44 protein-coding genes and 2 pseudogenes (1 of these 46 cut by a window edge) are annotated in these 57,671 nt (G+C 59.6%); 21 read left to right on the top strand and 25 right to left on the bottom strand.

Going from position 1 to position 57,671, the window contains the following annotated elements; genetic code table 11:
* Positions 1 to 833: the 5' end (the start) of a DUF2339 domain-containing protein gene (locus AFK24_RS01935; protein ID WP_065831633.1), read on the bottom strand. The gene continues 2,032 nt to the left of window position 1, outside the view; 833 of the gene's 2,865 nt are visible here — the first part of the coding sequence; the start codon lies at positions 831 to 833; its stop codon lies off the left edge, out of view.
* 264 nt (positions 834 to 1,097) lie between these two features.
* Positions 1,098 to 3,548, bottom strand: coding sequence for a glycogen/starch/alpha-glucan phosphorylase (locus tag AFK24_RS01930; protein ID WP_065831632.1), 2,451 nt, complete (start codon positions 3,546 to 3,548; stop codon positions 1,098 to 1,100).
* 285 nt (positions 3,549 to 3,833) lie between these two features.
* On the opposite strand from AFK24_RS01930, the gene pip reads away from it, so the two are divergent.
* The 4 genes from pip to mdoH all read left to right on the top strand — a co-directional run bounded on the left by pip (position 3,834) and on the right by mdoH (position 10,089).
* On the top strand, positions 3,834 to 4,805 hold the full coding sequence (pip, locus tag AFK24_RS01925) for a prolyl aminopeptidase (protein WP_065831631.1): 972 nt from the start codon (positions 3,834 to 3,836) through the stop codon (positions 4,803 to 4,805).
* A 133-nt stretch (positions 4,806 to 4,938) separates the two neighbouring features.
* Positions 4,939 to 5,376, top strand: a complete 438-nt coding sequence (gene dtd / locus AFK24_RS01920) for a D-aminoacyl-tRNA deacylase (RefSeq protein WP_065831630.1) — start codon at positions 4,939 to 4,941, stop codon at positions 5,374 to 5,376.
* Positions 5,377 to 5,636: 260 nt separating this feature from the next.
* Entirely contained in the window at positions 5,637 to 7,520 is a 1,884-nt protein-coding gene (locus AFK24_RS01915) for a glucan biosynthesis protein G (protein WP_276204925.1), read from the top strand.
* Complete coding sequence (gene mdoH / locus AFK24_RS01910; protein WP_065831628.1) at positions 7,513 to 10,089, top strand: glucans biosynthesis glucosyltransferase MdoH; 2,577 nt, start codon at positions 7,513 to 7,515, stop codon at positions 10,087 to 10,089. Before AFK24_RS01915 ends, mdoH begins: the two co-directional genes overlap by 8 nt.
* Before the next feature lie 155 nt (positions 10,090 to 10,244).
* On the opposite strand, the gene AFK24_RS01905 is transcribed toward mdoH, so the two are convergent.
* The 12 genes and pseudogenes from AFK24_RS01905 to ubiE all read right to left on the bottom strand — a co-directional run bounded on the left by AFK24_RS01905 (position 10,245) and on the right by ubiE (position 20,605).
* A complete protein-coding gene (locus tag AFK24_RS01905) occupies positions 10,245 to 12,188 on the bottom strand; it encodes a methyl-accepting chemotaxis protein (RefSeq protein WP_065831627.1) in 1,944 nt (647 codons plus the stop codon).
* Between the two features lie 274 nt (positions 12,189 to 12,462).
* Positions 12,463 to 13,512 (bottom strand): annotated as a pseudogene (locus AFK24_RS31935) (methyl-accepting chemotaxis protein); the annotation flags it as partial.
* Positions 13,513 to 13,536: 24 nt separating this feature from the next.
* Positions 13,537 to 14,346 (bottom strand): annotated as a pseudogene (locus AFK24_RS31930) (methyl-accepting chemotaxis protein); the annotation flags it as partial.
* Positions 14,347 to 14,472: 126 nt separating this feature from the next.
* A complete protein-coding gene (locus AFK24_RS01895) occupies positions 14,473 to 15,180 on the bottom strand; it encodes a 16S rRNA (uracil(1498)-N(3))-methyltransferase (protein WP_065831625.1) in 708 nt (235 codons plus the stop codon).
* Positions 15,177 to 15,971 carry a twin-arginine translocase subunit TatC gene (gene tatC / locus AFK24_RS01890; protein WP_065831624.1) on the bottom strand — a complete coding sequence of 265 codons (795 nt, stop codon included), beginning with the start codon at positions 15,969 to 15,971 and terminating at the stop codon, positions 15,177 to 15,179. Before tatC ends, AFK24_RS01895 begins: the two co-directional genes overlap by 4 nt.
* Positions 15,968 to 16,471 (bottom strand): Sec-independent protein translocase protein TatB, encoded by a 504-nt coding sequence (gene tatB, locus AFK24_RS01885; protein ID WP_065831623.1) that lies wholly within the window; start codon positions 16,469 to 16,471, stop codon positions 15,968 to 15,970. The genes tatC and tatB overlap by 4 nt, the downstream gene beginning before the upstream one ends.
* A gap of 10 nt (positions 16,472 to 16,481) precedes the next feature.
* Complete coding sequence (locus AFK24_RS01880) at positions 16,482 to 16,757, bottom strand: twin-arginine translocase TatA/TatE family subunit (protein WP_020293514.1); 276 nt, start codon at positions 16,755 to 16,757, stop codon at positions 16,482 to 16,484.
* Between the two features lie 41 nt (positions 16,758 to 16,798).
* Positions 16,799 to 17,131: a phosphoribosyl-ATP diphosphatase gene (locus AFK24_RS01875; RefSeq protein WP_020293515.1), complete on the bottom strand. Its 333-nt coding sequence runs from the start codon at positions 17,129 to 17,131 to the stop codon at positions 16,799 to 16,801.
* A 3-nt stretch (positions 17,132 to 17,134) separates the two neighbouring features.
* On the bottom strand, positions 17,135 to 17,527 hold the full coding sequence (gene hisI / locus AFK24_RS01870; RefSeq protein WP_065831622.1) for a phosphoribosyl-AMP cyclohydrolase: 393 nt from the start codon (positions 17,525 to 17,527) through the stop codon (positions 17,135 to 17,137).
* Between the two features lie 68 nt (positions 17,528 to 17,595).
* A complete protein-coding gene (gene ubiB / locus AFK24_RS01865) occupies positions 17,596 to 19,215 on the bottom strand; it encodes a ubiquinone biosynthesis regulatory protein kinase UbiB (RefSeq protein WP_065831621.1) in 1,620 nt (539 codons plus the stop codon).
* Positions 19,212 to 19,835, bottom strand: a complete 624-nt coding sequence (locus AFK24_RS01860; RefSeq protein ID WP_065831620.1) for a ubiquinone biosynthesis accessory factor UbiJ — start codon at positions 19,833 to 19,835, stop codon at positions 19,212 to 19,214. Before AFK24_RS01860 ends, ubiB begins: the two co-directional genes overlap by 4 nt.
* Positions 19,835 to 20,605, bottom strand: coding sequence for a bifunctional demethylmenaquinone methyltransferase/2-methoxy-6-polyprenyl-1,4-benzoquinol methylase UbiE (gene ubiE / locus AFK24_RS01855; protein WP_020293519.1), 771 nt, complete (start codon positions 20,603 to 20,605; stop codon positions 19,835 to 19,837). The genes AFK24_RS01860 and ubiE overlap by 1 nt, the downstream gene beginning before the upstream one ends.
* A gap of 143 nt (positions 20,606 to 20,748) precedes the next feature.
* On the opposite strand from ubiE, the gene AFK24_RS01850 reads away from it, so the two are divergent.
* The 3 genes from AFK24_RS01850 to AFK24_RS01840 all read left to right on the top strand — a co-directional run bounded on the left by AFK24_RS01850 (position 20,749) and on the right by AFK24_RS01840 (position 22,530).
* Positions 20,749 to 21,027: a polyhydroxyalkanoic acid system family protein gene (locus AFK24_RS01850; RefSeq protein WP_065831619.1), complete on the top strand. Its 279-nt coding sequence runs from the start codon at positions 20,749 to 20,751 to the stop codon at positions 21,025 to 21,027.
* Between the two features lie 251 nt (positions 21,028 to 21,278).
* Positions 21,279 to 21,707: a phasin family protein gene (locus AFK24_RS01845; RefSeq protein WP_065831618.1), complete on the top strand. Its 429-nt coding sequence runs from the start codon at positions 21,279 to 21,281 to the stop codon at positions 21,705 to 21,707.
* A 10-nt stretch (positions 21,708 to 21,717) separates the two neighbouring features.
* On the top strand, positions 21,718 to 22,530 hold the full coding sequence (locus AFK24_RS01840; protein WP_065831617.1) for a phasin family protein: 813 nt from the start codon (positions 21,718 to 21,720) through the stop codon (positions 22,528 to 22,530).
* A gap of 199 nt (positions 22,531 to 22,729) precedes the next feature.
* On the opposite strand, the gene AFK24_RS01830 is transcribed toward AFK24_RS01840, so the two are convergent.
* The 10 genes from AFK24_RS01830 to AFK24_RS01785 all read right to left on the bottom strand — a co-directional run bounded on the left by AFK24_RS01830 (position 22,730) and on the right by AFK24_RS01785 (position 35,856).
* The gene (locus AFK24_RS01830; protein ID WP_065831615.1) at positions 22,730 to 23,344 is read right to left on the bottom strand and encodes a TetR/AcrR family transcriptional regulator; all 615 of its coding nucleotides are present in this window, start codon (positions 23,342 to 23,344) and stop codon (positions 22,730 to 22,732) included.
* Positions 23,345 to 23,464: 120 nt separating this feature from the next.
* Positions 23,465 to 25,147, bottom strand: coding sequence for a class II poly(R)-hydroxyalkanoic acid synthase (gene phaC / locus AFK24_RS01825; protein ID WP_065831614.1), 1,683 nt, complete (start codon positions 25,145 to 25,147; stop codon positions 23,465 to 23,467).
* A gap of 174 nt (positions 25,148 to 25,321) precedes the next feature.
* Positions 25,322 to 26,176 (bottom strand): poly(3-hydroxyalkanoate) depolymerase, encoded by an 855-nt coding sequence (gene phaZ / locus AFK24_RS01820; RefSeq protein WP_065831613.1) that lies wholly within the window; start codon positions 26,174 to 26,176, stop codon positions 25,322 to 25,324.
* Between the two features lie 144 nt (positions 26,177 to 26,320).
* Positions 26,321 to 28,000, bottom strand: coding sequence for a class II poly(R)-hydroxyalkanoic acid synthase (gene phaC / locus AFK24_RS01815; RefSeq protein WP_065831612.1), 1,680 nt, complete (start codon positions 27,998 to 28,000; stop codon positions 26,321 to 26,323).
* A gap of 363 nt (positions 28,001 to 28,363) precedes the next feature.
* Complete coding sequence (locus tag AFK24_RS01810) at positions 28,364 to 28,741, bottom strand: gamma-butyrobetaine hydroxylase-like domain-containing protein (RefSeq protein ID WP_065831611.1); 378 nt, start codon at positions 28,739 to 28,741, stop codon at positions 28,364 to 28,366.
* A 108-nt stretch (positions 28,742 to 28,849) separates the two neighbouring features.
* Entirely contained in the window at positions 28,850 to 30,187 is a 1,338-nt protein-coding gene (gene hslU / locus AFK24_RS01805; protein WP_065831610.1) for an HslU--HslV peptidase ATPase subunit, read from the bottom strand.
* A gap of 67 nt (positions 30,188 to 30,254) precedes the next feature.
* Positions 30,255 to 30,785: an ATP-dependent protease subunit HslV gene (hslV, locus tag AFK24_RS01800; RefSeq protein ID WP_065831609.1), complete on the bottom strand. Its 531-nt coding sequence runs from the start codon at positions 30,783 to 30,785 to the stop codon at positions 30,255 to 30,257.
* A gap of 212 nt (positions 30,786 to 30,997) precedes the next feature.
* A complete protein-coding gene (locus AFK24_RS01795) occupies positions 30,998 to 31,678 on the bottom strand; it encodes an SPOR domain-containing protein (RefSeq protein WP_065831608.1) in 681 nt (226 codons plus the stop codon).
* Position 31,679: 1 nt separating this feature from the next.
* Positions 31,680 to 33,416 carry an arginine--tRNA ligase gene (gene argS / locus AFK24_RS01790; RefSeq protein ID WP_065831607.1) on the bottom strand — a complete coding sequence of 579 codons (1,737 nt, stop codon included), beginning with the start codon at positions 33,414 to 33,416 and terminating at the stop codon, positions 31,680 to 31,682.
* 220 nt (positions 33,417 to 33,636) lie between these two features.
* Positions 33,637 to 35,856 carry a primosomal protein N' gene (locus AFK24_RS01785; RefSeq protein ID WP_065831606.1) on the bottom strand — a complete coding sequence of 740 codons (2,220 nt, stop codon included), beginning with the start codon at positions 35,854 to 35,856 and terminating at the stop codon, positions 33,637 to 33,639.
* A 167-nt stretch (positions 35,857 to 36,023) separates the two neighbouring features.
* On the opposite strand from AFK24_RS01785, the gene rpmE reads away from it, so the two are divergent.
* The 3 genes from rpmE (at position 36,024) to AFK24_RS01770 (ending at position 38,620) form a co-directional block, all read left to right on the top strand.
* On the top strand, positions 36,024 to 36,257 hold the full coding sequence (rpmE, locus tag AFK24_RS01780) for a 50S ribosomal protein L31 (protein WP_020293533.1): 234 nt from the start codon (positions 36,024 to 36,026) through the stop codon (positions 36,255 to 36,257).
* 23 nt (positions 36,258 to 36,280) lie between these two features.
* The gene (locus AFK24_RS01775; RefSeq protein WP_139110432.1) at positions 36,281 to 37,072 is read left to right on the top strand and encodes a thermonuclease family protein; all 792 of its coding nucleotides are present in this window, start codon (positions 36,281 to 36,283) and stop codon (positions 37,070 to 37,072) included.
* A 279-nt stretch (positions 37,073 to 37,351) separates the two neighbouring features.
* Positions 37,352 to 38,620 (top strand): malic enzyme-like NAD(P)-binding protein, encoded by a 1,269-nt coding sequence (locus tag AFK24_RS01770; RefSeq protein WP_065831604.1) that lies wholly within the window; start codon positions 37,352 to 37,354, stop codon positions 38,618 to 38,620.
* 408 nt (positions 38,621 to 39,028) lie between these two features.
* Here the strand turns inward: AFK24_RS01770 and AFK24_RS01765 are convergent, their stop codons facing one another.
* On the bottom strand, positions 39,029 to 41,488 hold the full coding sequence (locus AFK24_RS01765; RefSeq protein ID WP_430962141.1) for a penicillin-binding protein 1A: 2,460 nt from the start codon (positions 41,486 to 41,488) through the stop codon (positions 39,029 to 39,031).
* A gap of 209 nt (positions 41,489 to 41,697) precedes the next feature.
* Here AFK24_RS01765 and AFK24_RS01760 point away from each other — a divergent pair, with 209 nt between their 5' ends.
* From AFK24_RS01760 to hemE, 11 genes are all read left to right on the top strand, one after another.
* A complete protein-coding gene (locus AFK24_RS01760) occupies positions 41,698 to 42,762 on the top strand; it encodes a pilus assembly protein PilM (RefSeq protein WP_065831602.1) in 1,065 nt (354 codons plus the stop codon).
* Entirely contained in the window at positions 42,762 to 43,328 is a 567-nt protein-coding gene (locus AFK24_RS01755; RefSeq protein WP_065831601.1) for a PilN domain-containing protein, read from the top strand. Before AFK24_RS01760 ends, AFK24_RS01755 begins: the two co-directional genes overlap by 1 nt.
* The gene (gene pilO, locus AFK24_RS01750) at positions 43,325 to 43,948 is read left to right on the top strand and encodes a type 4a pilus biogenesis protein PilO (protein WP_065831600.1); all 624 of its coding nucleotides are present in this window, start codon (positions 43,325 to 43,327) and stop codon (positions 43,946 to 43,948) included. Before AFK24_RS01755 ends, pilO begins: the two co-directional genes overlap by 4 nt.
* Entirely contained in the window at positions 43,945 to 44,472 is a 528-nt protein-coding gene (locus AFK24_RS01745; RefSeq protein ID WP_065831599.1) for a pilus assembly protein PilP, read from the top strand. The genes pilO and AFK24_RS01745 overlap by 4 nt, the downstream gene beginning before the upstream one ends.
* Positions 44,473 to 44,528: 56 nt before the next feature.
* Positions 44,529 to 46,604, top strand: a complete 2,076-nt coding sequence (gene pilQ / locus AFK24_RS01740; RefSeq protein WP_065831667.1) for a type IV pilus secretin PilQ — start codon at positions 44,529 to 44,531, stop codon at positions 46,602 to 46,604.
* Positions 46,605 to 46,608: 4 nt separating this feature from the next.
* Complete coding sequence (aroK, locus tag AFK24_RS01735) at positions 46,609 to 47,127, top strand: shikimate kinase AroK (RefSeq protein WP_044901649.1); 519 nt, start codon at positions 46,609 to 46,611, stop codon at positions 47,125 to 47,127.
* Positions 47,128 to 47,256: 129 nt separating this feature from the next.
* Positions 47,257 to 48,360, top strand: a complete 1,104-nt coding sequence (gene aroB / locus AFK24_RS01730; protein WP_065831598.1) for a 3-dehydroquinate synthase — start codon at positions 47,257 to 47,259, stop codon at positions 48,358 to 48,360.
* A 10-nt stretch (positions 48,361 to 48,370) separates the two neighbouring features.
* Positions 48,371 to 50,002, top strand: a complete 1,632-nt coding sequence (locus AFK24_RS01725; protein ID WP_065831597.1) for an AAA family ATPase — start codon at positions 48,371 to 48,373, stop codon at positions 50,000 to 50,002.
* A gap of 356 nt (positions 50,003 to 50,358) precedes the next feature.
* Positions 50,359 to 54,807, top strand: coding sequence for a glutamate synthase large subunit (gltB, locus tag AFK24_RS01720; protein WP_065831596.1), 4,449 nt, complete (start codon positions 50,359 to 50,361; stop codon positions 54,805 to 54,807).
* 116 nt (positions 54,808 to 54,923) lie between these two features.
* Positions 54,924 to 56,342, top strand: a complete 1,419-nt coding sequence (locus tag AFK24_RS01715) for an FAD-dependent oxidoreductase (protein ID WP_065831595.1) — start codon at positions 54,924 to 54,926, stop codon at positions 56,340 to 56,342.
* Between the two features lie 221 nt (positions 56,343 to 56,563).
* Entirely contained in the window at positions 56,564 to 57,628 is a 1,065-nt protein-coding gene (gene hemE / locus AFK24_RS01710) for a uroporphyrinogen decarboxylase (RefSeq protein WP_047573191.1), read from the top strand.
* Positions 57,629 to 57,671: the final 43 nt, after the last annotated feature.

The raw sequence follows: 57,671 nt of genomic DNA, 5'->3' as shown, positions 1-57,671 counted from the left end.
GCCAGGGCCAAGGAGTTCTGGGTGATCGCCAGCATCGCGGAAAAGGCCGTCGCCGCCACCAGCAGGACAAATCCCAGGCTGGGGTCGAGCAGACCATGGACTTTCATCGCGCCAATTACCGTCAGGTACAGCACGCCGATCCCGGTGCCCTGCATCATCAGGGCGAACGGCCCGTTGCGCTGTCGCAGCCACCAACCCAGACCCAACAAAGCCATCGCGCTGGCGGCGACCCCGGCGTAACGGACTTCAATCGGCACGACCATGCCTTCGGTGGCATAACGCAATAGAAACGCCAGGCCGAGAAACAGCAAGACCACGCCGACGCGCAACACCGTGTTGCCGCCCAGCAGCCAGTCCTGAGCTTTCTGGATCATGGCATTGAGCGGATTAGGGCCGGTTGGTGCTGCTTTTGGCGCAAGGTCAGGTGCCGGAGCACGAGTCAAAGGCGCTGCGGATTGTGGCCATTGCGAGTGAGCCTGGGCTTCGTCCGGCAGGTCCCAGATCAACTCCGGCCCAGCGGATTGCGTTGCGACGATAACGGCGTCTTCGGGCAGCGGCGCAGGGGCGAGCGCCGGTTCGGCTTTGCTGAACGGGGAAGTGGGCGGGAATTCCAGGCGGGTCAGGCGTTGTTGCAGGGATTCGATGTTTTTCTGTGCCGCGTCGAGTTGCTCGCGTTGCTCTGCCGACTGCTTGCGCAGCTTAGCCAGCCGCACACTCAGCCAGGCGGCCCAGCCAAGGGCAATCGCCACGCTGCTGTTCATCCACGGATAAAACAGATCCTCGGCCAGATACCCCACCGCACCCAGCCCCACCACCAGCAAAATCCATTGCACGCCAGGACATCCTTTTCGGTCAGTAGTCGTTCAGGGACGAACGCAGCGGCGCAGTATAGCGAGGCGCGCCGGGGAATGGCGTGATGGGGTTGGCTAAGCCTTGCAGGAATGCTCACTTTTCATCCGTTGGAGCGAGGCTTGCCGTAGGACCGGCTTTAGCCGGGAGGGCAGTTGACGCAAGGCTTGCCGTAGGACTGGCTTTAGCCGGGAGGGCAATTGGCGCCCTCGCGACTAAAGTCGCTCCTACGGTTCGGGGTTGGGCCCTTAGTCCAACGCCTTCCAGATATCACCCGCGTATTCACGGATGGTCCGGTCGGAGGAGAACCAGCCCATGCGGGCCGTGTTGAGCACCGCCGAGCGCCACCATTCCTTGGAATCGTGCCAGTGCGCTTCGACCTTGGTCTGGGCGGCCCAATACGAATCGAAGTCGGCGCAGACCAGGAAGCGGTCGTAGGCCATCAACTGATCGATCAGGCCGACATAGCGGTTCGGATCATCCGGCGAGAACACCCCGCCACGAATCGCTTGCAGCACGTCATTGAGCCGCCCGGACGCCGCCGCTGCGGCATAGGCGCTGAAATCGCCGGTCTGCTTGTGCGCTTCGACCTCCTGGGCGGTCATGCCAAAGATGAACATGTGTTCCTGGCCGATCAGCTCGCTCATTTCCACGTTGGCGCCGTCCAGTGTGCCGATGGTCAGCGCGCCGTTGAGGCCGAACTTCATGTTGCTGGTGCCCGATGCTTCCAGGCCCGCCGTGGAAATCTGCTCGGAAAGGTCGGCCGCCGGAATGATGCTTTCCGCCAGACTGACGTTGTAGTTGGGCATGAACACCACTTTGAGCAAGCCGCGTACGGTTGGGTCGTTGTTCACGGTCCGCGCGATGTCGTTGGTCAGCTTGATGATCAGTTTGGCCGAGTGATAACTGGCCGCGGCCTTGCCGGCGAAGATCTTCACCCGCGGCACCCAATCGGTGCCTGGCTCAGCGCGAATGGCCTGATACAGCGCAACGGTGTGGAACAGGTTCAGCAACTGACGCTTGTATTCATGGATCCGCTTGACCTGAACATCGAACATCGCCGCTGGGTTGACCACGATCCCCATGCGTTCATGGATGATCGCCGCTAGGGCGCGTTTGCTGTGCAGACGCTGATCGGCAAATTGCTTGCGGAACGAGCTTTTGTCGGCAAAGGGTTCGAGTTCGATCAGACGCGTCTCGGCACTGTCGAGAACCTCGTCGCCAAGGGCGTCCTTGAGCATTTCGGTCAGCTTCGGGTTGGCCTGGAACAGCCAGCGGCGGAAGGTAATGCCGTTGGTTTTATTGTTGATGCGTTCCGGATACAGCTTGTGCAACTCGGCGAACACCGTCTTGCGCATCAGTTGTGTGTGCAGCGCAGACACGCCGTTGACGCTGTGGGAGCCGAGGAACGCGAGGTTGCCCATGCGCACACGGCGGCCGTTATCTTCTTCGATCAGCGATACGGCGCGCAGTACGTCGAAATCGTGAATGCCCTTGGCACGCAGAGTGTCGATGTGTTGCGCGTTGATCATGTAGATGATCTGCATGTGGCGCGGCAACATCCGCTCCATCAGGCCCACCGACCAGGTTTCCAGCGCCTCGGGCAGCAAGGTGTGGTTGGTGTAGGCGAGGGTGCCGACAGTGATTTTCCAGGCGGTGTCCCACGCAATACCGTGATTGTCGATTAACTGACGCATCAGTTCGGCCACGGCGATCGACGGGTGCGTGTCGTTCATCTGGATCGCCGCATGATCGGCCAGATCCAGCAGCGTGGCGTGCATGTTCAGGTGGCGACGCAGCAAGTCCTGCAGGGAAGCGGAGACGAAAAAATATTCCTGGCGCAGGCGCAATTCCTGACCTGCTTCCGTGGCGTCGTTGGGGTACAGCACGCGGGAAATACTCTCCGCACGCACGACCTCGGCGACCGCGCCGAAGTGGTCGCCGGCATTGAAACGCTCAAGGTGCAAATCTCCCACGGCTCGGGCGCGCCACAAGCGCAGGGTGTTCACACTCTTGCCGCGCCAGCCGACCACGGGCGTGTCATAGGCAATGGCCCGCACGGTTTCCGAAGGACGCCATACCTGATGCGGTTCGCCCGCGTCATTGAGTACGGTTTCGACGCTGCCGCTGAAGCCAATGGGGTAAACCACTTCAGGGCGTTCGAATTCCCAAGGGTTACCAAAGTCCAGCCAGTTTTCGGTTTGTTCCTGCTGCCAGCCGTCGACTATCGCCTGACGGAACAGGCCGTGTTCATAGCGAATGCCGTAGCCATGCCCGGCAATACCCAGCGTCGACATGCTTTCCATGAAGCACGCGGCCAGACGACCAAGGCCGCCGTTGCCCAACGCTGCGTCCGGTTCGAGCAGACGAATGCGCTCAATGTCCACGCCGAGTTCGGTCATGGCCTCGCGAGCGATTTCCAGCAAACCCAGGTTGCTCAGGCTGTCGTACAACAGACGCCCGATGAGAAATTCCAGAGACAGGTAATAGACGCGTTTCTGTACCTTGCGGTAAATCTGCCGAGTGTGGTCCATCCAGTGTTCAACCATGTGGTCGCGAGCGGCCAGTGCCACGGCTTCGAACCAGTCATGCTCAAAGGCATGGTCGGGGTCCTTGCCCACCGCATAGGTGAGTTTGGCAAGTACAGCGGCGCGGAAAGCAGCCACCTCAGCGTCACGAACGAGTGGTTCCTGAGACATCAATGCGACCTCAAGTAGTCAGACGAATGAAGGATGGGTTGTTTGACTGTAGGGCGTGTCTCCGATTATTTCCCGAAATATCTGAAATAACCGGGCGGACATCCCCTGCTTCGACACAAGCTTGACGGTCTGGTTCGCGAACCCACGTAATTGGCAAAACGCTTGCATTGATCGTTCCAGTCGCAAGGCGGCCGTCGTTTGACAGCATGAACATTCCTCGTTTCGGGTTTATGATGCCCAACGGCAAATAGATAGAAGCCCTCCAATCGCAATCACGGAGCACCTATGCAGACCTTGTACCCGCAGATCAAACCCTACGCCCGGCACGATCTGGCCGTGGAGCAGCCGCATGTGTTGTATGTCGACGAGAGCGGGTCGCCGGAAGGTCTGCCGGTGGTCTTCATTCATGGTGGCCCCGGTGCAGGCTGCGATGCGCAGAGCCGTCGTTATTTTGACCCTAACATGTATCGCATCATCACTTTCGATCAGCGCGGTTGCGGCCGTTCGACGCCCCACGCCAATCTGGAAAACAATACGACCTGGCATCTGGTCGAGGATCTGGAGCGGATTCGCGAGCATCTGGGGATCGACAAATGGGTGCTGTTCGGCGGTTCGTGGGGTTCGACGCTGGCACTGGCGTATGCCCAGACACATCCGGAACGTGTCCATGCGATGATCCTGCGCGGCATTTTCCTGGCCCGCAAGCAAGAGATCGACTGGTTCTACCAATGTGGCGCGAGCCGCATGTTCCCGGATTACTGGCAGGACTACGTGGCGCCGATCCCGCTGGACGAGCGCGACAATTTATTGGCCGCCTTCCATAAGCGCCTGACCGGCTCCGACCAGATCGCCCAGATGCACGCGGCCAAGGCCTGGTCTACCTGGGAAGGCCGCGCCGCGACCTTGCGCCCCAATCCGCAAGTGGTTGATCGCTTCTCGGAGCCGCAACGGGCGTTGTCCATTGCGCGCATCGAATGCCATTACTTCACCAATCAGTCGTTCCTTGAAGAAAACCAGCTGATTCGCGACATGCCCAAGATCGCTCATTTGCCGGGCATCATCGTGCATGGCCGCTATGACGTGATCTGCCCGTTGGACAACGCCTGGGAATTGCATCAGGCGTGGCCCAACAGCGAGCTGCAAGTGATCCGCGATGCCGGTCACGCTGCTTCTGAGCCGGGCATCACCGACGCACTGGTCCGCGCCGCCGCGCAGGTCGCCCGCCGGTTGCTGGATTTGCCGCCTGAAGAGGCCTAGAGCCCCTATGTATCTGTTGGAGCGAGGCTTGCCCGCGAAGGCGTCAGGTCAGTCAATGAACAGGCGACTGACACACCGATTCGCGGGCAAGTCTCGCTCCAACGAGTTCGGTGGTGAACGTGGAGTGTGACAAATGAAAGCCTTGCTGCAACGCGTGCGCGGTGCCCGTGTCGAGGTGGATGGGCAGATTGTCGGGTCTATCGACCAAGGATTGCTGGTGCTGGTTGGTGTCGAACCTCAAGACACGCAGGCCAGTGCCGATAAGATGTTGCACAAGCTGCTCAACTACCGGGTGTTCAGCGATGCCGAGGGCAAAATGAACCTGTCGCTGCGTGATGTAGCGGGTGGATTACTGCTGGTTTCGCAGTTCACCCTGGTCGCTGACACTAAAAGTGGCATGCGCCCAAGCTTCTCCAAGGCTGCGCCTCCGGCACTGGGTGCCGAATTGTTCGACTATTTACTGAGGCAGGCAAAAAGCTCGCATGCGCTGGTTGCAGCGGGCCAATTTGGTGCGGATATGCAGGTGCATCTGGTCAATGATGGCCCAGTGACGTTTTTGCTTGAGACATAAAATGACGTTTTTGGCCTGCACGCCCCGAATTTATTAGGCGATAAAGCAATAAATACTTGCTGCACATGATGCGTTGTCACGCGCGCTACTAGATAATCGCGCGCTACGGGTATCGGCATTTGTAGGTCCGTTCGGCAAGGTCAGTAGGCTGGTTCGACACCGTTTGGGGAATCATTACGCCCTTTCGGAGTCGGAACAATGCTCGCCAACCCGGCACTTGATAGCTGGCCGTTGGTTTTTTCATCTGTTTTCGGCGAGGGTTGCTCGTGATTGTTAGTCCCTGTAATGCAGCAAAGACACCTGGCAAACGGTTGCGTAGCGCGCTGTTGGCAAGCTCGGCCCTGATCTGTCTGTTCGGCTCCACTTCCTTGTGGGCGTTCGATCTGGATGACGTAGCCGCCAAGGCAAAGGAAATGTCGGGGCAGAAGTTCGAAGCTCCAAAGAGCAATCTGCCTGCAGAGTTCCGCGACATGAAGTTCGCCGACTATCAGAAAATTCGTTTCCGTGAGGACAAGGCGGAGTGGGCGGCAGACAAAACGCCGTTCAAATTGTCCTTCTATCATCAGGGCATGCATTTCGACACCCCGGTCAAAATCAACGAAGTCACCGCCACCACCGTTGAAGAAATCAAGTACGACAGCAGTCGCTTTGACTTCGGCGATGTGAAAGTCGACCCCAAAGCCACCGAAAAACTCGGCTATGCCGGTTTCCGCGTGCTTTACCCGATCAACAAAGACGACAAGCGTGACGAGATCATGACCATGCTGGGCGCGAGTTATTTCCGCGTCATCGGCAAGGATCAGGTCTACGGCCTGTCGGCGCGTGGCATGGCAATCGACACCGCCCTGCCATCGGGCGAAGAATTCCCGCGTTTCACTGAATTCTGGATTGAAAAGCCAGGCGCTGATGACAACCATCTGGTGATCTTCGCGCTGCTGGATTCGCCCCGTGCGACCGGCGCCTACAAGCTGACCCTGCGTCCTGGCACCAACACTCTGGTGGACGTCGAGTCGCGCATGTTCCTGCGTGACAAGGTCACCAAGCTGGGCGTTGCGCCATTGACCAGTATGTTCCTGTTCGGTGCCAACCAGCCTTCGCGCGTGCTCAACTATCGTCGCGAGCTGCATGACTCCAGCGGCCTGTCGATTCAGGCAGCCAATGGCGAATGGATCTGGCGTCCGCTGAACAACCCTAAACACCTGTCGGTCAGCAGCTTCTCGGTGGAAAACCCGCGCGGCTTCGGTCTGTTGCAGCGTGGCCGTGAATTCAGCAGCTACGAAGACCTTGATGACCGCTACGACAAACGTCCAAGCGCCTGGATCGAGCCTAAAGGCGATTGGGGCAAAGGCACCGTCGATCTGGTCGAGATCCCGACTGCTGACGAAACCAACGACAATATCGTTGCGTTCTGGAAGCCGGAAACGCTGCCAGCACCTGGCGAGCCGATGAACTTCAACTACCGCCTGCATTGGACCATGGATGAAAAATCCATTCATTCGCCGGATCTGGGCTGGGTCAAGCAGACCCTGCGCTCGCTCGGTGACGTGAAACAGTCCAATCTGGTTCGTCAGACCGACGGCTCTGTTGCCTTCCAGGTCGATTTCGTCGGCCCGGTTCTGGCTCGTTTGCCGGAAGACAAGACCATTCGCAGCCAGGTTATCACCGATGACAACACTGATCTGGTCGAGAACAACCTGCGCTATAACCCGGTTACCAAAGGTTATCGCCTGACGCTGCGCGTGAAGGTCAAGGACACCAACAAGCCGATCGAGATGCGCGCTTACCTGCTGCGCGAGATTCCTGCCGAACCGGGCAAGGAACCTGCGCTGCTTGTTGCTGACAAAACACATGTGGCTGAAGAGAAAAAAGCTGCAGCTAAAGAGGCTGGAAAAGAAGCCCCTAAAGATGCACAGACTGACCTGGCCAAGGCCGCGGCCGGTACGCCAGCAGACGCTGCCAAAGCGGATGCTGCGAAGACCGAAGCAGCCAAGACCGACGTCGCCAAGACTGACGTCGCTAAAGACAAAGACGGCAAAGAGATCCAGCAGCCTGTAGCCGACGCTGCGCCCACCCATCCGGAACCGGCCAAGACGCTGCAAGTCATGACCGAGACCTGGAGTTACCAGTTGCCAGCCGATGAGTAATTCTCTACCGGTGCCAGAGTCGCTCAGCGAATATCTGGCACATCTACCGATGAGCGACGAGCAGCGGGCCGAACTGGCTTCCTGTAAATCGTTCACGGAGTTGCATGAACGTCTTTCGGCACAGCCGATTGCCGATCCAGCCGATGCCGCCCAGGCATCGGTGGGTCGTCGCCTGACGCTGACCACCGCCGACGAGCTGCAAGAAGCCGAGATGCTTGGCGTCGATGCAAGCGGGCGGGTGTGCCTGAAAGCCACGCCTCCGATTCGCCGTACCAAAGTCGTTCCCGAGCCATGGCGGACCAATATTCTGGTTCGCGGCTGGCGACGACTGACCGGCCGCACCAATCCAGTCGAGCCTGTGCCGGATCGCTTGCCCAAGGCACGCTGGCGCACGGTCGGTTCTACACGCCGGTACATCCTGCTGATCCTGATGCTGGGTCAAACCATCGTCGCCAGCTGGTACATGAAAGGCATCATGCCGTATCAAGGCTGGTCCCTGGTTTCGCTGGACGAAATCACCCACCAGACTTTCGTGCAAACGGCGATGCAAGTGCTGCCGTATGCCTTGCAGACCAGCATTCTGTTGCTGTTCGGCATCCTGTTCTGTTGGGTTTCGGCGGGTTTCTGGACCGCGTTGATGGGCTTCCTCGAGTTGCTCACCGGGCGCGATAAATACCGCATCTCCGGCGCCAGCGCTGGCAATGAGCCGATTGAAAAGGGTGCTCGCACCGCGCTGGTCATGCCGATCTGCAACGAAGATGTGCCCCGGGTTTTCGCCGGTCTGCGTGCTACGTTCGAATCGGTTGCCGCCACCGGTGACCTGGATCGCTTCGATTTCTTCGTGCTCAGCGATACCAATGATTCCGACATCGCCGTGGCCGAGCAGCAAGCCTGGCTTGAGGTGTGTCGCGAAGCCAAAGGTTTCGGCAAGATTTTCTATCGCCGTCGTCGCCGTCGCGTAAAACGCAAAAGCGGCAACCTCGATGACTTCTGCCGTCGCTGGGGCGGTGACTACAAGTACATGGTCGTGCTCGACGCAGACAGCGTAATGAGCGGTGAATGCCTGACCAGTCTGGTGCGCTTGATGGAAGCCACGCCGGACGCCGGTATCATCCAGACCGCGCCACGCGCTTCGGGCATGGACACGCTTTACGCTCGTATGCAGCAATTTGCTACCCGTGTGTATGGCCCGTTGTTCACGGCCGGCCTGCACTTCTGGCAGCTGGGTGAATCCCACTATTGGGGTCACAACGCGATCATCCGCATGAAGCCGTTCATCGAGCACTGCGCCTTGGCGCCGTTGCCCGGTAAAGGCGCGTTTGCCGGTGCGATTCTGTCTCACGACTTCGTCGAAGCTGCGCTGATGCGCCGTGCCGGCTGGGGTGTGTGGATTGCCTACGATCTGCCGGGCAGTTACGAAGAGTTGCCACCCAACCTGCTTGATGAACTCAAGCGCGACCGTCGCTGGTGTCACGGCAACCTGATGAACTTCAGGCTGTTCCTAGTCAAAGGCATGCACCCGGTTCACCGGGCGGTGTTCCTGACCGGCGTGATGTCCTACTTGTCGGCGCCGTTGTGGTTCTTCTTCCTGGTGTTGTCCACGGCCTTGCTGGCGGTGAACACGCTGATGGAGCCGACCTACTTCCTCGAACCGCGTCAGCTGTATCCGTTGTGGCCTCAATGGCACCCGGAAAAAGCCGTTGCCTTGTTCTCGACGACGATTGTCCTGCTGTTCCTGCCTAAACTGCTCAGCGTGATTCTGATCTGGGCCAAGGGTGCAACGGGCTTTGGCGGCAAGTTCAAGGTCACTGCGTCGATGCTGATGGAAATGCTCTTCTCGGTGCTGCTGGCTCCGGTGCGCATGTTGTTCCACACCCGCTTCGTACTGGCTGCTTTCCTGGGCTGGGCGGCGACCTGGAACTCCCCACAGCGCGACGATGACTCCACGCCATGGCTTGAGGCGGTCAAACGTCACGGTCCGCAAACCCTGTTGGGCGCGTGCTGGGCATTGCTGGTGGCCTGGCTGAACCCGAGCTTTCTGTGGTGGCTGGCGCCGATTGTCGGTTCGTTGATGCTGTCGATCCCGGTTTCGGTGATCTCCAGCCGTACCAACCTGGGACTGAAAGCGCGCGACGAGAAGCTGTTCCTGATTCCTGAGGAATACGCGCCGCCGCAAGAGCTGATCTCCACTGATCTGTATACCCATGAAAACCGCTGGCATGCACTCAAGCAGGGTTTCATCCGGGCAGTGGTCGATCCGCAGCAGAATGCCCTGGCCTGTGCGCTGGCGACCTCACGTCACCGCGTTGTCGAGCCTATCGAGTTCGTGCGTGCCGAACGTGTGCGTCACGCCCTCAAAGCCGGTCCCGACAAGCTCGATAACCATGAGCGGCTGATGCTGTTGAGCGACCCGGTTGCCCTGGCTCGCTTGCACGAACAGGTCTGGAACGAAAGCCATCCAGAATGGCTGGCGGCCTGGAGAGCATCCATCGAAGCTGATCCTCATGCTCCGTTGTTGCCTCTCAAGCCCGTCGAGCACGAGCCCGAACCTTCGTTGGTTCATGCTTGATAGCTGAGCGGTAGAAACAAAAACGGCGCCCCGAAAAGGCGCCGTTTTTTGTGGCCCTGTTGGAGCGAGGCTTGCCCGCGAAGAACGATGACGCGGTGGGTCTGGCCCACCGAGGCGTCTGTTTCGCGGGCAAGCCTCGCTCCAACGGTCGGTCTCTACACCACCCGAAACTTCGCCACCAACCCCTGCAAATGTGTGCCCAGTCGCGCCAGTTCCACGCTCGACGCTGCGGTTTCGTCGCTGGCGGCGGCGGTCTGTTCGGACACGTCGCGTACGCTCAGTACGTTGCGGTTGATTTGTTCGGCCACGGTGCTTTGCTCCTCGCTGGCGGTGGCGATCTGCAAGTTCATGTCCTGGATGTTCGACACGGTTCGGGTGATCTGCTCCAGAGCATTGCCGGCGCGGCGGCTTAATTGCACGCTGTTATCGGTCAGGCAGCGGCTGTTATCCAGTGTCGTGGCGACTTGCTGGGTGCCGTTCTGTAGTGCGGCGATCAGCTCTTCGATTTCCTCGGTGGATTCCTGCGTGCGCTGCGCCAGGCTTCTGACCTCGTCGGCAACCACCGCGAAACCACGCCCGGCCTCACCGGCCCGCGCCGCCTCGATGGCCGCGTTCAGAGCCAGCAAATTGGTTTGCTGCGACACCGACTTGATCACGTCTAGAACTCCGCCGATCTTGTCGCTTTCCTGCTTAAGCAGGTTCATCGCCTGGGTGGAATTGGCCACCTCCAGCGCCAGTTGCTCGATCTGGCCGATGGCTTCGCCCACCACTTGATCGCCCTCGCGCGCCTGTCGGTCGGCATGTACTGCGGCCTCGGACGCTTGCTGGGCGTTGCGTGCCACTTCCTGCACCGATGCGGCCATCTGATTCATCGCGGTGGCGACCTGATCGGTCTCGTCTTTCTGGTTATTGATCCCGACGCTGGTTTGCTCGGTCACCGCCGACAATTGCTCGGCGGCGCTGGCGATTTGCGTGACACCGTCGCCGATTCCGCCGATCAGATCCCGCAGGCTCACCGTCATGGCCTGGATGCTGGTCTGCAACTGACCCATTTCGTCGCTGCGCTCGATGTTCATGTCCCGGCTCAAATCACCCTTGGCGATGCGTTCGGCAGCGTTCAGGGTCTGGCGCAGCGGATCGATGATTTGTCGGGTGATGATCCAGGCTGCGAGCAGACCCAGCAGCATCGCCAGGCCTGCGACCCCGGTCAACGTGGTGCGCGAGGTGGCGGCTTCGGCGCTACGCTGGGCGCTTTGCAGGCTGATCAGCTCTGCAACCGAGGCGAGCATCCTGTCGCCCAATTCTTCAAGTCGCTCCTGGGCCGCTTCGACCTTGACCTGTGCGTTCTTGAACTCAGTCAGCTGGTTGCGATAGTGCTCCAGCGATCCCTTGGCAGGCTGCAAGCCTTTGAGATTGTCATCGGATTGATCCTCGGCGATTTGCTGGATCTCCTTGAGTGCCTCGTCGATGGCGCTGACCGCCGCCGTTTCATAGGTTTCCAGGCCACTGAAGGTGTAAGCCTGAACCTGATAGCGAGCGGTCTGGATCTGCTGCTTGAGCTGGGAAATGTTGGTGAATTCCTCCAGCCGTTCGCCGTTGTCCTGTTCCTGGCTGACCGCCTTGAGCACTTCGCTTTCAACCTGCGCGACAGCCTGCACCGCCTGTTCGGACTGTTGCTCCAGCAAGGAACGCGACTGTTCGCGAGTCTTGTGCTCGGCGCCCAGCTCGCTGAAGGTTTTCTCCATCTTGCTGACGAGCTGACTTTGTTCGGTCAGCAACTTCATGCTGCCGTCATCGTCGGTTTCCTTGCGCAACGTTTCCAGATGCGCCTCCAGCGCATTGAGGCGCTCGACCACATTTTTGGCGTTTTCTGCGCTGTTATCGGTACGAAACATGATCCGCTCGGCGCGCAGATCCTTGGTCATGTTGCTCAATTGGCCGGTGGCGGTCAGCGATTCCGACCAATCGATCATCTTGTCCAGGCCGTGCCAGCCAGTCAGGGTGATTGCCAGCGTCAGCAACAGCACGAGCCCGAAGCCCAGCGCCAGTTTGAGTTTGACGCTCGTATTGCCGAGCGCATGGTTGAGCCATCGAAACATGGAGAATCTCCTGCAAGTGAGCCAGACAGGCAGGTCCGAGGCGAGCCCCGGCCTGCGTTGTCAGCGCATCGGCAGGCGAATCAGAAGCACGACCTGAAGAGGTCGTAGGAGATTTCCGAGAGGAAGGACGGGGTGATCGGCGTCACGTTTTGAGCTCAAGTCCGTAGGAGCGAGCGGGCGGCGTTCCGACTTGCCCGCGAAGAGGCCGCGATGTCCAACCCTTCTTCTGTGCCTGAAAGATTGATTCGCGGGCAAGCCTCGCTCCAACCAGCCATCAAACCCGAAACTTGCTTACCAGCACCTGCAGATGACTTCCCAGACGCGCCAGTTCAACGCTGGAGGCGGCGGTTTCTTCGCTGGAGGCGGCGGTTTGTTCGGAGACGTCGCGCACGTTGAGGATGCTGCGGTTGATTTCCTCGGCAGTCGCGCTTTGTTCTTCGGCTGCGGCGGCGATCTGCTGGTTCATCGCCTGGATCGCCGAAACGGTCCGGGTGATGTTTTCCAGCGAGTTGCCGGCGCGGCGGGTCAAATCCACGCTGCTGACGGTCAGTTCACGGCTGTTGTCCATGATGGTCGCCACTTGCTGGGTGCCGCTCTGCAAGCCGGAAATCAGCTGCTCGATTTCCTCGGTGGATTTCTGCGTGCGCTGGGCCAGGCTGCGCACTTCATCGGCCACCACGGCGAATCCACGACCCGCTTCACCGGCGCGCGCGGCCTCGATGGCGGCGTTCAAGGCCAGCAGGTTGGTTTGCTGCGCCACTGACTTGATCACATCAAGGACGCTGCCGATCTTGTCGCTCTCGCGCTTGAGTTCGTTCATGGCTTCGGTGGAGTTACCCACTTCCGCCGCCAGACGTTCGATCTGGGCGATGGCTTCGTTGACCACGCGATCACCTTCGCGCGCTTGCTGATCGGCAGCCACTGCGGCCTCGGAAGCTTCCTCGGCGTTACGCGCGACTTCCTGCACCGTGGCGGTCATTTCGTGCATGGCGGTGGCGACCTGATCGGTCTCGACCTTCTGGCTGTTGACGCCGGCGCTGGTTTGCTCGGTCACTGCCGACAGCTGCTCGGCCGCGCTGGCAATTTGCGTGACGCCATCGCGGATGCCGCCAATCAGCTCGCGCAGGCTGACGGTCATGCGCTGGATGCTGCCCTGCAGCTTGCCCAGTTCGTCCTTGCGGTCGATGGTCAGGTTGTTGCTCAGATCTCCCGACGCCACGCGCTCGACAATCTGCAAGGTTTGCAGCAACGGCACGACAATTTGACGGGTGATGATCCACGCTGCGATAACCCCGAACAACAGGGCCAGCACTGTCGCCAGCGTCAGCATTGACTTGGCTTGCTGACTTTCAGTCCCTCGTTTGGTGTACTGATCTTCGCTCAATTTTTCGCTGACGTTCAGCAAGTCCTGGCCAGCCTTGGCCATTTTGTCCAGAGCCTGTTTGCTGGCGAACTGGCCATCGCGGTACTGCGCCACGGCTGCCTGATAGGCTTTAAGCCCGGCAATGGCTGTTTGCAACTGCCCCAGATAGACCGGCGGGATGCTGCCGGCCAGGGTATTGATGCCGACCAGTGCCTGGTCAATTCCAGCGTTGGCGTTCTTTTCGAACTCGGCTTTGCCGCTGTAGGTGTAACCGCGCACCTGATAACGCGCCTGCTGGATCAGTTTGCTGACTTCAACCGCACCGTTGAATTGAAGCATGTCGTCACCCTGCAACAGCGACGCTTCGATCTTGTTGATCTCGGCCACGGCCTTGTCTGCAGCGTCGCCCATCAGGCCTCGGCTGGCTTCCCGGGAAGCAATAGCCTTGGTCATTTCAGCAAACGCCTGGCGGTATTCACTGGCCGACTGTTGCTGCTCGTCCAGCCACTTCAGGCTTTCGGGGCTGGCGACCTGGCTGCGGGCTTTTTTCAGCACTACATCAAGGTTGTCCAGAGTAGTGGCCATAGCCGCTGCCGATTCGGCATCGTACTGCCGCTCGTAGACCAGGCGCTTGATGCGCAGCTCCATCGTCTGGTCGCTGACTTCCTCAATGGACGCCAGCTTGTCGCCGCGGTCGATCAAGGAGGTCACGCTTAACCAGCCGGTGAGCGTGATCAGCACGGTCAATAACAACACCAGGCCGAAGCCCACTGCCAGCTTGAGACTGACGCTCATGTTTCCTAGGGCTTGGGTGAACCAGCGCGGCATGGTGCAACTCCTTGAAGCGAATAATTGTAGGCGTAGTCCTACATCGGCTGTCAGAAGGGAAACTGAAGGCGCTGGTCCCTCAAATGGGGGGGCTTAGAAAAGGCGGGCGAGGAGGGCGGTGACAGCGGTTTCAACACGTAGAATGCGGTCGCCAAGCTGCACAGGCTGTAGGCCGGACTTGTTCAGCAGGTCGATTTCATAAGGAATCCAGCCGCCTTCCGGACCTATCGCGAGTGTTACAGGTTGTTGCACTGCTCTGGGGCAGGCCGGGAATTGACCGGGATGTCCGACAAGGCCGAGCGTGCCTTCCACCAGTTGTGGCAGGCGGTCTTCGACGAACGGCTTGAAGCGTTTCTCGATGATGATTTCCGGCAGCACGCTGTCCCGGGCCTGTTCCAGGCCGAGGATCAACTGCTCGCGGATGGCTGCAGGCTCCAGAAACGGGGTCTGCCAGAAACTCTTCTCGACCCGGTAACTGTTGAGCAGGATGACTTTCGGCACGCCCATGGTCGCGACTGTCTGAAACACCCGACGCAGCATCTTCGGCCGAGGCAGGGCCAGCAGCAGGGTCAAGGGCAGTTTGGCGGGTGGTGGGCTGTCGAGGCTGACGCGCAGCTCGGCTTCGTGATCTTCCAGGCGCAGCAACTCGGCATTGCCCATCAACCCGCCAATCCGGCCGACGCGCAGGCTGTCGCCCACCACGGCGCGATGCACCTCTTGCATGTGCTTGAGGCGCCGGTCGCGCAGGATGACCCGGTCAGCCGCAATGAAATCGACGTCTTCGAGGAGCAGCAGATTCACGGCTGAGTCGCAGGCGGCTGGTCTTGCTTGTCTTCGTCGGGCTGGTCTTCAGGATGATCGCCACGCTTGGTGATCATCGAGCTGCACAGCACGCCGATTTCGAACAGCAGCCACATCGGCACCGCGAGCAGAGTCTGGGAGAAAATGTCCGGCGGAGTCAGGATCATGCCGACCACGAAGCAACCGATGATCACGTAAGGGCGGATCTTGCGCAGGTACTTCACGTCAACGATGCCGATCCACACCAGCAACACCACGGCCACCGGAATCTCGAACGCCACGCCAAAGGCGAAGAACAGCGTCATGACGAAGTCCAGGTAACTGGCGATGTCCGTCATCATCGACACGCCTTCGGGCGTCACGCTGGCAAAGAAGTGGAAAATCAGCGGGAAAACCAGGTAATAGGCGAACGCCATGCCCGAATAAAACAGGATGATGCTCGACACCAGCAGCGGCACGGCGATGCGTTTTTCGTGCTTGTACAGACCCGGCGCGATGAAGCCCCAGATCTGATGCAGGATGACCGGCATGGCCAGGAACAGCGCGACCATCATGGTCAGCTTGAACGGCGTGATGAACGGCGAGGCCACGTCGGTGGCGATCATCGTTGCGCCTTCGGGCAGGAACACCCGAAGCGGCGCCGAGACGAAGGTGTAGATCTTCTGGGTGAAGTAAAACAGGCAGCCGAAGATTACGAAGATCGCCAGGACGCAACGCAGCAGGCGTGAACGGAGTTCTGTGAGGTGCGAGACCAGCGGCATTTGCTGGTCGTTTTCCGGAATATCGCTCATGGGGCTCGCGGGGGCAGTGACGAATCGTTGGCGGAAGGCGCGCTGGGAATCGGCGTCGGTTCGGCGTGCAGCAATGCTTCGGCAGGTTTTGCAGGCACGACCGGCACGGTTTCGGCAGGCGTAGTTCCGGCAGGCGCAGCAGGACCAAGCTCGCCAGGCGTCGGCGCGGGCGGGGTCACCGGCACCGTGGAGACAACCGGCTCGGTCGGTGCAGTGCTTGCCTCAACAGCAGGCGCAGGCGTTGCCGCAGGTGGCTGCGGCGACATGATTTTGCGCGCTTCCTGTTCCAGCGACAGAATGTGTTCGTTATGCAGCTGCCGACGGATTTCGTCGGCGCCGATTTCGCGTTCAACTTCCTGTTTGATCGCATTGAAGCTGCGTTTCAACCGGCCTACCCAGAGTCCGGCGGTGCGCGCGGCACCCGGCAGACGCTCTGGCCCCAGCACCAGCAAGGCGACGAGACCGACGAGCAGCAGTTCAGAGAAGCTGATACCAAACATTCGATACGACCTAGTCTTTGCGGATTGGCTCTTCGACTTTATGCGCTTGCGCGTCGATCGTGTGCGGCTGGTTCAGGGGTGAGCCCTGTGGCGCGGCCTGCGGTGGCTGCTGCGGCTGTACCGGCGGCGGGGTTTGATCGGCTTTTTCTTCATCGCTCATGGCTTTGCGAAAGCCCTTGATCGACTCGCCCACATCAGTGCCCAGGCCCTTGAGTTTCTTGGTGCCGAAAATCAGTACCACGACAACCAGGATGACGATCCAGTGTTTCCAGTCAAAAATACCCATGAAGCATTCCTCGTAGAAGTTTCAAATTCGAAAATTGACAATCAGTCGGCCGGGCGCGCGGCTTTTTCCGCATGACCCGAAAGGCCGAAACGGCGGTCCAGTTCATCGAGCACCGCTTGTGGATGCTGACCCAGCGCGGCAAGCATCACCATGCTGTGAAACCACAGGTCAGCGGTCTCATAGATGACGTCGCTGCAATCGCCGCTGACGGCGGCGTCCTTGGCGGCAATGATCGTTTCGACCGACTCTTCGCCGACCTTTTCCAGAATCTTGTTCAGACCCTTGTGATACAGGCTGGCGACGTAAGAGCTGTCGGCAGCCGCGCCTTTGCGCGATTCCAGCACTTCGGCCAGGCGGGACAAGGTATCAGTCATGTTTCAGTGTCCTGCGTGGTAAATGGAGTCCGGATCTTTCAGTACCGGGTCCACGGTTTTCCAGCCGGCATCGTTGTAGACGCGGTAGAAACAGCTTTCGCGACCGGTATGGCAGGCGATACCGCCGATTTGCTCGATCATCATGATGATCACGTCGGCGTCGCAGTCCAGGCGCAGCTCATGCAGTTTCTGCACATGGCCTGATTCTTCGCCTTTGCGCCAGAGTTTGCCACGTGAACGCGACCAATAGATGGCGCGATTTTCGGCGGCGGTCAGGCTCAGCGCCTCACGGTTCATCCACGCCATCATCAACACGCGCCCGGTTTTGTGATCCTGGGCAATCGCCGGCACCAGGCCGTCGCTGTCCCACTTGATTTCGTCCAGCCAGTCTTTCATATCTACTCCGGCAGCCGGGCTTGGGGCCTCGGCGGGTTGAACAGTGTGCCAGCGGCCAGCGCCGCTGGCTATCGGCGCACGACCAGATACAAACCGGCAACGAGCATGATCCACGCCGGCCATGCAGTAGGCGCGACCAGTGCGCCACCGTCTGCGGCAAGCGTCGAGGCCATGACCGCTCCGCCGGCCAGCAACCCGGCGCCCAGCAGGCGCAAGGCCCAGCCATCACCGCGCTCGCGCCAGGGTGGTGGCGGATCGTTGGCGTGGGGCTGGGACATGCGCTCCAGCAGGTCGCGGGTCATGTTGGCCAGATGCGGAATCTGCTCGACCTGGGATTGCAGGTTGCTGAACAGGGTTTTCGGGCTGACGCGCTCGCGCATCCAGCGTTCCAGGAACGGTTGGGCGGTGCTCCACAGGTCCAGGTCCGGATACAACTGGCGACCCAGGCCTTCGATGTTCAACAGGGTTTTTTGCAGCAGCACCAGTTGCGGCTGGACTTCCATGTTGAAGCGTCGCGCCGTCTGGAACAGGCGCATCAGCACCTGACCGAAGGAAATATCCCTGAGCGGTTTCTCGAAGATCGGCTCGCACACCGTACGAATCGCCGCTTCGAACTCGTTGAGCTTGGTTTCGGCTGGCACCCAGCCCGAATCAATGTGCAGCTGCGCCACGCGGCGATAGTCGCGCTTGAAGAAAGCGAACAGGTTGCGCGCCAGATAGTCCTGATCTTCCGGAGTCAGGCTGCCGACAATCCCACAGTCGATGGCAATGTATTGCGGGCTCCACGGGTTGACCGTGCTGACGAAAATATTGCCGGGGTGCATATCGGCGTGGAAAAAACTGTCGCGGAACACCTGGGTGAAGAAAATCTCCACGCCCCGTTCGGCGAGCATTTTCATGTCGGTGCGCTGATCGGCCAAGGTCGCCAGATCGGTGACCTGAATGCCGTAGATGCGTTCCATAACCAATACTTTCGGCCGGCACCAGTCCCAATAGACCTGCGGCACGTACAACAGCTGCGAGCCTTCGAAGTTGCGGCGCAGCTGGCTGGAGTTGGCCGCTTCACGCAGCAGGTCCAGTTCGTCGTAGATGGTTTTTTCGTAGTCGGCGACCACATCCACCGGATGCAGCAGGCGCGCATCGGCGGACATGCGCTCGGCGGTGCGGGCCAGAATGAACAACCACGCCAGGTCCTGGCCGATGATCGGCTTGAGGCCCGGACGCACCACTTTGACCACGACTTCTTCGCCGGTCTTGAGCTTGGCGGAGTGCACTTGCGCAACCGACGCCGAGGCCAGCGGCGTGACATCAAAGCGGCTGAACACTGCGCTGATCTTCGCGCCCAGCTGCTCTTCAATCAGCTTGATCGCCAGTTGCGGATCGAACGGCGGCACGCGGTCCTGCAGCAGCATCAGCTCGTCGGCGATGTCTTCGGGCAGCAGGTCGCGGCGCGTGGACAGCAACTGGCCGAACTTGATGAAGATCGGTCCCAGATCCTGCAAGGCCATGCGCAGTCGCGCGCCGCGCGGCAGCTCCGACACCTTGCGCGGAAACCAGCGCCACGGCATGACAAAACGCAGGGCGAGCATCCACCAGGGCAGCGGCAGGGCGAACAGCAAGTCATCGAGACGGTAGCGGATCACGACACGCTGGATGCGGAACAGACGGCGGACGGCAAGCAACTTCATGCGTTATCGCTGGAATTAAGGGATTGGGCGAGGCGCTCAAAGCGCGCCTCAAGGCGTTCCAGATCGAGTTTGATCTGATCGAGTTCGGCAAAACGTGCTTCGGCTTCGTGCGTACCTACCAGTGTGCGCGATTCTTCGCTCAGGTAATCCGCAAGATTCTGACTCATGCTGGCGAAGCTTTCGCTGCTCCAGCGGGCGCGGCTGCGCAGATGATTGCCCAACAGCGTACTGGCGACCGGGCCGAGCCAGCGTGACAGCTCGAATTCCCAGTCCAGCTCCAGATCCTGCAGGATGCCGAACAGTTCGAGCAACACTGAACTGTCACCATCAAGTTCGACATCCGGGCCGTGCAACACGGCGGTCTTGTCCTGGCTCAAGGCCAGGCGCATCAGGCTTGCGGCCGGCGCACGCAGGGTGCAATCGGCCTCGACTTCCCAATGCGCGGCGAGCAGCAAGCCTTCGTCGCTGGGCAGGATGAACAGCTGCAACGCAGGGTTACGGCAGTCAACCGCGATCACCTTGCCGCTCAGACGCTCCAGACGCGGCAGGGCCGTGCTGTCCAGGCGCAGCACACGGTTCAGACCGTGCTCGACACTGGCGAGCAAGCCGCGCAGCAACATCAGGGCTTGATGCCGCGATGCAGCGCGACAACACCGGCTGTCATGTTGTGATAGGTCACGCGGTCAAAACCGGCTTCGACCATCATCGACTTCAGGGTTTCCTGATTCGGGTGCATGCGGATCGACTCCGCCAGATAGCGATAGCTTTCCGAATCGTTGGTGACCAGTTTGCCCATCAGTGGCATGAAGGCGAACGAGTACGCGTCATAAGCCTTGGACATCAGCTTGTTGGTCGGCTTGGAGAACTCCAATACCAACAGACGGCCGCCCGGCTTGAGCACGCGCAGCATGGAGCGCAGCGCGTCTTCCTTGTGCGTCACGTTGCGCAGGCCGAAGGCGATGGTCACACAGTCGAAGTGGTTGTCCGGGAACGGCAGCTTTTCAGCGTCGGCCTGGACGAACTTGACGTTGCCGGCAACACCCAGATCCAGCAGGCGGTCGCGACCGACCTTGAGCATGGAGGCGTTGATATCGGCCAGCACCACTTCGCCGGTCGGGCCGACAAGGTGCGAGAATTTTTTGGTCAGGTCGCCCGTACCACCGGCGATGTCCAGCACACGGTTGCCCGTGCGTACGCCGGAAAGCTCGATGGCAAAGCGTTTCCAGAGGCGGTGCATGCCACCGGACAGCAGGTCGTTCATCAAGTCGTATTTGGCCGCGACGGAGTGGAAAACCTCCGCAACTTTCTCGGCCTTCTGGCTTTCCGGCACATTTTTGTAACCGAAGTGAGTCGTGGGTTCGGCATCGCTGCCTTTGCGCGGATCGTTCATATCGCGGTCACCGGAATAAAGTGCGGCCATTCTAATCGTCGGGGCTGGCTTTGTCTTGACAAGGCTCATCGACAACAGTTTCTTCGTTCGGAGCGGCTGTTATAGTTGCGCCACGATTTACCTTGCGCTGAAGGAGTCCTTTAATGGCCCGAATCACTGTTGAACGCCCGCACGCACTGGGCAAAGAAAAGGCCCGCGAGAAGGCTGAAGTGCTGGTGGAAAAGCTGGCGGAAAAATATGGCATCGCCCATGAGTGGAACGGCGACAGCGTCGAACTCAACGGCAAGGGCGCCAAAGGCACCGTGGATGTCGAAGACGCGCTGGTGCGGGTCGACCTTGAGCTGAACTTCTTTTTGTCGGCCATGAGCGGGCAGATTCAGGCTGAAGTCGAAAAGCAGCTGGATAAGGCGTTGGTTTCTTGATGCGTTAAACCTGTTGGAGCGAGGCTTGCCCGCGAATAAAGTCGGGACGACTTTCCTCCTGTGGTAAGCCTCTGACTTTTGCGACTGCTTCGCAGCCGTTCGCGGGCAAGCCTCGCTCCAACGGAGTCCGCGTCCTACGCCCCTCCAACATCACCCAAACCTAGGGTGAGCATTCTAATTTTTCCGCCTACTTTGTGCCTATGCCCCATTCCCACGGGGATGTCCTCCAACTTTAGAATGAGAGGTGCAGCATGGCCAAAGTAAGGTTGTTGAAGAAAAAAGCCGAAGACGAACAGGAAACGGCGCTCTCCGAAGTCAGACTCTATGCGCGCAAGATCTGGCTCGCCGGCCTGGGCGCTTATTCCTGGGCCGAACAGGAAGGCAGCGAGTACATCAAAGAGCTGATCCGTACCGGCGAAGAAACCGAGAAGAAAGCCAAGCAGGTTATCGACGAAAAAGTCGAAGCAGCGAACAGCGAAATCATAGCCTTCACCGATGATGTGGCCGAAGTCGCAGACGATGTTGAAAGCCGGTTGGACAAAATCGAAAACGCCTTTGATCGGCGTGTTGCCAGTGCCCTGAATCGCATTGGCATCCCTTCCAGACATGACGTCGAGACACTCTCTGCTAAGCTCGATGGGCTGACGGCATTGCTCGAACGTGTCGTCAATAAAAAATAAGGAGAGCGGGATGGCAGGCAAGAAAAAACTCGAGAAAGAAGGCAGCTCCTGGATCGGCGGAGTCGAAAAATACTCCCGTCAAATCTGGCTGGCTGGTCTGGGTGCTTACTCCAAAGTCAGCAATGACGGCAGTAAGCTTTTTGAAACCCTCGTCAAAGATGGCGAGAAGGCCGAGAAAGAAACCAAGGCCGACGTCAACAAGCAGGTCGATGAAGTCAAGGGCAAGGCGAAGTCGCGCGTTGGCGACGTGAAGGACCTTGCGCTGGGTAAATGGAGCGAGCTGGAAGGGGCTTTCGACAAACGCCTAAACAGCGCCATTTCCCGCCTGGGCGTGCCGAGCCGCAATGAAGTCAAGGCACTGCACAACAAGGTTGATCTGCTGACCCGGCAGATCGAAAAGCTGACTGGCGAATCGGTACCGCCGGTTACCCGTGCGTCGGCATCCCGGCCCAAAGCCACGGCCAAGCCATTGGTCAAGGCAGCCGCCAAGACCGTCGCCAAAACCGCTGATAAGGCTGCGAGCAAAACCGCAGCGGCCAAGCCAGCTGTGAAAGCGGCAGCGGCCAAACCGGTTGCAGCGGCCAATAAAGCGGCGACGGCCACGGCCAGCAAGGCTAAAACGGTCGCAGCCAAGGCTTCCACGCCGAAAAAGCCGGCAGCGCCTAGAAAAGCGGCTGCACCGAAGACCGCAGCCGCCAAGCCGGCCACTGCGAAACCCGCGACCACTCCGGCCGCAAGCGCTACACCGGCTGCCAGCACTGCGGCAACCTCCCCGGCAGCGAGTTCCAACTCGACATCGTCGACGCCTGCCAGCCAGTCCTGATTCAAGGCTGGATAACAAAAAACCCGACCTGTGCAAGCAGGTCGGGTTTTTTGTCGGTTGGAATCCCGTTGGCGCGAGGCACGGACCTGTAGGAGCCGAGCTTGCTCGCGATGAACGATAACGCGGTGGATCTCGCACTCCGAGGCGCCTGATTCGCGGGCAAGCCTCGCTCCAACAGGTTGTGTGTTTTTGGCGGCAATCACGCCTCCAGATAATGCATCGCCAACTGCTGCGCGGCATCGCGTGAAGCGGGGATCAGGTGCGGCGCGACCAGCATCATAATCTGGTAGACGACGACCTCGCTCTGACCTGCGCGGCCCAGAATGCGCTGGTAATCCAGGGAAAACAGCAAAGTCATGCTGATCTGCTCCACCAGTTGCCCCAACGCCTGGGTATCGCTGACGATCTGCCCTTCGGCCTTGAGGCGCGCCAGCAGCGACGCCAGGGTGCGTTTGATGGCATTGAGCAGATTACGAATCCCCCGCGCCAGCTTCGGCAGGCGTCCGGCGAGGTTGGACAGGTCCTGAAACAGGAACCGGTAATACGCCAGGCGCTCGACGATCAGGTGCAGGAACAGCCAGTAATCCTCTGCCGCCAGTCGCGCGTTGTCCGGTGGGTCGAGCAGCGGTGCCAGCTCAGCATGAAAGCGTTCGAACAGCTCAAGGATCACCGGCTCCTTGCCATGAAAGTGGTAATACAGATTGCCGGGGCTGATCCCCAGTTCGTTGGCGATTTCCAGCGTTGAAACGTTCGGCTCGCCCTGCTCGTTGAACAGGGTCAAGGCACATTCAAGTATGCGGTCGCGGGTTTTCATCCGGTCTTCTTGTTTTGAATTGTTGGAGCGAGGCTTGCCCGCGAAGGGGTCATGTCAGTCGATACAAATGTCGGCTGATAGATGGGTTCGCGGGCAAGCCTCGCTCCAACGGCATCACGCCTAACGCACATGCACATAAGTCCCCGGCGCAGCCTCCATTGGCGGGTAATTGGCGTTGCCCAGGGTGGTCAGGGTTTCCCGCTGTGTGCCGGACCGCGCCTTGACCCACTCCAGCCAGGTCGGCCACCAACTGCCGTCATGGTTTTTCGCGTCGTAATACCAGGCGCGCGGGTCGCTGCTGAGTTTTTCATGTTCGACAAAGGTCGATTTGGGATTGCCCGGCGGATTCAGAATGCTCTGCACATGACCGCTGTTGGACAGCAGGAAGCGTCGTTCGCCGCCCAGCAACAAGGTCGAGCGATAGACCGCGTCCCAGGGCGTGATGTGATCGTTGATGCCGGCGACGTTGAAGCTGTCGACGTTCACTTTCTGCAAGTCGATGGGTGTGCCGCACACTTCAAGACCGCCTGGATGGGTCAGCGGGTTGTGCTTGAAGAAGTCCAGCAAGTCGCCGTGCATGGCCGCAGGCAAGCGCGTGCTGTCGTTATTCCAGTAGAGGATGTCGAACGCCGGTGGCGATTTACCCAACAGGTAATTGTTGATCCAGTAAGTCCAGATCAAGTCGTTGGGGCGCATCCAGGCAAACACCTTGGCCATGTCGCGGCCGTCCAGCACGCCTTGTTGATAGGAACGGCGTTTGGCGGCTTCCAGCGTCTGTTCGTCGATGAACAGCGTGGCCGGACTTTCCATCTGGCTGTCGAGCAGGCTGACCATATAAGTCGCGCTGGAAACGCGGCGCAGCTGACGCTTGGCTTGCAAATGGCCTTGCAACGCCGCGATGGTCAGGCCACCGGCGCAGGCGCCGACCAGATTCACCTCCCGCGCACCGGTAATCGCGCGGCAGATGTTCAGGGCTTCTTCTGCCGCCTGAACGTAGCTGGAAAGCCCCCACTCGCGATGGCGCACATCCGGGTTACGCCAGCTGATGGCAAAGGTTTGCAGGCCGTTCTTGAGGCAGTACTGCACGAAGCTGTTATTCGGGCTGAGATCGAAAATGTAGAACTTGTTGATCTGCGGCGGCACGATCAGGATCGGCCGTGCGTACTGTTTTTCGCTCATGGGTTTGTACTGGATCAGCTCCAGCACTTCATTGCGAAACACCACCGAGCCGGCCGTCGTCGCCACGGTGCGGCCCACTTCGAACGCGTCTTTGCTGGTCTGGCTTGGCAGGCCATTGTTGTGCAGCAGATCGTCGAACAAATGACTCAAGCCTTTAACCAGGCTGTTGCCGCCGGTGTTGAACAATTCCTTGATCGCCATCGGATTGAGCAAGGTGTTGGACGGCGATACCGCATCGTTGATCAGAGAGAAAATGAAGTGAGCACGCGCGCGGTCGTCTTTGGACAGATCGCTGTCGTCGATCCAGTGCCTGACCTGATGCTGCCAGCTCAAATACGCCTGCAGGCCGCGTCGGTAAAGCGGGTTGAGGCTCCACGTCGGATCATTGAAGCGTGCATCGCGCGGGCTCAGCGTGTAGGGCATTTCGCCGAGCAGGATGACGCGGCTCAGTTGGCGACCCAGCGCCAGCGTGTGGCGGGCGCTGCGCAATGGATGGCGCAAGCCCTGCGCGGCCATGGTCCGCAGGGTCGAAAAAAAATCCTGGCCGCGCAAACCGGTGATCGCGCTTTGCGCGTTGATGTAAGTCGCAGTGATGTCGGTATTCTTGACTGGTTTTTCTCGCATGGGGGCAACACTCCTTCGTCGTACCATCGAACCAATACAGCTACGCAAGACCCTGTCCCAGCGGGCTTGCGTCGTTCTGCGCCGTAGCGATACTCCATTCTTCGCGCGCAGTCAGTGAAGCGTCTTGCCAATCGTGAATCGCGAACCTTGAGTGGTGGATTAAAGACGATGAATTCAGCGCGCGCCGGGCGCGGGATGCGGATGCATGACGGCGCGCTGCCGTTCCTGCTCCAGAAATTTCATGATGATCGGGGCCACGGCTTCAGCCCGGGTGATCAAAAACAAATGACCGTCATCGATTATGTGTAGCTGGGCATTGGGTATCCGCCAGGCCAGAAGTCGCATATTGATCAGCGGGATCAGCGGGTCGTCGTCACCGGCCAGCACCAGCGTCGGCTGATGGATCTTGTGCAGCCAGTGAATGCTGGTCCAGCCCATGCCCGCGAACAACTGCCAGTAGTAACCCAGCTTGCCGGACGAGCGGACCTTGGCCGCATGGTTCGCCGCGAGATGCGGATCGCGCCGAAAAGCACCGCCGTAGATTTCCGGCGCGATACGAATCACGTGGGACGGCTGGATATAACGTCGCGGGCTGGCCATCAACCACAGTACGCGGGGTTTGCCCGGCACCATGACCGCGCCCGCCGCCGTTGCCGCCAGCACCAGCTTTTTGCAACGCTCCGGGTAATCATAGGCGAACTGCTGGGCCAGCGCGCCGCCCCACGAAACGCCGATGACATTGACCTGACCGTAATCCAGATAATCGAGCATCCGCGCCGCCAGCTTGGCCAGGCCAGGAAAGCGATAAGGCCGGTTGGGCGTCGAAGAACCGCCAACGCCCGGCACATCGAACGCAATCACTTCCAGATCCGGGTCCAGCGCATCGACGAACGGAAACACCAGCTCCAGGTTGGCACCGATGCCGTTGAAAATCAGCAAGGGTGTCAAATGAGGCTTGCCGGGGCGCACTGCGGTGCGAATGCTGTGACCATTCAAATCAATGGTGCGAAAAATAAACGGTAGCGGCATGCACGAAAGCCCAATTGAATTTATGAGGAGCTCGTGGGACCGGATTTATCCGGGAAGGCGGCATTTCCGACGACGAGAATGCAGCGGATATACGGGCCTCTTCCCGGATAAATCCGGTCCCACAGACAGCCAAAGCGTCAGCCGTCAGCGCTCATGAACATACGTACCCGGCGATGCCTCGCCCGCCGGCCAGGTTTTATTACCCAGCTGCGCCGGGGTCTTTTTCAGCTTGCCCGAACGCTCGGCCTGCCAGGTTTGCCAGTGCAGCCACCAGGAATCGGTGTGTTTGGTGCCGTTCTCTTGCCAGACCTTGGGGTCTGCGGGCATATCGGTATTGGTCATGTAGCGCGACTTGGGATTGCCCGGCGGGTTGAGAATGCTCTGTATGTGACCGCTGCTGGACAGCACGAATTCAGTCTTGCCGCCAAACAACTGCGCCGACTTGTAGCAGGACAGCCACGGCGTGATGTGATCGTTGGTGCCAGCCAGGCAGAACACGTCGCTGGTGACCTGCTTGAGGTCAATCGGCGTGCCGCAGACTTCCAGGGCGTTGGGCCTGATCAGTGGATTGTTCTTGAACATCTCGATCAGGTCGCCATGAAACGCCGCCGGCAGACGCGTGGTGTCGTTGTTCCAGAACAGGATGTCGAATACCGGCGGTTCGTTGCCCAGCAGGTAATTGTTGACCCAGTAATTCCAGATCAGATCGTTGGGCCGCATCCAGGCAAAGATCTTGGCCATGTCGCGCCCTTCCAGCACGCCGGCCTGATAGGAATGGCGCTTGGCCGACTCCAGGGTTTGCTCGTCGACGAACAGCGCCACATCGCTGTCCAGCGTGGTATCGAGGACGCTGACCAGCAACGTCAGGGCATTGACCTTCTGCTCGCCCAGCGCCGCGTAATGCCCGAGCAGCGCGGTGCAGGTGATGCCGCCGGAACAGGCGCCCAGCATATTGATGTCTTTGCTGCCGGTGATGGCCATGACCACTTCCACCGCGTCCTTGAGGGCGTCGATGTACGTTGACAGTCCCCATTCGCGCTGGGCCTTGGTCGGGTTGCGCCAGCTGACGATAAACGTCTGCACTTGGCTGCGCAGGCAGAAGCGCGCCAGGCTTTTTTCAGGACTCAGATCGAATACGTAGAACTTGTTGATTTGCGGCGGAACGACCAGTAGCGGTCGTTCATACACCTGCTCGGTGATCGGCTTGTACTGGATCAGTTCCAGCACGTCATTGCGATACACCACGGCGCCTTCGGTGGTGCCCAGACTCTTGCCGACTTCGAAAGCGTCCATGTTGACCTGGCTCGGCATGCCGCCGTTGTGCACCAGATCCTTGGCCAGATGCGACAGACCGTCGAGCACGCTTTTGCCGCCCGTTTCGAAGAAGCGCTTGACCGCTGCGGGGTTGGCCGCGCTGTTGGTGGGCGACATGGCTTCGGTCAGCAGATTGATCACAAAGTGACCACGACTGATGTCCTGCGGTGACAGATTGCTGGAACCGACCCATTCGTGAAGCTCCTTGCGCCAGGCCAGGTAGGTCTGCAGATAACGGCGATACAGCGGGTTCTGGCTCCAGGCCGGGTCGAGAAAACGTCGATCGTCGCTGTCCGGTTGCAGGGCCGATTTGCCCAGCAATACGTTCTTGAGTTCGAGGCCAAAATGCGCGACATGCTTGGCGCTGTGCCAGGGTTGCTTCAGCGCCTGACGTAACACCGTCCGCGCAGTGGTGAGTAAATCCTTACGGCGCAAGCCCACCACGGGATTGAGTCCCAGGGTGTGTTCAGAAGCTTGCTTTTGCAGGTCATCGTTGCTTTTGCTACTCATCTACGACGCTCCATTGTCCTGAGACGAGCGCTGACTTCCCTGTGAAAAAACAGCGCCACAGGCTAATGCCAGCACTATTGCTCGGGTTACCGATGATGGCTAAAAACACTTGTTCCAAGGGAACCGGCATCGCCACCGTCTTGCGCATCTGAACAGCTGCGCTCCCTGCGACGGTTTACGATGCACACCCTTTCTGCTGCATGTTTTTCAATGCAGGGAACTTGCCAGAGTCATTGGTTACGCGAGATTTCAAAAATTCGCAAGCAGCGCCAGTCATTGGCCGCTGCGCGGAACATTGAAACAAAAGGAATTAGAAAGCGCGTCCTAAAATGCCCGGCGGCCAAGAGCTGCGGGCTAGAGCGATTACAGCATCAGCTTGACGATTTGCTCGGAAGGATCGCGGGATTTGCCGGCGTTTTTCAGCTCCAGCAAATAATCGTCCCAGAGGGATTCCTGGCGTTGCGCCAGTTGATAGAGATATTCCCAGGTGAACAATCCGCTGTCATGACCATCATCGAAGGTCAATTTCAGTGCGTACTGACCGGCCGGTTCGACCTTGGTCAAGCCAACACCCAGCTTGCCGAATTGCAGGATCGGTTTGCCATGGCCCTGAACCTCGGCGGAAGGCGAATGCACCCGCAGGAATTCAGCCGGCAGATGATATTCCTCGTCGAGCCCGTATTTGAGTGTCAGGGTTTTCGAGGCTTTGTGGAGCTGGATGGCGGTGGGTATTTTGGGCATGGTCGGAACCCCGTTGGAGCGAGGCTTGCCCGCGAATGATTGTGCACGGTATGACTGATGCTCCGCGTCGACCGGTTCGCGGGCAAGCCTCGCTCCAACGGATTCAACTTAAAGAATATACCGCGACAGATCTTCGTCTTTCGCCAGTTCACCCAGGTGACTGTTGACGTAGTCGGCATCGATCCGGATCACCTCTGCACCCGGCGCGCTGGCCAGGTCACCGGCGCTGAACGACACTTCTTCAAGCAGTCGCTCAAGCAAGGTGTGCAGACGACGGGCACCGATGTTTTCGGTCTTCTCGTTCACCTGCCAGGCAATCTCGGCGATGCGCTTGATGCCGTCTGGCTGGAATTCGATGTTCAAGCCTTCGGTCTTGAGCAGCGCGCAGTATTGCTCGGTCAACGATGCGTGTGGTTCGCTGAGGATGCGTTCGAAATCCTGCGGCGTTAGCGCTTTGAGTTCAACGCGAATCGGCAGGCGACCTTGCAGCTCGGGCACCAAGTCACTCGGCTTGCTCAGGTGGAACGCGCCGGAAGCAATGAACAGGATGTGGTCAGTCTTGACCATGCCCAGCTTGGTGTTGACCGTGCAGCCTTCGATCAGCGGCAGCAAGTCGCGCTGCACGCCTTCGCGGGAAACGTCGACGCCGCCAGAGTTACCGCGCTTGGCAACCTTGTCGATTTCGTCGATGAACACGATGCCGTGCTGCTCGACGGCTTCCAGCGCCTTGGCCTTGAGTTCTTCTTCGTTGACGAGGCGACCGGCCTCTTCTTCGCGCACCAGTTTCAGCGCTTCCTTGACCTTGAGCTTGCGGCTCTTCTTCTTGCCCTTGCCCATGTTGGCGAACAGGCTTTGCAACTGATTGGTCATCTCTTCCATGCCTGGCGGCGCAGAAATATCGACACCCACGGATTCGCTGATCTCGATTTCGATTTCCTTGTCGTCCAGCTGGCCTTCGCGCAGGCGCTTACGGAACAACTGACGGGTGTTGGAATCGCTGGCCGGCGCGGCGTCTTCGTTGAAGCCGGCACGGGCTGGCGGCAACAGGGCATCGAGAATGCGTTCTTCGGCGGCGTCTTCGGCGCGATGGCGCACCTTGACGATTTCCTGCTCGCGCAACAGCTTGATGGCGGCGTCGGCGAGGTCGCGGATGATCGACTCAACGTCGCGGCCGACATAGCCGACTTCGGTGAACTTGGTCGCTTCGACCTTGATGAAAGGCGCATTGGCCAGCTTGGCCAGGCGACGGGCGATTTCGGTCTTGCCGACGCCGGTCGGGCCGATCATCAGGATGTTCTTGGGCGTTACTTCAACGCGCAGCTCTTCCGGCAACTGCATCCGGCGCCAGCGATTACGCAGGGCGATGGCGACGGCGCGCTTGGCATCGTCCTGGCCGATGATATGGCGATTGAGTTCGTGGACGATTTCACGGGGAGTCATTGACATGGTAGTTGGCGGTCCTCCAGCTGAATCAAGGTCTGCATGGCCGCTCATGGGAGCGGCCGAGGCAGGCTCATTCAGCGAGGTCCTGCTCCTCAATGGTGATGGTGTGGTTGGTGAACACGCAGATGTCGCCCGCGATATGCAATGCGGTTTCGGCGATTTCACGGGCCGAGAGTTCAGTCTTGAGCAGCAAGGCGCGTGCGGCGGCCTGTGCGTAAGGACCGCCGGAACCCATGGCGATCAAGCCATCTTCGGGCTCAACGACGTCGCCGTTACCGGTGATGATCAACGAAGCGTCTTTGTTGGCAACGGCGAGCATGGCCTCAAGACGGCTGAGGGAGCGGTCGGTACGCCATTCTTTGGCGAGTTCGACGGCGGCACGCACCAGATGACCTTGGTGCTTCTCAAGCTGCCCTTCGAAGCGTTCGAAAAGAGTGAACGCATCGGCTGTGGCCCCGGCGAAACCGGCGATCACTTCACCATGGTAAAGACGACGCACTTTCTTCGCGTTGCCTTTCATGACGGTGTTGCCCAGAGAAACCTGGCCGTCGCCAGCCATGACAACTTTGCCGTGGCGGCGCACTGAAACGATGGTGGTCAAGGGGAGAGTCTCCACGCAGCGGGGCGAAAATGCCCTGGTGCAAACTCATATGGGGGTGGGGAAGGGTATTTCAACCTTGAGCAAGGTTGAGGGATGAATGGTGTTACGTCTGTTGGAGCGAGGCTTGCCCGCGAAGAACGATAACGCGGTGTGTCTGGGCCACCGGGTTGTCTGGGTTCGCGGGCAAGCCTCGCTCCAACAGAATATGAGTTTTACTTACTGCGCTGCTGCAACAACAGGTTACTAAACCCGCCACCCGCCAGTTGCTTCTGGGCAACGGTCAGCTGTTCACGATTGCTGAACGGCCCGACCAATACGCGGTACCAGGTTTCTTCCTTGACTGTACCCGATTCAACCCCGGCCGTTTGCCCCAGCAAAATGATCTGCGCGCGCACCTTGTCCGCATCCTCTTTCTTGCGGAACGAGCCCGCTTGCAGGAAGAACTGCGTAACCGCCGCAGGTTTCGCAACCGGTGGCGGCGGTGGCGGGGTCAGGCCGCTGAGTGCTGCCTGGGCGCGTGCCGTATCGATTTTCGCAGCCTGCTCCGGTGAAACCGGAACGACCACCGGTGGCGGGGTTTTTTCCGGCACGGCTTCGTTGGGCACGATGACTTCCGATTCAGGCAGCAGCGTGTAGAAGTCGTACTTGGGCTTCACTGGTGCAGTCGGGCTCGGCGGCGTCTTGTTCGCTTCGGCAATTTTCGCTGCCTTGGCGTCGGCCTTGACCCGCTTGACGTCTTCGCCACCGGGTTCGAGCTTCATCAAAAACACCACGAACGCACCAACGCTCAGGCCAATTACCAGCCACAACCATCCAGGAATCGGCTTCTTCGCGGGTGCCTGATAACGGCTGGCGCCGCGCTTGGGAGCCGGTTTCTTCTTCGCAACTGCCAACTTACATACGCTCCAGAGTTTCCAGGCCCAAGAGATCCAGGCCTTGCTTGAGGGTGCGGCCGGTCAGGGCAGCAAGGCGCAGACGGCTTTGTTGTTGATCCGCATTGTCGGCGCTGAGGATCGGGCAGTTCTCGTAGAAACTGGAGAACAGGCCCGCCAAATCATAGATGTAGGCACAGAGTACGTGAGGCGTGCCTTTTTCGGCGACGTTATTCAGGATTTCGCCGAACTGCGCCAGACGCGCGGCCAGTTCGGTTTCCTGCGGGGCCTGCAACACGATCTGGCCTTTGCTGGCGTCGAACGGCGTGCCGAGCTTGCGGAACACACCGGCGACGCGGGTGTAGGCGTAAAGCAGATAGGGCGCGGTGTTGCCTTCGAAGCTAAGCATCTGCTCGAAATTGAAGCTGTAATCGCTGGCGCGGTGCTTGGACAGGTCGGCGTATTTCACCGCGCTGATGCCGACGGCCTTGGCGATGGTGCGCAGTTCGTCCTCGGCCAGCTCCGGGTTCTTCTCCTTGACCAGTGCATAGGCGCGCTCTTTGGCTTCGTCGAGCAGGTCGATCAGTTTCACGGTGCCGCCGTCGCGGGTCTTGAACGGGCGGCCATCGGCGCCGTTCATGGTGCCGAAACCCATGTGCTCCAGTTGCATGCCGTCGTGGACGAAGCCAGCCTTGCGTGCCACTTCGAACACTTGCTGGAAGTGCAGCGCCTGACGCTGGTCGACGAAGTACAACGCGCGATCGGCTTTCAGCACCTTGCTGCGATAGCGAATGGCCGCGAGGTCAGTGGTCGCATAGAGATAGCCACCACCGGCCTTTTGCACGATCACCGGCAGCGGCGTGCCTTCGGCGGTCTTGAATTCTTCGAGGAACACGCATTGCGCGCCATTGCTTTCCACCAGCAGACCAGTGGCCTTGAGATCCGCGACCACATTGGCCAGATCATCGTTGTAAGCGCTTTCGCCCATCACGTCGGCCGGGGTCAGCTTGACGTTCAGCAGGTCATAGACTTTCTGGCAGTGAGAAAGCGAGATGTCCTTGAATTTTGTCCACAGGCTCAGGCATTCGGCGTCGCCCGCTTGCAGCTTGACCACCAGGGCACGAGCGCGCTCGGCGAATTCCTCGGACTCGTCGAAGCGTTTTTTCGCCGCGCGGTAGAAGTCTTCCAGATCGGACAACTCATCGCTGGCAGCTGGCTGTTCCTGCAAATACGCTAGCAACATGCCGAATTGCGTGCCCCAGTCGCCGACGTGGTTCTGACGAATCACGGTGTCGCCGAGAAACTCCAGCACGTTGGCCACGCCATCGCCAATGATCGTCGAGCGCAAGTGGCCGACGTGCATTTCCTTGGCCAGGTTCGGCGCGGAAAGATCGACTACGGTGCGCTGGGTTGCGCCGACCTTGTGGATCGACAGCTTCGGATCGGCCAGCGCGGCATCCAGGCGCACAGCCAAAGCCTGGGTGTTCTGGAAGAAATTGAGGAAGCCGGGGCCGGCGATTTCAACTTTGCTGACCTGCTCGTCGGCAGGCAGCGCGGCGATGAGTTTTTCCGCCAGGTCGCGCGGTTTCATGCCGGCCGGCTTGGCGAGCATCATCGCGATATTGCTGGCGAAATCGCCGTGGGTCTTGTCCTTGGCGTTTTCCACCTGAATCGCCGGCGACAGCCCTTCTGGCAAGACGCCTTCGTTGACGAGTCGGGTCAGTGCTTGTTGGATCAGCTGGCGAATGGTGTCTTTCATGGTGCTCTCTTCGACCGCAAGCGCGGCAGCGCCTGGATGCGCGGGTGGAAAAACTGGGCATTATCCGTTGCCGGAGCCACCTTGCCAACCGCGATGGATGTGCGGTCTTGTACTTGTGGGAGCGAGCTTGCTCGCGAATACGGTCTTCCAGGCTCCAGATGTATCGCATGTGCTGGCTTTTTCGCGAGCAGGCTCGCTCCCACGGAACTGTGTGGGAAGGTCAATACAAATCCACCGGATCCACATCCAGTGACCACCTGACCTGGCGTCCGCTGGGCATTTGTTCAAGTGCCAACAGCCAGGAGTTCAGTAGCCGATGCAGCGGCGCGCGGGCGCTGGCCTGAACCAGAAGTTGTGCGCGATAACGTCCGGCGCGGCGTTCCATCGGCGCCGGGACCGGGCCCAGCAGCTCGATGCCGCCCAGGCTCATGTCGATCAACAGTTGTTCGGCTTCGGCGCAGGCTGCGTCGAGGAAACCTTCGGCCTGACCCGGCTTGTGCGCTTCGGCGCGCAGCAGCGCCAAATGGGAAAACGGCGGCAAACCAGCGGCGCGGCGTTCGCTCAAGGCTTGCTCGGCAAAGGCGAAATACCCTTGCTCGGTGAGCTGAATCAGCAAGGGATGCTCGGCCAGATGCGTTTGAATGATCACCCGGCCTGGCTCTTCGGCGCGGCCGGCACGCCCCGCGACCTGCACGATCAACTGCGCCATGCGCTCGCTGGCGCGGAAGTCGCCGGAGAACAAGCCGCCGTCGGCGTCGAGAATCGATACCAGCGTGACCCGGGGAAAGTGGTGTCCTTTGGCGAGCATCTGCGTGCCCACCAGAATGCACGGCTGGCCACGCTGAATCGTCGCGAACAGCTGATTCATGGCGTCCTTGCGTGACGTGCTGTCGCGATCCACGCGCAGCACCGGAAAATCCGGAAACAGAATTCCCAGGCGTTCCTCGGCGCGTTCGGTCCCGGCACCCACCGGGCGCAAATCCACCTTGCCGCACGACGGGCACTGGCGCGGCACGCGCTCGACGTGTCCGCAGTGATGGCAGCGCAACTCGCCGGAACGTTGATGCACGGTCATCCGCGCATCGCAGCGCGGGCAACCGGACAGCCAGCCGCAGTCGTGGCACAGCAATGTCGGCGCAAAGCCGCGTCGATTGAGGAACACCAGCACTTGCTGCCCGGCCGCCAGCGTCTGGCCGATAGCTTGCTGCATCGGCCCGGAAATGCCACTGTCCAGCGGACGACTTTTTACATCCAGGCGCAGGAATTTCGGCTGCTGCGCGCCGCCGGCCCGCTGATTGAGGCGCAACAAGCCGTAACGGCCGGTGTAGGCGTTGTGCAGGCTTTCCAGCGAAGGCGTGGCGGAACCGAGCACGATGGGAATGTTTTCCTGCCGTGCACGCACCAGTGCCAGGTCGCGTGCGTGGTAACGCAGACCTTCCTGCTGTTTGTAGGAGCCGTCGTGCTCTTCATCAATGATGATCAGACCGGGATTTTTCATCGGCGTGAACAGCGCCGAGCGCGTGCCGATAATAATGTCGGCCTCGCCATCGCGGGCGGCGAGCCAGGCGTCCAGGCGATCCCGGTCGTTGACCGCCGAATGCACCAGCGCGATGCGCGCATTGAAACGCTGCTCGAAGCGCGCCAGGGTTTGCGGGCCGAGGTTGATCTCCGGGATCAGCACCAGCGCCTGCTTGCCGGCTTCGAGGGTTTCGCGAATCAGTTGCAGATAGACTTCGGTCTTGCCGCTGCCCGTGACGCCGGCCAGCAGGAAGGCATGGAAGCTGTCGAAACCGGCGCGAATGGCTTCATACGCGGCGCGTTGTTCAGTATTGAGCGGCAATTCCGGCTGGGCCAGCCAGTGTTCATGGCGTGGTGCTGGCGCATGGCTGCGCACTTCGACCTCGACCAGTTGCTTGGCCAGCAGCAGATTCAGGCTTTCTTTATTAAGCATCAACTTGCTGAGCAACTGATGCGCCACGCCGTGGGGATGCTGAGCGAGTGTGGTCAGCGCTTCGCGTTGCTTGGGCGCGCGGGCAATGCGCGGGTCGTCGACACTGGCGCCGGAGGCCACCTGCCAGAAACGCTCCTGGCGTGATTCGGCAAGTTCGCCCTGACGCAGCAACACCGGCAGCGCCCAGCTCAGCGTGTCGCCGAGGCTATGCTGGTAATACTGGGACGTCCACAGACACAGCTTGAACAACGCTGGCGGCAACGGCGCATGCTGGTCGAGGAGGGCGATGGCTGGCTTGAGCTTCTCGGCGGGGACTTCGCTGTGATCGGCGACTTCTATAAGGATGCCGATCATCTCCCTGCGCCCGAACGGTACCCGCACGCGCATGCCGGGCATCAACGCACTGCGCAACACTCCGGCGGGGGCGCGGTAGTCGAACAGGCGACGCAATGGCGAGGGCAGGGCGAGGCGCAAAATGGCGTCGGGCACGCGGGGGGTTCCCTGTTACGGAGTATGACGGATGCGCGATCTTAGCAGACGACCGGTTTAAACGGCTGCTTGCGTGTTGCCGATTCTCTGGTAGTATCCGCAGCCTAATTACGTGCGGTATTCGACAATAGTGTTGGATGGCGGCACGCTAGCCCGAGGAAGTACCGATGAAAGCTGATATCCATCCAGTTTACGAAGCCATTGACGCTACTTGCAGCTGCGGCAATGTCATCAAAACTCGCTCCACACTTGCCAAGCCTCTGAGCCTGGACGTGTGCAACGAATGCCACCCGTTCTACACCGGTAAGCAGAAGACTCTTGACGTCGGCGGTCGTGTTGACAAGTTCAAGTCGCGCTTCGGTGCTTTCGGCGCAACCAAAGCTCCTGCTGCTGCAGAGTAAGGTTGGCCGTTCTGGGATCTCCATTGGATTTCTCCAGGCTGCTTAAAAAGGCGTCCCTCGCGGGCGCCTTTTTTATGTCTGCGATTTGGCTGTCCAGCGCCCAGGCTTTTTGCCCGGCGCCCGCTTCCCTGCCGGTTTTCCAGGTCGAGCGTGTGGTCGACGGCGACACTTTGCGCCTCACCGATGGCCGCAGCGTACGCATGATCGGCTTGAATACGCCGGAGACCGGCAAGCAAGGCCAGTCCGCCGAGCCATTCGCCGAAGTCGCCAAGCGTCGGTTGCAAGCGTTGGTCGCGCAAAGTGATGGTCGAATCAGCCTACAGGTGGGCCAGCAGGACAAAGACCGCTATGGCCGGACGTTGGCCAATGTCTACGGGCGCACCGGCGCCAATCTCGAAGCGCAATTGCTCAGCGAAGGCCTGGGTTATCTGGTGGCGGTCGTGCCCAATGTGGCGTTGGTGGGTTGTCAGCAGGCCGCCGAGCGCATTGCGCGGCAGGCCGGGCTTGGGCTGTGGCGTTCACCCGTGCAGGCTGCACAGCAGATTAATAAAGGCGGCTTCGCCGTGGTCACAGGGCAAGTCGCCGATGTGCAGCAAAACGGCGGCGGCCTGTGGGTCGAGCTGCAAGGCGGGCTGGTGCTGCGCATCGCGCCTGAGCTTTTGAAACAATTCGACACTGCGGCAGTTCGCCGCATGAAAGGCCAGCAGATCGAAGCCCGCGGCTGGATCGTCGACCGCGCAAGAGGTGGCGGCCTGGCGTCGGGGCAGTCGCGCTGGATGATGCCGATTACCCATCCGGCGATGCTTGGTCTGTAGAGTCGTCCGGTTTACAACCCGTTGGAGCGAGGCTTGCCCGCGAATCGGCTTACCTGGCGACATCCCTGTTGACTGCCCTGACACCTTCGCGAGCAAGCTCGGCTCCCACAGGATCACGCTCCAACGAATGTCTGGCCTACAAGTTGGCTCCTACAATTAAGCGTAAAGTCGTAGTCCCCGCCCCTTGACAGTAGTGACTGGTCAGTCTTGTTAGGACTTTGCATCTTGCGTATCCTCGGCGGTCCGTCTGTCCCACAGTAAAAAAAGCGGAATGCCCACATGTCTGATTTGAAAACTGCCGCGCTCGACTATCACGCCAATCCGCGTCCAGGGAAACTGAGCGTCGAACTCACCAAGCCAACCGCAACTGCTCGTGACCTGGCCCTGGCTTACAGCCCTGGCGTCGCTGAGCCGGTGCGTGAAATCGCCCGTGATCCTGAGCTGGCTTACAAATACACCGGCAAGGGCAACCTGGTAGCAGTCATTTCCGATGGCACCGCCATTCTTGGTCTGGGTAACCTGGGCCCATTGGCTTCCAAGCCAGTGATGGAAGGCAAGGGCGTTCTGTTCAAGCGTTTCGCCGGCATTGACGTGTTCGACATCGAAGTCGACTCGGAAAGCCCGCAAGCTTTCATCGATACCGTTAAACGCATCTCCATCACCTTCGGCGGCATCAACCTCGAAGACATCAAGGCGCCAGAATGCTTTGAGATCGAGAAAGCGCTGATCGAACAATGCGATATCCCGGTTTTCCACGATGACCAGCACGGCACCGCGATTGTGACTGCGGCCGGCATGATCAACGCCCTGGAAATCGTCGGCAAGAGCCTGGAAGACGCCAAGATCGTCTGCCTGGGCGCTGGCGCTGCGGCCATCTCCTGCATGAAGTTGCTGGTGAGCATGGGCGCGAAAATCGAAAATATCTTCATGGTTGACCGCACCGGTGTGATCCACGCCGAACGTAGCGACCTGAACCAGTACAAGGCGGTATTCGCCCACGCCACTGAAAAACGCACGCTGTCCGACGCCCTCGACGGCGCTGATGTGTTCGTCGGTCTGTCCGGCCCGAATCTGCTGAGCGCTGAAAACCTCAAGCTGATGGCCAAGGATCCAATCGTGTTCGCTTGCTCGAACCCGGACCCGGAAATCTCCCCGGAACTGGCGCATGCGACCCGCGATGACGTGATCATGGCGACCGGCCGTTCGGACTATCCGAACCAGGTCAACAACGTGCTGGGCTTCCCGTTCATCTTCCGTGGTGCCCTGGACGTTCGCGCCAAGCGCATCAACGAAGAGATGAAAATCGCTGCGGCCAACGCCCTGCGTGAACTGGCCAAGCTGCCTGTGCCGCAGGAAGTGTGCGACGCCTACGGTGGTATCAAGCTGGAATTCGGTCGTGAATACATCATCCCGAAACCAATGGACACCCGCCTGCTGGGCCTGATCGCCGACGCAGTAGCCAAGGCTGCCATCGAAAGCGGCGTTGCGACCCTGCCGTATCCAAAGCACTACCCGCTGACCAGCGTTGATGACGTGTTTAACGGCTAAATGCTGATTCGGAAACACAAAAAACCCTGCAGCGATGCAGGGTTTTTTTGTGGGCTCCATTCCCGTACAGACTGTGTGAAAACTACTGCGCTCGACAATACTGCGTTAAAAACAGGCGAAAAATGCTCATTTAGAACACCTAGACTCCGCTTTTTCGCCTGTTTTTGCCTTGTCTTNGTGAAAACTACTGCGCTCGACAATACTGCGTTAAAAACAGGCGAAAAATGCTCATTTAGAACACCTAGACTCCGCTTTTTCGCCTGTTTTTGCCTTGTCTTGTCATCGCTCGTGACGTTTTCACACAGTCTGCGTAGGACCGGCTTTAGCCGGGAGGGGATATACGTGCGCTACATCTGCTTCGAAAGAAGTGGCGCCCTCCCGGCTAAAGCCGGTCCTACGGTTCTCGGCTCAGAACAAATCAATCGGCGCCGACTCATCCGCTGGCAGCGGGCTGCCCGGTGCGCTGCCGCCGCCCAATTCGTTGACGCTTGGCGGCGTGTCTTCGCTTTTGAATAGCTCGAAGAACGCATTCGGCGTGCTCGGCGACGCCGCGCGGCCGCTGATCGGATCCACTCGCAGGCTGAGGATGCCATCCGGTTCTGCCTGAACATGCGGCGGCTTGTCTTTCAAAGCGGCGCTCATGTAGGTCATCCAGATCGGCAATGCCACGGTACCGCCAAATTCATGACGTCCCAGGCTTTCCGGTTGGTCGAAGCCGGTCCAGACGGTGGTCACGTAATCGGCGTTATAGCCGGTGAACCACGCATCCTTGGATTCGTTGGTGGTACCGGTCTTGCCCGCGATGTCCGGACGATTCATTGCCAGGGCGCGACGACCTGTGCCGCGCTTGATCACGTCCTGCAACATGCTGTTGAGGATGTACGTGGTGCGACCATCGACAATGCGTTCGGCCACGGCCGGCGCTTTTGGATCAACCGGCGGCGTGGTCGGTGGCGGGCCTTCAGTCGACGAGGTGACGAGCGCCGGGCCGTTGGCGACGGCAACCACTTTGGTGTCCGGGGCGATCTTGCTGTCGACGGCGGGCACGGTTGGCGGGTTGGCGTCGAACAGCGTGGCACCATCGCGACTTTCGATTTTCTGGATCAGGTACGGGCTGACTTTGTAGCCGCCGTTGGCGAATGCACTCCAACCGCTGACGATTTCCATCGGCGTCAGTGTTGCAGTACCCAGCGCCAGGGACAGGTTGCGCGGCAAGTCGTCCTTGTTGAAGCCGAAGCGGGTGATGTAGTTGATCGCGGTGTCGATGCCCAGTTGTTGCAGCAGGCGAATCGAGACCAGGTTGCGCGACTTGTACAACGCTTCGCGCAGGCGGATCGGGCCGAGGAAGGTGCCGGTGTCGTTCTTCGGACGCCAGACTTTATCCAGGTATTCGTCGACGAACACGATCGGTGCGTCATTCACCAGGCTCGACGCGGTGTAACCGTTGTCCAGCGCCGCGCTATAGAGGAAGGGCTTGAAGCTCGAACCGGGCTGGCGCTTGGCTTGCAGGGCGCGGTTGTAGTTGCTCTGCTCGAAAGCGAAGCCACCGACCAGTGCCCGAATCGCGCCGTTTTGCGGATCGAGAGACACCAGCGCGCTCTGCGCCACAGGAATCTGGCTGAATTTAAGCGAGCCATTCTCCTGGCGTTGCAGACGAACCAGATCGCCAACATGAGCTACGTCAGCTGGTTGCTTGGGATTTGCCCCCAGACTGTTGGTGTTGAGATACGGCCGCGCCCATTTCATGGTGGCCCACTCGACGGTTTCTTCTTTTTCGCCGTTGCGGGTCAGGACACGCAGGCCGGTCTTGTCGACCTGAGTGACGATGGCTGGCTCAAGTGTGCTGATGGTGCGCTGTTTGGTCAGTTCCTGTGCCCAGGCCTCGCGAGTCATGGCCGGGAAGCGGCTTTCAGGGCCGCGATAGCCGTGGCGCTGGTCGTAATCGATCAAGCCTTCCTGAACCGCATTGTTGGCGTGTTCCTGAAGATCGCTTGGCACAGTAGTGGTGACGCGGAAGCCTTCGGTATAGGCTTCGCTGCCGTAACGGCCGACCATCTCGGCGCGGGCCATTTCGGCGATGTAGGGCGCGTTAACTTCAGGCGTCGGGACGTGGTAACTGGCGTTGATCGGCTCGTTGAGCGCGGTCTGATAAGCGTTCTGGTCGATCTTGCCGAGCTTGAACATGCGGCCCAGGATCCAGTCGCGACGTTCTTTGGCGCGAACCGGGTTGGCCAGCGGGTTGAAACGCGAAGGTGCCTTGGGCAGACCGGCGATCATTGCCATCTGCGCCAGACTTACGTCGCGGATGGATTTGCCGTAATACACCTGCGCTGCCGCCTCGATCCCGTAGGCGCGGTTGCCCAGGTAGATTTTGTTGACGTAGAGCTCAAGGATTTCATCCTTGGTAAGTTGGCGCTCAATTTGCAGGGCCAGGAGAATCTCGGTGGTTTTGCGCGAGAAGCTGCGTTCGCTGGTCAGGAAATAGTTTTTCGCCACTTGCATGGTGATGGTACTGCCGCCTGATTGAATGTGGCCGCTCTTCACCAGTTGTGAAGCAGCACGCATCAGGCTGCCAGGGTCTACGCCGTAGTGATTGGCGAAGTTGTCATCCTCGGCGGACAGCAGGGCATTGATGAAGTTAGGCGGTATTTCGGCGAAACGGATTGGAGTGCGGCGCATCTCGCCAAATTCAGCAATCAATTTGCCGTCGCTGCTGTATACACGTAGCGGGATTTGCAGTTGGATACTGCGCAGCGCGTCTACCGAGGGCAGGCTTGGGCTCAGGTAAAGGAATGCACCGCTCAAACCGAGCAACAGCCCGCAGAATATAGCGACGAGAGACCACCAGAAAAACTTCAGCAGGCGTATCAAGGCTTTTGGATTTCCAGATAAAAGAATGGGTTAAGCGTAGGCCGTTACAATTGAACACGCCTTGAAGCTTGGTTAAACGAAAAAAACGCTGGGCATTATAAGCATTTTTCGTCCCCGAGCGTTATTTGCGCTACTGTCAAGACTGCCGACAGTGGCTTTGGACAAAAAAATATCCGTAAGTGACGGAAACTCATAGGAATTAGGTTGTGTTCGAACTCTTCAGTAAGAAGGCCAACACCCTTCTAGGGATCGATATAAGCTCCACCTCGGTAAAACTCCTTGAGTTGAGTCGTTCCGGCACCCGGTACAAGGTCGAGTCTTACGCGGTCGAACCGCTCCCGGCCAATGCCGTGGTCGAGAAGAATATTGCCGAGCTGGAAGGCGTTGGCAATGCGTTGTCACGCGTGCTCGCCAAGGCCAAGACCAACGTCAAAGGCGTCGCCGTTGCGGTAGCCGGATCGGCGGTGATTACCAAAACCATTGAGATGGACGCCGGTCTGTCCGACGACGACATGGAGAATCAGCTCAAGCTCGAAGCTGATCAGTACATCCCTTATCCGCTAGAAGAAGTCGCCATCGATTTTGAAGTCCAGGGCTATTCGGTGCGCAATCCCGAACGTGTCGAAGTGCTGCTCGCCGCCTGCCGCAAGGAAAACGTCGAAGTCCGCGAGGCCGCGCTGGCGCTGGCCGGGCTGAATGCCAAAGTCGTTGATGTCGAGGCCTACGCTCTGGAGCGAGCCTTCGGTCTGCTGTCCGCGCAACTGGGCAATGGTCACGATCAACTGACCGTCGCCGTCGTTGATATCGGCGCAACCATGACCACCCTGAGCGTGCTGCACAACGGCCGCATTATCTATACGCGTGAGCAGTTGTTCGGCGGGCGCCAGCTCACCGAGGAAATTCAGCGTCGCTACGGTCTCTCGATGGAAGAGGCCGGATTGGCGAAGAAGCAGGGCGGCCTGCCCGACGATTACAACGCCGAGGTGTTGCAACCGTTCAAGGATGCCGTGGTTCAACAGGTGACGCGTTCGCTGCAATTCTTCTTTGCTGCCGGGCAATACAATTCCGTCGACTACATCATGCTGGCGGGCGGCACTGCGTCGATTTCCGGCCTCGACCATTTGATTCAGCAGCGCATCGGCACCCCTACGCTGGTCGCCAACCCGTTCGCGGACATGGCCCTGAGCGCCAAGGTCAACGCGGGCGCCCTGGCCAGTGATGCACCCGCCTTGATGATCGCCTGCGGTCTGGCCTTGAGGAGTTTCGACTAATGGCCCGGATCAACCTCCTCCCCTGGCGCGAACAGCTTCGCGAAGAACGCAAGAAACGCTTCCTGACCGCACTAACCGGCGTGCTGGTCGCGGCAGTCGGCGCACTTTTGCTGTTCGATCAATACGTCAGCAGCGCCGTGACTCATCAGCTCGCCCGCAATGCCTTCATCCAGAAGGAAATCGTCCAGCTGGACGGGCGTATCAAGGAAATCAGCGAATTGCGCGCGCGCCGCAAACAGCTGCTGGAACGCATGAAGATCATTCAGGATTTGCAGGGCAACCGCCCGATCATCGGTCGAATTTTCGATCAGATGGCGCGCACGCTGCCCGATGGCGTGTATTTCTCCGAAGTGAAAATGACCGACAAGTTGATCAGCATCAACGGCGCGGCCGAGTCCAACAACCGTGTCTCGGACCTGATGCGCAATCTCGATGCGTCCGACTGGCTGGAAGTGCCCGTCCTCAACGAGGTCAAGGCGAGCGCCGACAATGCGGCGGATCGGGCCAACTCCTTCCAGTTGACGGTACGCCAGACCCAGCCGGCGATTGAAGGAGCCAAGCCATGAATCTTTCGGAATCCCTGGAAGGGCTGCGGCGCATTGATATCAGTGATCTGACTCTGGAAAATCTGGGTTCGTGGCCTGCTGCGGTCAAGGCCATTTCAGGCGTGCTGCTGCTGGTTCTGGTGTTGGCCCTGGGTTACTTCTTTTTCATCCAGGATCTGGAAACCCAGCTCGATAGCGCCCGCGCCCAGGAGATCACGCTCAAGGAGCAGTTCACCACCAAGGCGTTCCAGGCCGCGAACCTGGGGCCTTACAAGACCCAGATGACCGAGATGGAAAACACCTTCGGCGCCTTGCTGCGTCAGTTGCCAAGCGACACCGAAGTGCCGGGGTTGCTTGAAGACATCACCCGTACCGGGCTGGGCAGCGGGCTGGAGTTCGAAGAAATCAAATTGCTGCCCGAAGAGGCCCAGCAGTTTTACATCGAGCTGCCGATACAAATCACCGTTGTCGGCGCGTATCACGATCTGGCGACTTTCGTCAGTGGCGTGGCCAGCCTGCCGCGCATCGTCACTTTGCATGATTTCGATATCAAGCCGATGGATCCCAAGAGCCCGACCATGTTGCGCATGAGTATTCTGGCCAAGACCTACCGCTATAACGATCAAGGGTTGAAGAAATGAGGGCGCTGCGACTGTTGTCCATCGGCATCGTGCTGATGAGCCTGGCGGGTTGTGAAGGGGACAGCGCCTTTACCGACCTCAGCGCTTTCATGGACGAGGCGCGCGCGCGGCCTTCGGGCACTATCGAGCCGTTGCCGAAATTTCGTCCCTACGAAGCCTTCACCTATAACGCGGCGAATCTGCGCAGTCCGTTTCAGCCGCCAATCAAGATCGATATGATCAACCGCCCGAAAGGCTCGCGTCTGGTCAAGCCGGATGACGCGCGTCCTCGGCAGTTTCTCGAAGGTTTCAATATTGAATCGTTCGATATGGTCGGGACCATGGCCAACGATTCCGGAACCTTCGCCCTGCTCAAGGGTGCCGGTGGTGTCCACCGCGTAAAAGTGGGGGATTATCTGGGGCGCAACAATGGCCGGATCATCTCGATCAACGAAGCACAAGTCGATGTCATTGAAATAGTTCCTGATGGAGAGGGGGCATGGTTGGAAAGGCCGCGCAGTATTTCCCTGAAAGAACGCTCATGAAATGGGCCAAGCCAAGCACGCAACAGACCCTCGTGTCAGCAGGACGGAAATTGAACATGACTAGGATTCTCTCGATTATCGGCGTGTCGCTATGGATTGCGATGACGTCGCCGATTGTCCAGGCTGCCAACCTCAAAACGCTGGATGTCGCTGCGCTGCCGGGTGATCGGGTCGAGCTCAAGCTGACGTTCGACGCTCCCGTTCCTGCCCCGCGCGGCTACACCACCGAGCAGCCGGCACGTATTGCCCTGGATCTGCCGGGCGTGACCAGCCAGCTGGCAACCAAGACCCATGACCTGGGGACCGGCAACGCGCGCAGCGTGGTGGTCATCGAGACCAAGGATCGCACTCGCGTCATCATCAACCTGACGGCGCTGGCCCCTTACAGTTCGCGGGTCGAAGGCAACAAGCTGTTCGTTGTCATCGGTCAGGGCGCGTCGGCTGCCCAGGCGTCGCAACCTTCAACCGCCCAAGGCGCGGCGCGCGTAGCTGTCCCACCTCCTGCACCTGCCAGGCCTTACGTGCCGGTGGGCAAGGCGGTCAAGAACGTCGATTTCCAGCGCGGTGAGCTGGGTGAAGGCAATGTGGTCATCGAACTGACCGATGCCAGTATCGCCCCGGATATTCAGGAACAGGGCGGCAAGATTCGCGTCGATTTCCCCAAGACCCAGTTGCCGGAAAGGCTCCGTGTCCGCCTGGACGTCAAAGACTTCGCGACCCCGGTGCAGTTCGTCAATGCCAGTGCTTCCGGTGACAAGGCCAGCATCAGCATCGAACCCTCCGGCCTTTTCGACTATTCGGCCTATCAGACCGAAAATAAGCTGACCATCAGCGTGCGGCCGTTGACCCACGAAGACCTGGATCGTCGCAACGCGGAAAAACCGGTCTACACCGGCGAGAAGCTGTCGCTGAACTTTCAGGACATCGACGTGCGCTCGGTGCTGCAACTGATCGCCGATTTCACCAGCCTCAATCTGGTGGCCAGCGACACGGTTCAGGGCGGGATTACCCTGCGCCTGCAAAACGTGCCCTGGGATCAGGCGCTGGATCTGGTGCTGAAAACCAAAGGCCTGGATAAACGCAAGATCGGCAACGTGCTGCTGGTTGCGCCGGCTGACGAAATTGCCGCGCGGGAGCGCCAGGAAATGGAATCGCTCAAGCAGATCGCCGAGCTGGCTCCGCTGCGCCGCGAATTGCTGCAGGTGAACTACGCCAAGGCCGCTGACATCGCCAAGCTGTTCCAGTCGGTGACCAGCGCCGAGGCCAAGGCCGACGAGCGCGGCTCGATTACTGTCGACGACCGCACCAACAACATCATTGCTTACCAGACACAGGACCGTCTCGACGAGCTGCGCCGCATCGTTTCGCAGCTGGACATCCCGGTGCGTCAGGTGATGATCGAGGCGCGTATCGTCGAGGCGACAGTCGGTTACGACAAGGCGTTGGGCGTGCGATGGGGCGGTTCGAGCACCAGCGGCAATTACACGACAACCGGTGGTACTGCCCAGCCGACGACCTTGACCGGCCAAAGCACCAGCGCACCGTACGTTGACCTCGGCGCTTCCGGTGCCACTTCCGGGATCGGCATCTCGTTCCTGACCGACAACACCACGCTAGACCTTGAACTGAGCGCCATGGAAAAGACCGGTAACGGTGAGATCGTCTCCCAGCCGAAGGTGGTCACGTCCGACAAGGAAACTGCGAAAATCCTCAAAGGTACGGAAATTCCGTATCAGGAATCCAGCTCCAGCGGCGCGACGTCGGTGTCTTTCAAGGAGGCTTCCCTGTCTCTTGAAGTGACCCCGCAGATTACTCCAGATAACCGCATCATCATGGAGGTCAAGGTCACCAAGGATGAGCCGGACTATCTGAACATGGTCAATGGTGTACCGCCTATCAAGAAAAACGAAGTCAATGCCAAGGTGCTGGTGTCCGATGGCGAGACCATCGTGATCGGCGGAGTGTTCTCCAATACGCAAAGTAAAACGGTCGACAAGGTGCCATTTCTTGGCGATGTGCCGTATCTTGGCCGCCTTTTCCGGCGCGATGTGGTTTCAGAGGATAAAACCGAGCTGTTGGTGTTTCTCACTCCGCGTATCATGAACAACCAGGCGATTGCGGTGAGTCGTTGATTCTGTGCGAAATTTAATTCTTGTAGGACCGATGGGGGCTGGCAAAAGCACCATCGGTCGTTTGCTGGCCAAAGAGCTGAGACTGCCGTTCAAGGATTCCGACAAGGAAATTGAACTGCGGACCGGGGCGAATATTCCCTGGATTTTCGATAAGGAAGGCGAGCCCGGCTTTCGCGACCGCGAACAGGCGATGATTGCCGAACTCTGCGACAGCGACGGAATCGTCCTGGCGACAGGCGGCGGTGCCGTCATGCGCAGCGAAAACCGTCAGGCGCTGCATGCCGGTGGGCGTGTGGTGTATCTGCACGCGTCGGTCGAACAGCAGGTCGGACGCACGGCGCGTGATCGCAATCGTCCTTTGCTGCGCACGGGCAATCCAGCCCAGGTGCTGCGCGACCTGTTGGCGATCCGTGATCCGCTGTACCGGGAAATCGCCGATGTGGTGATTGAAACCGACGAGCGGCCGCCGCGGATGGTGGTGATTGACATCCTGGCGCGCTTGGCAGAGCTTCCTCCCCGTTAAAGCGCAGACGGAAATGCGCTATCCTCGGCGACCATAAAAAGCAGGGTCGTGACATGGCATTAAGCCATTTTTTACGCGGACGCCAAGATGCGTGCGCGAACACCCATTCGGTAATCAATGTGGGGACACATGCAGACACTTAAGGTCGAGCTTGGCGATCGGAGCTACCCGATTCACATTGGCGAAGGATTGCTGGATCGCCCTGAATTGCTTGCGCCGCATATCGTCGGCAGACAGGTTGCGATTGTTTCCAATGCCACCGTCGCGCCGCTTTACCTTGAGCGACTGACGCGCACCCTGGCCGGTTATAGCGTGCTGCCGGTCGTGCTTCCCGATGGCGAAGCCTTCAAGAACTGGGAAACCCTGCAAACCATTTTCGACGCGCTGCTCACTGCCCGTCATGACCGTCGCACGACGGTTATCGCGCTGGGTGGCGGTGTGATCGGCGACATGGCTGGCTTTGCTGCTGCGTGCTACCAGCGCGGCGTGAATTTCATCCAGATCCCGACCACGCTGCTGTCCCAGGTCGACTCGTCTGTGGGCGGCAAGACCGGCATCAACCATCCGCTGGGCAAGAATATGGTCGGCGCGTTTTATCAGCCGGGCGTGGTCCTGATCGATACGACGACGCTCAATACCTTGCCGGAGCGCGAACTTTCGGCGGGGCTGGCGGAAGTCATCAAGTACGGTTTGATCTGCGATGAGCCGTTTCTGACCTGGCTCGAAGAAAACGTTGATCGCCTGCGCGGGCTGGATCAGGCCGCGCTGACCATCGCCATCGAACGCTCGTGCGCCGCCAAGGCCCTGGTTGTCGGCGCCGATGAGCGTGAGTCGGGTGTGCGCGCTACGCTTAATCTCGGACATACGTTCGGCCACGCGATTGAAACCCATATGGGTTACGGCGTCTGGCTGCACGGTGAAGCGGTTGCGGCGGGCACGGTCATGGCGCTGGAAATGTCTTCGCGCCTGGGCTGGATCACCACCGAGGAGCGAGATCGTGGCATTCGGTTATTCCAGCGTGCTGGTCTGCCAGTGGTGCCGCCGCAAGACATGACCGAAGACAATTTCCTCGAACATATGGCAATCGACAAAAAGGTGATCGACGGTCGCCTGCGTCTGGTGTTACTGAGCCGGATCGGCGAAGCGGTTATCACCGACGAATATCCGAAAGAAGTATTACAGGCCACGCTGGTTGCGGATTACCGCGCTCTCGTGGATCAGCTTAGAGGTTAACGAAAAATCCATGACTAGTTTGCACGCGGACGAGGCCTTCCTCGGCCATTACCAGTTGAGTCATGACCCCTTTGCAACGCGGGTGCCTGGCTTCAAGTTTTTCCCTGCCCAGCGCAAGCCTGTACTGGGTCAGCTCCATCACCTGGCGCGTTACAGCCAGTTGCTGCTGGCGGTTACCGGTCCTCAAGGCAGCGGCAAAACCCTGCTGCGTCAGGCGTTGGTAGCGAGCACCAACAAGCAGTCGGTGCAGAGCGTCGTGGTTTCGGCGCGTGGCGCCAGCGATGCCGCCGGGGTTTTGCGTCAGGTTGCGCAAGCGCTCAGCGTTGCCCAGGCCGAGATGCGCGCCATCCTTGCCCAGGTCGTGCAACTGGCGCTGACCGGGCAGGAAGTCTATTTGTTGGTGGACGATGCCGAACAACTGGGCGAATCCGCACTCGAAGCATTGCTTGGTCTGGCGGCGGGCACGCCTGAAGGTCGTCCGCATGTGTTCCTGTTTGGCGAAGCTTCGCTGATTGATCGCCTGGAACAGCTGTGTGCTGATTCCGAAGTTGAGGGTGAGCGCTTTCACGTCATCGAGCTTGAGCCTTACACCGAAGACGAAACCCGGGAATACCTGGCGCAGCGACTGGACGGTGCCGGACAAGGCATCCAGCTATTCACGGCCGAGCAGATTACCGACATTCACGAGCATTCCAATGGTTGGCCAGGTGCTATTAACCAGGTTGCTCGAGATTCAATGATTGAAGCGATGATCGCCAGTCGTACTGCGGTCAAGCGTCCAAGTATGGGGTTCAAAATGCCGAAGAAACACGTATTGGCTCTGGGTGCGGTAGTCGTGGTGGGAGTATTGGCAGCCGTGCTGATCCCTGGCCGTGGCAACAACACCACAGCGCCAGCCAACGCGCCTGCCAATGCCCAGGCGCAACTGCCGCTGGGGCAGGGCAAGCCTGCGACACAGCAATCGAACAATGGCGCTCCGGCGATCGAATTCGCCGGCAACTCGCAGCCCGTACCTTTGCCGCTGGGCGGAAACTCGCAGCCGGTCATGCGCGGTCCTTTGGCTGAAGCGGCGGGTTCGGGTGATGGCGACGATGACGGCGTGCCGGTTTCGTCTGCCGCCCAGCCACCTACCGTTACCACCACCGCGCCACCTGCTGGCGTAGCGGCGGGTGCTACGCCGCGTTCTTCCATCGCGCCGCCTCCGGCAGCCGCGGTTGCTGCGCCTAAACCAGCGGCCCCGGCAGCCAAGCCTGCTGCAGTGCCAACGCCGCCGCCTGCGCAGGTCGCCACGGCCAAGCCAGCAGCCAAACCTGCTGCGCCTGCTCCAGCCGCTGCTGCTGCAAAACCGGCCGCCGGCGGCAGCTGGTATAGCGGCCAGGCTCCAGGCCATTATGTCGTGCAGATTCTGGGTACCAGCTCCGAAGCCACCGCTCAGGCTTTCGTGGCCGAGCAGGGCGGCGAGTACCGCTACTTCAAGAAAACGCTGCAGGGCAAGCCGCTGTATGTGATCACTTACGGTAACTTTTCTGACCGTGCTGCCGCCCTGGCAGCCATCAAGGTATTGCCAGCCAAGGTTCAGGCTGGTAAACCTTGGCCTCGTACTGTCGCCAGCATCCAACAGGAGCTCGGCGCAACTCGCTGAAGTCGCAGCGGCTTTATCCAGGCCGCTCACCCAGCAACCCTGTTTTAACGCTTGAGCGTGCTGCCAGTTGGCAGCGCGCCTTGTGCTGTCTGCGTTGCAGGCGCATCGTGTTTTCAGGGTGCCCCGGTCAATCTCACAAAAAAGACTTTGACTAGCACAACGTCTCGCTATAAACCTTCAGAAATGCGACACGAATTTACGCCTGTTCGTCGTTAAATTTGTGACGCCTTGTGTCGGTGTGTACAATGACCTCCCTTTTGCTCCCGCTAAGCTGGCGTACGTTCAGCGCGAGAGGTAACTGGTTGAATTGAAAAGAAATTTGCCTCGAATAGAGGCAGCCTGGTGAGAAAGTGTCTATGAAAGCAGGTCTGTACCATCCAGATGAATTCAAGGATAACTGTGGTTTCGGCCTGATCGCCCATATGCAAGGCGAGCCCAGTCATCACCTGTTGCAGACGGCTATCCAAGCCCTGACCTGCATGACCCACCGTGGTGGGATCAACGCTGACGGCAAGACCGGCGACGGCTGCGGGCTGTTGATTCAGAAGCCAGACGCATTCCTGCGTGCTATTGCCAAAGAGCACTTTGGTACCGAGCTGCCGGGTCAATATTGCGTGGGCATGGTGTTCCTCAATCAGGACGATGCCAAGGCTGATGCCGCCCGCGAGAACATGAATCGCGAAATCCTCGCTGCCGGCCTGACCTTGATCGGCTGGCGTCAGGTGCCTATCGACACCAGCGTGCTGGGTCGTCTGGCCCTGGAGCGGCTGCCGAAAATCGAGCAGGTGTTCATCGGTGGTGAAGGCCTGAGCGATCAGGAAATGGCCATCAAGCTGTTCAGCGCCCGTCGCCGTTCGTCGGTGGCCAACGCTGAAGATACCGATCACTACATCTGCAGCTTTTCCCACAAGACCATCATCTATAAAGGTCTGATGATGCCGCGCGACCTGACGGCATTTTTCCCGGACCTGAGCGACGAGCGCCTGCAGACTGCGATCTGCGTGTTTCACCAGCGCTTCTCGACCAACACCCTGCCGAAATGGCCGTTGGCGCAGCCGTTCCGCTTCCTCGCCCACAACGGCGAGATCAACACGATTACCGGCAACCGCAACTGGGCTCAGGCCCGGCGCACCAAGTTCGCCAACGAACTGATGCCGGACCTCGACGAATTGGGCCCGCTGGTCAATCGCGTCGGCTCCGACTCGTCGAGCATGGACAACATGCTCGAACTGATGGTCACCGGCGGCATCGACCTGTTCCGTGGCGTGCGTATGATCATTCCGCCTGCGTGGCAGAACGTTGAGACCATGGACCCCGATCTGCGGGCGTTCTATGAGTACAACTCCATGCACATGGAGCCGTGGGACGGCCCGGCTGGCGTCGTGATGACCGAAGGTCGCCACGCGGTTTGCCTGCTCGACCGTAACGGCCTGCGCCCGGCGCGCTGGGTTACCACCAAGAATGGCTACATCACCCTGGCGTCGGAAATCGGCGTGTGGGATTACAAGCCCGAAGACGTCATCGCCAAGGGCCGTGTCGGTCCGGGCCAGATCTTTGCCGTGGACACCGAAACCGGCCAGATCCTCGACACCGACGCCATCGACAACCGCTTGAAGTCGCGTCATCCGTACAAACAATGGCTGCGCAAGAATGCCCTGCGCATCCAGGCGACCATCGAAGACAACGACCATGGTTCGGCTTTCTACAATGCCGACCAGCTCAAGCAGTACATGAAGATGTACCAGGTCACCTTCGAAGAGCGTGATCAAGTGCTGCGTCCGCTGGGCGAACAAGGCCAGGAAGCGGTCGGCTCCATGGGCGATGACACGCCAATGGCCGTGCTGTCGCATCGTGTGCGTTCGCCTTACGACTATTTCCGCCAGCAGTTCGCGCAGGTCACCAACCCGCCGATCGACCCGCTGCGTGAAGCCATCGTCATGTCCCTGGAAATCTGCCTCGGTGCCGAGCGCAACATTTTCCAGGAATCGCCAGAGCACGCTTCCCGCGTGATCCTCAGCTCGCCGGTCATTTCTCCGGCCAAGTGGCGTTCGCTGATGACCCTGGAGCGTCCGGGCTTCGAGCGGCAGATCATCGACCTCAACTACGACGAGCACATCGGCCTCGAAGCAGCGGTGCGCAACATCGCCGATCAGGCTGAAGAAGCCGTGCGCGCCGGTCGGACCCAGATCGTCCTGACCGACCGTCATATCGCGCCGGGCAAATTGCCGGCTCACGCTTCGCTGGCTGTAGGCGCTGTTCACCACCGCCTGACCGAAAAAGGCCTGCGCTGCGACAGCAACATCCTGGTTGAAACCGCAACGGCACGCGATCCGCACCATTTCGCGGTGTTGATCGGTTTCGGCGCCTCGGCGGTCTATCCGTTCCTGGCCTACGAAGTGCTGGGCGACCTGATCCGTACCGGTGAAGTGCTGGGCGACCTCTATGAGGTGTTCAAGAACTACCGCAAAGGCATCACCAAAGGTCTGCTCAAGATCCTGTCGAAGATGGGCATTTCGACCATCACGTCGTACCGTGGCGCGCAGCTGTTCGAAGCCATCGGCCTGTCCGAAGCGGTCTGCGACCTGAGTTTCCGTGGCGTGCCGAGCCGCATCAAGGGCGCGCGTTTCGTCGATCTGGAAGCCGAGCAGAAAGCGCTGGCCGCTGAAGCCTGGAGCCCGCGCAAGCCGATCCAGCAAGGCGGTCTGCTCAAGTTCGTGTTCGGCGGCGAATACCACGCCTACAACCCGGACGTGGTCAGCACCCTGCAAGCTGCCGTGCAGCAAGGCGACTACAGCAAGTTCAAGGAATACACCGCGCTGGTGGATAACCGTCCGGTTTCGATGATCCGCGACCTGTTCAAGGTCAAGACCCTCGATACACCGATGTCCATCGACGAAGTTGAACCGCTGAGCGAAATCCTCAAGCGCTTCGACTCGGCCGGTATTTCCCTGGGCGCGCTGTCGCCGGAAGCTCACGAAGCGCTGGCCGAAGCCATGAACCGCTTGGGCGCACGCTCGAACTCAGGTGAGGGCGGCGAAGATCCAGCCCGTTACGGCACGATTCGCAGCTCCAAGATCAAACAGATCGCCACCGGCCGCTTTGGTGTTACGCCTGAGTATCTGGTCAACGCCGATGTGTTGCAGATCAAGGTTGCGCAAGGCGCCAAGCCGGGTGAGGGCGGGCAACTGCCGGGCGGTAAAGTGAACGGTCTGATCGCCAAGCTGCGTTATGCAGTGCCGGGCGTGACGCTGATTTCGCCGCCGCCGCACCACGACATCTATTCCATCGAAGACTTGTCGCAGCTGATTTTCGACCTCAAGCAGGTCAACCCCGCTGCGCTGGTTTCGGTCAAGCTGGTTGCCGAAGCGGGCGTCGGTACGATTGCCGCGGGTGTCGCCAAGGCGTATGCCGACCTGATCACCATTTCCGGTTATGACGGCGGCACCGGCGCATCGCCGCTGTCGTCGATCAAATACGCGGGCGCACCGTGGGAACTCGGCCTGGCCGAAACCCACCAGACCCTGCGCGGCAACGACCTGCGTGGCAAGGTTCGGGTCCAGACTGACGGCGGCCTGAAAACCGGCCTCGACGTGATCAAGGCGGCCATTCTCGGCGCCGAGAGCTTCGGTTTCGGTACTGCGCCAATGATCGCCCTGGGCTGCAAATACCTGCGTATCTGCCACCTGAACAACTGCGCCACCGGTGTTGCGACCCAGAACGAAAAGCTGCGCAAGGATCACTACATCGGCACTGTCGACATGGTGATCAATTTCTTCACCTACGTGGCCGAAGAAACCCGCGAATGGCTGGCCAAACTGGGCGTGCGTTCCCTGGAAGAGCTGATCGGTCGTACTGATCTGCTCGACATCCTGCCGGGCGAAACCGCTAAGCAGCAGCACCTGGACCTGACGCCGCTGTTGGGCAGCGATCACATTCCGGCTGACAAGCCACAATTCAGCCTCGTCGACCGCAACCCGCCGTTCGACAAAGGCCTGATGGCCGAGCGCATGGTGGAGTTGGCCAAACCAGCCATCGAAAGCATGAGCGGCGGCGAGTACGCCATGGATATCTGCAACTGCGACCGGTCCATCGGCGCGCGGATCTCCGGCGAAATCGCCAAGCTGCACGGCAACCAGGGCATGAACAAGGCACCGATCACGTTCCGCTTCAAAGGCACGGCCGGGCAGAGCTTCGGCGTGTGGAACGCAGGCGGCCTGAACATGTATCTGGAAGGCGACGCCAACGACTACGTCGGCAAAGGCATGACCGCTGGCAAACTGGTCATCGTTCCGCCCAAAGGCAGCCCGTTCAAGACTCAGGACAGCGCCATCATCGGCAACACCTGTCTCTACGGCGCTACCGGCGGCAAGCTGTTCGCGGCCGGTACGGCGGGCGAGCGCTTCGCAGTGCGTAACTCCGGCGCCCACACCATCGTGGAAGGCACGGGCGACCATTGCTGCGAATACATGACCGGCGGTTTCGTCTGCGTGCTGGGCAAGACCGGCTATAACTTCGGTTCCGGCATGACCGGTGGTTTCGCCTATGTGCTCGACCTGGACAACACCTTCGTTGATCGGGTCAACCACGAACTGGTGGAAATCCAGCGCATCAGTGGCGAGTCGATGGAAGCCTATCGCAGCCATCTGGAGCGTGTTCTGGCCGAGTATGTCGAGGAAACCGACAGCGAGTGGGGCCGTAACGTCTGGGAAAACCTCGACGATTACCTGCGCCGCTTCTGGATGGTCAAGCCCAAGGCTGCGACGCTCAAATCGTTGCTCTCCAGCACCCGCGCGAATCCGCAATAAAAGCAGCCACGAGCTGCAAGCTTTCAGTGACAAGCTTGCAGCTCCGTGGGGTGAACAGAATTTGATTTCTTGCAGCTTGAAGCGTGTCGCTTGAGGCTGCTGCGAAGAGGCTCCAAATGGCTGAACGTCTAAGTAACGACTTTCAATTCCTCGATGTCGGGCGCAAAGATCCGAAGAAGAAACTGTTGCGGCAGCGCAAGAAAGAGTTCGTGGAAATCTACGAACCCTTCAAACCCCAGCAGTCGGCCGATCAGGCCCACCGCTGCCTGGGTTGCGGTAACCCGTACTGTGAATGGAAGTGCCCGGTACACAACTTCATCCCCAACTGGCTGAAGCTGGTGGCCGAAGGCAATATCCTGGCCGCCGCCGAGCTGTCGCACCAGACCAACACCTTGCCGGAAGTCTGCGGTCGAGTGTGCCCGCAGGATCGTCTGTGCGAAGGTGCCTGCACCTTGAACGACGGTTTCGGCGCGGTGACCATCGGTTCGGTGGAGAAATACATCACCGACACGGCGTTCGCCATGGGCTGGCGTCCAGACATGTCCAAAGTCGTGCGCAACGGCAAGCGCGTTGCCATTATCGGTGCCGGTCCTGCGGGCCTGGGCTGCGCCGACGTCTTGGTGCGTGGCGGCGTGACGCCGGTGGTTTTCGACAAGAACCCGGAAATCGGTGGTCTGCTGACCTTCGGTATTCCTGAGTTCAAGCTGGAAAAAACCGTCTTGAGCCATCGTCGTGAAGTGTTCACCGGCATGGGTATCGAGTTCCGCCTCAATACCGAAGTCGGCAAGGACGTCACCATCGATCAGTTGCTCGAAGAGTACGATGCCGTATTCATGGGCATGGGCACTTACACCTACATGAAGGGCGGTTTTGCCGGTGAAGACCTGCCAGGTGTGCACGACGCACTCGACTTCCTGATCGCCAACGTCAATCGCAATCTGGGCTTCGAAAAGTCGCCGGAAGATTTCGTCGACATGAAGGGCAAGAAGATTGTGGTGCTCGGCGGTGGTGACACAGCCATGGACTGCAACCGGACTTCGATCCGCCAGGGCGCCAAGTCGGTGACCTGCGCTTATCGTCGCGATGAAGCCAACATGCCTGGCTCGCGCAAGGAAGTGAAGAACGCCAAGGAAGAAGGCGTGAAGTTCCTCTACAACCGCCAGCCAATCGCCATCGTTGGTGAAGATCGGGTCGAAGGCGTCAAAGTCGTCGAAACGCGTCTGGGCGAGCCTGATGCGCGCGGCCGTCGCAGCCCTGAGCCGATTCCGGGTTCCGAAGAGATCATCCCGGCTGACGCCGTGGTCATCGCTTTCGGCTTCCGCCCAAGCCCGGCGCCTTGGTTCGAGCAGTTCAGCATCCAGACCGACAGCCAGGGCCGCGTCATCGCCCCGGAACAGGCGCAGTTCAAGCACCAGACCAGCAACCCGAAAATCTTCGCCGGTGGCGACATGGTGCGCGGCTCTGACCTGGTTGTGACCGCAATCTTCGAAGGCCGCAATGCGGCGGAAGGGATTCTGGATTATCTGGGCGTGTAACGGCTCACAACCTGTGGGAGCGAGGCTTGCCCGCGAATCGGTTGACGCGGAGTATCAGACACACCGTGTTAAATTCTTCGCGGGCAAACCTCGCTCCAACGGGTGAAGTGTTTGCTGTTCTTATGCGACAAATCGCCACGATAGATAAAAGGCACGGCTCTTGCCGTGCCTTTTGCGTCCGTGTCTGAGAAAATGCCCGCACTTTTTTTGCGGATGCCGACATGACTGCCTTGAAGAACGACCGTTTCCTTCGTGCCCTGCTCAAGCAACCCGTAGATGTTACGCCTGTCTGGATGATGCGCCAGGCCGGCCGCTACTTGCCTGAATACCGCGCCAGCCGCGCCAAAGCCGGCGATTTCATGAGCCTGTGCATGAACCCGGAGTTCGCTTGCGAAGTCACTCTGCAGCCGCTGGATCGCTATCCGCTGGATGCCGCGATTCTGTTTTCCGACATCCTGACCATCCCTGATGCCATGGGCCTGGGTCTGTATTTCGAGACCGGCGAAGGTCCGCGCTTCAAGAAAACCGTCAACACCCTGGCTGAAATCGAAGCCTTGCCGATCCCCGACCCACAAAAAGACCTCGGTTACGTGATGGATGCAGTCAGCACCATCCGCCGCGAGCTTAACGGCCGTGTACCTTTGATCGGTTTTTCCGGCAGCCCGTGGACGCTCGCCACGTACATGGTCGAAGGCGGCTCGTCGAAAGACCATCGCAAGTCCAAAGCCATGCTCTACGAAAATCCCCAGGCCATGCACCTGTTGCTGGACAAGCTGGCGCAGTCGGTGACCTCGTACCTCAACGGCCAGATTCTGGCTGGCGCGCAGGCTGTACAGATTTTCGACAGCTGGGGTGGCAGTCTCTCCGATGCGGCGTATCAGGAGTTCTCGCTGGCTTACATGCAGAAGATCGTCAACGGTCTGATCCGCGAGAACGACGGCCGCAAAGTGCCGGTAATCCTGTTCACCAAGGGCGGTGGTCAGTGGCTGGAAAGCATGGCTGACACCGGCGCCGATGCGCTGGGGCTGGACTGGACCACCAACATCGGCGACGCCCGCCGTCGCGTGGGTGGCAAAGTCGCGCTGCAGGGCAACATGGATCCGTCCGTGCTGTACGCCAGCCCGCAAGCGATCCGTGCCGAAGTGTCACGCATCCTTGAAAGCTACGGCAGCGGCAACGGTCACGTTTTCAACCTGGGCCACGGCATCACCCCGGAAGTCGATCCAGCCCGTGCTGGCGCGTTCATTGAAGCAGTGCACGAGCTGTCGGCGCAGTATCACGGCTGATACCCTCCGCAGAGGCCGGTAGGAGGGGACTTGTCCCCGAAGG

It is taken from the genome of Pseudomonas syringae (assembly GCF_001698815.1).
GTDB lineage: Bacteria > Pseudomonadota > Gammaproteobacteria > Pseudomonadales > Pseudomonadaceae > Aquipseudomonas > Aquipseudomonas syringae_A.
Note: the sequence above shows the minus strand (reverse complement) of the source record. Positions and strands in the feature narration are given on the sequence as shown.

Coding starts and splice junctions, on each gene's coding strand:
- AFK24_RS01930 (WP_065831632.1), bottom strand. CDS start 3,548: ATGTCTCAGGAACCACTCGTTCGTGACGCTGAGGTGGCTGCTTTCCGC.
- pip (WP_065831631.1), top strand. CDS start 3,834: ATGCAGACCTTGTACCCGCAGATCAAACCCTACGCCCGGCACGATCTG.
- dtd (WP_065831630.1), top strand. CDS start 4,939: ATGAAAGCCTTGCTGCAACGCGTGCGCGGTGCCCGTGTCGAGGTGGAT.
- mdoH (WP_065831628.1), top strand. CDS start 7,513: ATGAGTAATTCTCTACCGGTGCCAGAGTCGCTCAGCGAATATCTGGCA.
- AFK24_RS01905 (WP_065831627.1), bottom strand. CDS start 12,188: ATGTTTCGATGGCTCAACCATGCGCTCGGCAATACGAGCGTCAAACTC.
- tatC (WP_065831624.1), bottom strand. CDS start 15,971: ATGAGCGATATTCCGGAAAACGACCAGCAAATGCCGCTGGTCTCGCAC.
- tatB (WP_065831623.1), bottom strand. CDS start 16,471: ATGTTTGGTATCAGCTTCTCTGAACTGCTGCTCGTCGGTCTCGTCGCC.
- AFK24_RS01880 (WP_020293514.1), bottom strand. CDS start 16,757: ATGGGTATTTTTGACTGGAAACACTGGATCGTCATCCTGGTTGTCGTG.
- AFK24_RS01875 (WP_020293515.1), bottom strand. CDS start 17,131: ATGACTGATACCTTGTCCCGCCTGGCCGAAGTGCTGGAATCGCGCAAA.
- hisI (WP_065831622.1), bottom strand. CDS start 17,527: ATGAAAGACTGGCTGGACGAAATCAAGTGGGACAGCGACGGCCTGGTG.
- ubiB (WP_065831621.1), bottom strand. CDS start 19,215: ATGAAGTTGCTTGCCGTCCGCCGTCTGTTCCGCATCCAGCGTGTCGTG.
- AFK24_RS01860 (WP_065831620.1), bottom strand. CDS start 19,835: ATGTTGCTGCGCGGCTTGCTCGCCAGTGTCGAGCACGGTCTGAACCGT.
- ubiE (WP_020293519.1), bottom strand. CDS start 20,605: ATGAACGATCCGCGCAAAGGCAGCGATGCCGAACCCACGACTCACTTC.
- AFK24_RS01850 (WP_065831619.1), top strand. CDS start 20,749: ATGGCCCGAATCACTGTTGAACGCCCGCACGCACTGGGCAAAGAAAAG.
- AFK24_RS01845 (WP_065831618.1), top strand. CDS start 21,279: ATGGCCAAAGTAAGGTTGTTGAAGAAAAAAGCCGAAGACGAACAGGAA.
- AFK24_RS01840 (WP_065831617.1), top strand. CDS start 21,718: ATGGCAGGCAAGAAAAAACTCGAGAAAGAAGGCAGCTCCTGGATCGGC.
- AFK24_RS01830 (WP_065831615.1), bottom strand. CDS start 23,344: ATGAAAACCCGCGACCGCATACTTGAATGTGCCTTGACCCTGTTCAAC.
- phaC (WP_065831614.1), bottom strand. CDS start 25,147: ATGCGAGAAAAACCAGTCAAGAATACCGACATCACTGCGACTTACATC.
- phaZ (WP_065831613.1), bottom strand. CDS start 26,176: ATGCCGCTACCGTTTATTTTTCGCACCATTGATTTGAATGGTCACAGC.
- phaC (WP_065831612.1), bottom strand. CDS start 28,000: ATGAGTAGCAAAAGCAACGATGACCTGCAAAAGCAAGCTTCTGAACAC.
- AFK24_RS01810 (WP_065831611.1), bottom strand. CDS start 28,741: ATGCCCAAAATACCCACCGCCATCCAGCTCCACAAAGCCTCGAAAACC.
- hslU (WP_065831610.1), bottom strand. CDS start 30,187: ATGTCAATGACTCCCCGTGAAATCGTCCACGAACTCAATCGCCATATC.
- argS (WP_065831607.1), bottom strand. CDS start 33,416: ATGAAAGACACCATTCGCCAGCTGATCCAACAAGCACTGACCCGACTC.
- rpmE (WP_020293533.1), top strand. CDS start 36,024: ATGAAAGCTGATATCCATCCAGTTTACGAAGCCATTGACGCTACTTGC.
- AFK24_RS01770 (WP_065831604.1), top strand. CDS start 37,352: ATGTCTGATTTGAAAACTGCCGCGCTCGACTATCACGCCAATCCGCGT.
- AFK24_RS01755 (WP_065831601.1), top strand. CDS start 42,762: ATGGCCCGGATCAACCTCCTCCCCTGGCGCGAACAGCTTCGCGAAGAA.
- pilO (WP_065831600.1), top strand. CDS start 43,325: ATGAATCTTTCGGAATCCCTGGAAGGGCTGCGGCGCATTGATATCAGT.
- AFK24_RS01745 (WP_065831599.1), top strand. CDS start 43,945: ATGAGGGCGCTGCGACTGTTGTCCATCGGCATCGTGCTGATGAGCCTG.
- pilQ (WP_065831667.1), top strand. CDS start 44,529: ATGACTAGGATTCTCTCGATTATCGGCGTGTCGCTATGGATTGCGATG.
- aroB (WP_065831598.1), top strand. CDS start 47,257: ATGCAGACACTTAAGGTCGAGCTTGGCGATCGGAGCTACCCGATTCAC.
- AFK24_RS01725 (WP_065831597.1), top strand. CDS start 48,371: ATGACTAGTTTGCACGCGGACGAGGCCTTCCTCGGCCATTACCAGTTG.
- gltB (WP_065831596.1), top strand. CDS start 50,359: ATGAAAGCAGGTCTGTACCATCCAGATGAATTCAAGGATAACTGTGGT.
- AFK24_RS01715 (WP_065831595.1), top strand. CDS start 54,924: ATGGCTGAACGTCTAAGTAACGACTTTCAATTCCTCGATGTCGGGCGC.
- hemE (WP_047573191.1), top strand. CDS start 56,564: ATGACTGCCTTGAAGAACGACCGTTTCCTTCGTGCCCTGCTCAAGCAA.